The sequence below is a fragment of the Kitasatospora sp. NPDC051853 genome, assembly GCF_044452665.1.
In the GTDB taxonomy this organism is placed as follows: Bacteria; Actinomycetota; Actinomycetes; order Streptomycetales; family Streptomycetaceae; genus Kitasatospora.
In genome coordinates, this window is record NZ_JBITBY010000003.1 from 1 (window position 1) to 51,153 (window position 51,153).

At 74.9% G+C, this 51,153-nt stretch carries 45 protein-coding genes, 1 tRNA gene, 1 pseudogene and 1 riboswitch; of the genes and pseudogenes, 27 read left to right on the forward strand and 20 right to left on the reverse strand.

What is annotated here, in order from left to right; genetic code table 11:
• Window positions 1-288 precede the first annotated feature (288 nt).
• A pseudogene (locus ACIA8O_RS09055) lies at window positions 289-1,629 on the reverse strand (PP2C family protein-serine/threonine phosphatase); the annotation flags it as partial.
• Between the two features lie 244 nt (window positions 1,630-1,873).
• Window positions 1,874-3,313, reverse strand: a complete 1,440-nt coding sequence (locus tag ACIA8O_RS09060; protein WP_396292962.1) for an FAD-dependent oxidoreductase — start codon at window positions 3,311-3,313, stop codon at window positions 1,874-1,876.
• A 327-nt stretch (window positions 3,314-3,640) separates the two neighbouring features.
• Here ACIA8O_RS09060 and ACIA8O_RS09065 point away from each other — a divergent pair, with 327 nt between their 5' ends.
• Together ACIA8O_RS09065 and ACIA8O_RS09070 are read left to right on the forward strand one after the other, a co-directional pair.
• Window positions 3,641-4,474, forward strand: coding sequence for a TetR/AcrR family transcriptional regulator (locus ACIA8O_RS09065; RefSeq protein WP_396292963.1), 834 nt, complete (start codon window positions 3,641-3,643; stop codon window positions 4,472-4,474).
• A 269-nt stretch (window positions 4,475-4,743) separates the two neighbouring features.
• Complete coding sequence (locus ACIA8O_RS09070; RefSeq protein WP_396292964.1) at window positions 4,744-6,840, forward strand: sigma-70 family RNA polymerase sigma factor; 2,097 nt, start codon at window positions 4,744-4,746, stop codon at window positions 6,838-6,840.
• Window positions 6,841-6,873: 33 nt separating this feature from the next.
• On the opposite strand, the gene ACIA8O_RS09075 is transcribed toward ACIA8O_RS09070, so the two are convergent.
• Complete coding sequence (locus ACIA8O_RS09075) at window positions 6,874-7,557, reverse strand: DsbA family oxidoreductase (protein ID WP_396292965.1); 684 nt, start codon at window positions 7,555-7,557, stop codon at window positions 6,874-6,876.
• Window positions 7,558-7,674: 117 nt separating this feature from the next.
• Between ACIA8O_RS09075 and ACIA8O_RS09080 the strand changes: the two genes are divergently transcribed.
• Entirely contained in the window at window positions 7,675-8,022 is a 348-nt protein-coding gene (locus ACIA8O_RS09080) for a hypothetical protein (protein ID WP_396292966.1), read from the forward strand.
• Between the two features lie 7 nt (window positions 8,023-8,029).
• Here ACIA8O_RS09080 and ACIA8O_RS09085 read toward each other — a convergent pair whose 3' ends face one another.
• Window positions 8,030-8,554, reverse strand: a complete 525-nt coding sequence (locus tag ACIA8O_RS09085; RefSeq protein WP_396292967.1) for a universal stress protein — start codon at window positions 8,552-8,554, stop codon at window positions 8,030-8,032.
• 185 nt (window positions 8,555-8,739) lie between these two features.
• On the reverse strand, window positions 8,740-10,854 hold the full coding sequence (locus ACIA8O_RS09090; protein WP_396292968.1) for an asparagine synthase-related protein: 2,115 nt from the start codon (window positions 10,852-10,854) through the stop codon (window positions 8,740-8,742).
• A gap of 802 nt (window positions 10,855-11,656) precedes the next feature.
• Between ACIA8O_RS09090 and ACIA8O_RS09095 the strand changes: the two genes are divergently transcribed.
• The 7 genes from ACIA8O_RS09095 to ACIA8O_RS09125 all read left to right on the forward strand — a co-directional run bounded on the left by ACIA8O_RS09095 (window position 11,657) and on the right by ACIA8O_RS09125 (window position 20,103).
• Window positions 11,657-13,078, forward strand: a complete 1,422-nt coding sequence (locus ACIA8O_RS09095; protein WP_396292969.1) for an MFS transporter — start codon at window positions 11,657-11,659, stop codon at window positions 13,076-13,078.
• A gap of 245 nt (window positions 13,079-13,323) precedes the next feature.
• Window positions 13,324-14,895 (forward strand): TROVE domain-containing protein, encoded by a 1,572-nt coding sequence (locus ACIA8O_RS09100; protein ID WP_396292970.1) that lies wholly within the window; start codon window positions 13,324-13,326, stop codon window positions 14,893-14,895.
• A gap of 46 nt (window positions 14,896-14,941) precedes the next feature.
• Window positions 14,942-16,144, forward strand: coding sequence for an L-2-hydroxyglutarate oxidase (gene lhgO, locus ACIA8O_RS09105; RefSeq protein ID WP_396292971.1), 1,203 nt, complete (start codon window positions 14,942-14,944; stop codon window positions 16,142-16,144).
• A 169-nt stretch (window positions 16,145-16,313) separates the two neighbouring features.
• Window positions 16,314-17,144, forward strand: coding sequence for a tRNA (guanosine(46)-N7)-methyltransferase TrmB (gene trmB / locus ACIA8O_RS09110; RefSeq protein ID WP_396292972.1), 831 nt, complete (start codon window positions 16,314-16,316; stop codon window positions 17,142-17,144).
• 108 nt (window positions 17,145-17,252) lie between these two features.
• Window positions 17,253-18,509, forward strand: coding sequence for a PrsW family intramembrane metalloprotease (locus ACIA8O_RS09115; RefSeq protein WP_396292973.1), 1,257 nt, complete (start codon window positions 17,253-17,255; stop codon window positions 18,507-18,509).
• Between the two features lie 46 nt (window positions 18,510-18,555).
• Window positions 18,556-18,629 (forward strand) — tRNA-Met (locus ACIA8O_RS09120).
• 472 nt (window positions 18,630-19,101) lie between these two features.
• A complete protein-coding gene (locus tag ACIA8O_RS09125; protein ID WP_396292974.1) occupies window positions 19,102-20,103 on the forward strand; it encodes a hypothetical protein in 1,002 nt (333 codons plus the stop codon).
• Here the strand turns inward: ACIA8O_RS09125 and ACIA8O_RS09130 are convergent.
• From ACIA8O_RS09130 to ACIA8O_RS09140, 3 genes are all read right to left on the reverse strand, one after another.
• Entirely contained in the window at window positions 20,057-20,764 is a 708-nt protein-coding gene (locus ACIA8O_RS09130) for a class I SAM-dependent methyltransferase (RefSeq protein ID WP_396292975.1), read from the reverse strand. The genes ACIA8O_RS09125 and ACIA8O_RS09130 overlap by 47 nt on opposite strands.
• Before the next feature lie 138 nt (window positions 20,765-20,902).
• The gene (locus ACIA8O_RS09135) at window positions 20,903-21,604 is read right to left on the reverse strand and encodes a sensor domain-containing protein (protein WP_396292977.1); all 702 of its coding nucleotides are present in this window, start codon (window positions 21,602-21,604) and stop codon (window positions 20,903-20,905) included.
• Window positions 21,605-21,714: 110 nt separating this feature from the next.
• Window positions 21,715-22,293 (reverse strand): GNAT family N-acetyltransferase, encoded by a 579-nt coding sequence (locus tag ACIA8O_RS09140; protein ID WP_396292978.1) that lies wholly within the window; start codon window positions 22,291-22,293, stop codon window positions 21,715-21,717.
• 66 nt (window positions 22,294-22,359) lie between these two features.
• Between ACIA8O_RS09140 and ACIA8O_RS09145 the strand changes: the two genes are divergently transcribed.
• Entirely contained in the window at window positions 22,360-23,235 is an 876-nt protein-coding gene (locus tag ACIA8O_RS09145; protein WP_396292979.1) for a hypothetical protein, read from the forward strand.
• A 44-nt stretch (window positions 23,236-23,279) separates the two neighbouring features.
• Here the strand turns inward: ACIA8O_RS09145 and ACIA8O_RS09150 are convergent, their stop codons facing one another.
• Window positions 23,280-24,125 carry a M23 family metallopeptidase gene (locus ACIA8O_RS09150; protein WP_396292980.1) on the reverse strand — a complete coding sequence of 282 codons (846 nt, stop codon included), beginning with the start codon at window positions 24,123-24,125 and terminating at the stop codon, window positions 23,280-23,282.
• Between the two features lie 12 nt (window positions 24,126-24,137).
• Window positions 24,138-24,294: riboswitch (cyclic di-AMP (ydaO/yuaA leader) on the reverse strand.
• A gap of 212 nt (window positions 24,295-24,506) precedes the next feature.
• On the opposite strand from ACIA8O_RS09150, the gene ACIA8O_RS09155 reads away from it, so the two are divergent.
• Entirely contained in the window at window positions 24,507-24,797 is a 291-nt protein-coding gene (locus ACIA8O_RS09155) for a YiaA/YiaB family inner membrane protein (RefSeq protein ID WP_345284396.1), read from the forward strand.
• 18 nt (window positions 24,798-24,815) lie between these two features.
• On the opposite strand, the gene ACIA8O_RS09160 is transcribed toward ACIA8O_RS09155, so the two are convergent.
• Window positions 24,816-25,013, reverse strand: coding sequence for a 4-oxalocrotonate tautomerase family protein (locus ACIA8O_RS09160; RefSeq protein ID WP_396292981.1), 198 nt, complete (start codon window positions 25,011-25,013; stop codon window positions 24,816-24,818).
• A 91-nt stretch (window positions 25,014-25,104) separates the two neighbouring features.
• Here ACIA8O_RS09160 and ACIA8O_RS09165 point away from each other — a divergent pair, with 91 nt between their 5' ends.
• From ACIA8O_RS09165 to ACIA8O_RS09215, 11 genes are all read left to right on the forward strand, one after another.
• Complete coding sequence (locus ACIA8O_RS09165) at window positions 25,105-25,926, forward strand: alpha/beta fold hydrolase (protein ID WP_396292982.1); 822 nt, start codon at window positions 25,105-25,107, stop codon at window positions 25,924-25,926.
• The gene (locus ACIA8O_RS09170; protein ID WP_396292983.1) at window positions 25,926-26,498 is read left to right on the forward strand and encodes a TetR/AcrR family transcriptional regulator; all 573 of its coding nucleotides are present in this window, start codon (window positions 25,926-25,928) and stop codon (window positions 26,496-26,498) included. Before ACIA8O_RS09165 ends, ACIA8O_RS09170 begins: the two co-directional genes overlap by 1 nt.
• A 126-nt stretch (window positions 26,499-26,624) precedes the next feature.
• The gene (locus tag ACIA8O_RS09175) at window positions 26,625-26,831 is read left to right on the forward strand and encodes a hypothetical protein (RefSeq protein ID WP_396292985.1); all 207 of its coding nucleotides are present in this window, start codon (window positions 26,625-26,627) and stop codon (window positions 26,829-26,831) included.
• Window positions 26,832-26,941: 110 nt separating this feature from the next.
• The gene (locus ACIA8O_RS09180; RefSeq protein WP_396292986.1) at window positions 26,942-28,066 is read left to right on the forward strand and encodes a PP2C family protein-serine/threonine phosphatase; all 1,125 of its coding nucleotides are present in this window, start codon (window positions 26,942-26,944) and stop codon (window positions 28,064-28,066) included.
• Between the two features lie 232 nt (window positions 28,067-28,298).
• Window positions 28,299-30,524 carry a SpoIIE family protein phosphatase gene (locus tag ACIA8O_RS09185; RefSeq protein ID WP_396292987.1) on the forward strand — a complete coding sequence of 742 codons (2,226 nt, stop codon included), beginning with the start codon at window positions 28,299-28,301 and terminating at the stop codon, window positions 30,522-30,524.
• Between the two features lie 163 nt (window positions 30,525-30,687).
• Window positions 30,688-31,878, forward strand: a complete 1,191-nt coding sequence (locus tag ACIA8O_RS09190) for a sensor histidine kinase (RefSeq protein WP_396293586.1) — start codon at window positions 30,688-30,690, stop codon at window positions 31,876-31,878.
• The gene (locus ACIA8O_RS09195; protein ID WP_396292988.1) at window positions 31,862-32,275 is read left to right on the forward strand and encodes a roadblock/LC7 domain-containing protein; all 414 of its coding nucleotides are present in this window, start codon (window positions 31,862-31,864) and stop codon (window positions 32,273-32,275) included. Before ACIA8O_RS09190 ends, ACIA8O_RS09195 begins: the two co-directional genes overlap by 17 nt.
• Window positions 32,272-32,616, forward strand: a complete 345-nt coding sequence (locus tag ACIA8O_RS09200) for a DUF742 domain-containing protein (protein ID WP_396292989.1) — start codon at window positions 32,272-32,274, stop codon at window positions 32,614-32,616. Before ACIA8O_RS09195 ends, ACIA8O_RS09200 begins: the two co-directional genes overlap by 4 nt.
• On the forward strand, window positions 32,594-33,202 hold the full coding sequence (locus ACIA8O_RS09205; protein ID WP_396292990.1) for a GTP-binding protein: 609 nt from the start codon (window positions 32,594-32,596) through the stop codon (window positions 33,200-33,202). Before ACIA8O_RS09200 ends, ACIA8O_RS09205 begins: the two co-directional genes overlap by 23 nt.
• A gap of 1,297 nt (window positions 33,203-34,499) precedes the next feature.
• Window positions 34,500-35,711: a cytochrome P450 gene (locus tag ACIA8O_RS09210; protein ID WP_396292991.1), complete on the forward strand. Its 1,212-nt coding sequence runs from the start codon at window positions 34,500-34,502 to the stop codon at window positions 35,709-35,711.
• A gap of 50 nt (window positions 35,712-35,761) precedes the next feature.
• The gene (locus tag ACIA8O_RS09215; RefSeq protein WP_396292992.1) at window positions 35,762-35,995 is read left to right on the forward strand and encodes a hypothetical protein; all 234 of its coding nucleotides are present in this window, start codon (window positions 35,762-35,764) and stop codon (window positions 35,993-35,995) included.
• Between the two features lie 176 nt (window positions 35,996-36,171).
• Here ACIA8O_RS09215 and ACIA8O_RS09220 read toward each other — a convergent pair whose 3' ends face one another.
• The 3 genes from ACIA8O_RS09220 to ACIA8O_RS09230 form a co-directional block, all read right to left on the reverse strand.
• Window positions 36,172-36,981 (reverse strand): isocitrate lyase/phosphoenolpyruvate mutase family protein, encoded by an 810-nt coding sequence (locus ACIA8O_RS09220; RefSeq protein WP_396292993.1) that lies wholly within the window; start codon window positions 36,979-36,981, stop codon window positions 36,172-36,174.
• A 73-nt stretch (window positions 36,982-37,054) separates the two neighbouring features.
• Entirely contained in the window at window positions 37,055-37,396 is a 342-nt protein-coding gene (locus tag ACIA8O_RS09225) for a DoxX family protein (protein WP_396292995.1), read from the reverse strand.
• A 121-nt stretch (window positions 37,397-37,517) separates the two neighbouring features.
• Entirely contained in the window at window positions 37,518-37,997 is a 480-nt protein-coding gene (locus ACIA8O_RS09230; protein WP_396292996.1) for a carboxymuconolactone decarboxylase family protein, read from the reverse strand.
• Window positions 37,998-38,046: 49 nt separating this feature from the next.
• On the opposite strand from ACIA8O_RS09230, the gene ACIA8O_RS09235 reads away from it, so the two are divergent.
• The gene (locus ACIA8O_RS09235) at window positions 38,047-39,483 is read left to right on the forward strand and encodes a PLP-dependent aminotransferase family protein (protein WP_396292997.1); all 1,437 of its coding nucleotides are present in this window, start codon (window positions 38,047-38,049) and stop codon (window positions 39,481-39,483) included.
• Window positions 39,484-39,490: 7 nt separating this feature from the next.
• Here ACIA8O_RS09235 and ACIA8O_RS09240 read toward each other — a convergent pair whose 3' ends face one another.
• From ACIA8O_RS09240 to ACIA8O_RS09270, 7 genes are all read right to left on the reverse strand, one after another.
• On the reverse strand, window positions 39,491-39,628 hold the full coding sequence (locus ACIA8O_RS09240) for a DUF6126 family protein (RefSeq protein WP_396292999.1): 138 nt from the start codon (window positions 39,626-39,628) through the stop codon (window positions 39,491-39,493).
• A gap of 13 nt (window positions 39,629-39,641) precedes the next feature.
• Window positions 39,642-40,214, reverse strand: coding sequence for a helix-turn-helix domain-containing protein (locus ACIA8O_RS09245; RefSeq protein ID WP_396293000.1), 573 nt, complete (start codon window positions 40,212-40,214; stop codon window positions 39,642-39,644).
• A 200-nt stretch (window positions 40,215-40,414) separates the two neighbouring features.
• A complete protein-coding gene (locus ACIA8O_RS09250; protein ID WP_396293001.1) occupies window positions 40,415-42,151 on the reverse strand; it encodes a pyruvate dehydrogenase in 1,737 nt (578 codons plus the stop codon).
• A gap of 44 nt (window positions 42,152-42,195) precedes the next feature.
• Window positions 42,196-44,604: a glycoside hydrolase family 65 protein gene (locus ACIA8O_RS09255; protein WP_396293002.1), complete on the reverse strand. Its 2,409-nt coding sequence runs from the start codon at window positions 44,602-44,604 to the stop codon at window positions 42,196-42,198.
• Window positions 44,601-45,356 (reverse strand): HAD family hydrolase, encoded by a 756-nt coding sequence (locus ACIA8O_RS09260; RefSeq protein WP_396293003.1) that lies wholly within the window; start codon window positions 45,354-45,356, stop codon window positions 44,601-44,603. The genes ACIA8O_RS09255 and ACIA8O_RS09260 overlap by 4 nt, the downstream gene beginning before the upstream one ends.
• Before the next feature lie 106 nt (window positions 45,357-45,462).
• Window positions 45,463-46,245, reverse strand: a complete 783-nt coding sequence (locus ACIA8O_RS09265; RefSeq protein ID WP_396293004.1) for a VOC family protein — start codon at window positions 46,243-46,245, stop codon at window positions 45,463-45,465.
• Between the two features lie 79 nt (window positions 46,246-46,324).
• Complete coding sequence (locus tag ACIA8O_RS09270) at window positions 46,325-47,320, reverse strand: LuxR C-terminal-related transcriptional regulator (RefSeq protein WP_396293587.1); 996 nt, start codon at window positions 47,318-47,320, stop codon at window positions 46,325-46,327.
• A gap of 154 nt (window positions 47,321-47,474) precedes the next feature.
• On the opposite strand from ACIA8O_RS09270, the gene ACIA8O_RS09275 reads away from it, so the two are divergent.
• The 3 genes from ACIA8O_RS09275 (at window position 47,475) to lanKC (ending at window position 50,913) form a co-directional block, all read left to right on the forward strand.
• A complete protein-coding gene (locus ACIA8O_RS09275; RefSeq protein ID WP_396293006.1) occupies window positions 47,475-47,888 on the forward strand; it encodes a hypothetical protein in 414 nt (137 codons plus the stop codon).
• Window positions 47,889-47,984: 96 nt separating this feature from the next.
• Window positions 47,985-48,170, forward strand: coding sequence for a hypothetical protein (locus tag ACIA8O_RS09280; protein WP_396293008.1), 186 nt, complete (start codon window positions 47,985-47,987; stop codon window positions 48,168-48,170).
• A 232-nt stretch (window positions 48,171-48,402) separates the two neighbouring features.
• The gene (gene lanKC / locus ACIA8O_RS09285) at window positions 48,403-50,913 is read left to right on the forward strand and encodes a class III lanthionine synthetase LanKC (RefSeq protein ID WP_396293009.1); all 2,511 of its coding nucleotides are present in this window, start codon (window positions 48,403-48,405) and stop codon (window positions 50,911-50,913) included.
• The last annotated feature ends 240 nt before the right edge of the window (window positions 50,914-51,153 follow it).

Here is a 51,153-nt window from a genome sequence, read left to right on the forward strand (position 1 = left end):
TCGTCCAACTCGCTTGCGTCTTCCGCGACCTGACGGCCTGTCCGACGTTTCAAACCTTAGCCGATCCCCGCTCCGAAAAGCGAATCCAGCCGCAATCCATATAAACGCACACGCCAAATAGACCCACCCCGCAAAAGAGCACGGGGCAGCACTGATTCAGAGGTGGTGTTCCAAGGATTGGCTCCCCCGGGACCGTCCGTGCAGAGCGCGCGTCCGGTTCTCCCTGTCAGGCAGCTCGAAGAACACTAGACCTCTGCGAGGGCAACGTCAACCCGGGGAGGGGCGGTCCGCGGGGACCTGGAAGGCCAGGATCGCGACGTCGTCGTCGTGCTCGGTGGTGACGCCCATGGTGCGGAGCAGGCGGGCGCAGACCACGTCGGGGCTGCCGACGGCGCCGGCCAGGGTGTGGGCCAGCTGGTCGATGCCGTGGTCGATGTCCTCGTCGCGGCGTTCGACCAGGCCGTCCGTATAGAGGACGCCGGTGGTGCCGGGGAGGAGGCGGAGGGTGTGGGAGAGGTGGGTGCCGCCGCCGGTGCCGAGTGGGGGGCCGTTCTGTTCCTCTCCTCTGAGGACGGTGCCGTCGGGGCTGCGGAGGAGGAGGGGGAGGTGGCCGGCGGAGGCGTAGACGAGGGTGGCGGGGGCCTGGTCCCAGACGGCGTAGGTGCAGGTGGCGATCTGGTTGGCGTCGATCTCCATGGCGAGGCCGTCGAGGAGGGTCATCACCTCGTGCGGGGGGAGGTCGAGGCGGGCGTAGGCGCGGACGGCGGTGCGGAGCTGGCCCATCACGGCGGCGGCGCGCAGGCCGCGGCCCATGACGTCGCCGATGACCAGGGCGGTGCGGCCGCCGCCGAGGCCGATGACGTCGTACCAGTCGCCGCCGACGGCGGCCTCGGCGCCGCCGGGTTGGTAGGTGGCGGCGACGGTGAGGCCGGCGGGCTGTTCGAGCTTCTGCGGGAGGAGGCTGCGCTGGAGGGTGACGGCGGCTTCGCGCTGGCGGCTCTCGGCCTCGCGCAGGCGGGTGGCGGCGAGGACCTGGTCGGTGACCTCGGCGGCGTAGACCAGGACGCCGACGGGGTGGCGGACCGCGTCGTCGTGGGCGCCGGGGCCGTCGCCGGTGCCGAGGGGGGCCGGGCCGGCGCCGACCAGGGCGGCCGAGGCGGCGGCCGCTGCCGCGGCCGGGTCGGTGCCGCCCTCGCTGCCGAGCGGGACGCAGGAGACGTTGTAGTAGCGGCTGCCGTCGAGGCCGATGATCCGGCGGGCCTTGACGCTGCGGGGGCGGCCGCTGCGGAGGGCCTGGTCCATCAGGGGGAGGACGCCGAGGCCGGCCAGCTCGGGGAGGGCCTCGACGGCGGGGAGGCCGGGTGGGCGGTCGCCGAAGAGGTCGCGGTAGGCGCGGTTGGCGTAGCCGAGCTGGTGGAGGGGGCCGTAGGTGACGGCGACCGGGGCGGGGAGGCGGCCGAGGACGTTCCGCAGGTCGTAGAGCTCGTGGATCTCGCGCAGGTCGAGCAGGGCGCCGGGCACGCCGGGTTCGCGCGGGGCGGGCAGGTTGAGCGGCTCGCCGGGCGCGGGGGGCGGGGCGGGACGCCAGGCTGCTCCGGTGAGCCTGGCGCTCCAGCGCATGAGGTTCAAGCGACGGCCGTTCCTTCGGGGGGCCAGCTCGACGGGTCCGCGAGTTCCCGAACGAGTTCCCGAGCGAGTTTCTGACGGATCATCACATCGTGTGCTCGGCAGTGCACTCGGCGTGATGGTCCGGACGGGCTGATCCTGTCAGGCCGGGGTGCGATTCCGGAAGTCGTACGACCATTGCGGGGTGTTTCGTCCCACCTTGTGGGACGTACTGCGCCAGGAGCCGCCCCGGAGCGGACCGTCCCCGTCACGGCTTGAAGCCCGCCTCGAACTCCGAGCGGGGGTGTTCGACCGCGCCCAGCGAGACGACCTCCCGGCTGAACAGCCCGCCGAGCAGCCAGCCCGTGAGCACCCTTATCCGCCGTTCGGTGCTGGGCAGACCCCGCAGGTGGCGGGCGCGGTGCAGCCACCAGGCCCGGCGGCCGGTGAGCCGGCCGCCCCGGCTGGTGTGGGCGACCGCGCGGCGCAGCCCGAGGGAGGTGGAGCAGCCGGCCCGGCCCGGCTGGTAGGGCGTCAGGGGACCGCCGGTCAGGGCGGCGGCCAGGTTCTCGGCCAGCAGGGTGGCCTGGGCGACGGCGTGCTGGGCGTTGGGGGCGCAGTCGGCGGGGTGGCCGAGGCGCTCGGGTGCGGTCGGGTCGGGGACGGAGGCGCAGTCGCCGGCGGCCCAGAGGTCATTCACCGCGACTCCGTCAGGTCCGGCGGCCTGGAGGGTGGGCAGGCAGCGCACCCGGCCGTGCCGGTCGAGCGGGAGGTCGGAGTCGCGCAGCAGCGGGGCGGGGCGGACGCCGGCCGTCCAGACCAGGGTGCGGGCGCAGAAGCGGCTGCCGTCGGAGAGGGTCATCAGGCGGTCGGCGGCGGAGTCCAGGGTGGTGGAGAGGCGGACGTCGACGGAGCGTTCGCGCAGCTCGGCCAGGGTGAGGTCGGCGAGCTCGGGCGGTTCCTCGGGGAGGATCCGGTCGCGGGCCTCGACCAGGACCCAGCGCAGGTCCTCGGGCTGGAGGTTGTGGTAGCCCTTGGCGGCGTACCGGGCCATGTCCTCCAGTTCGGCCAGGGCTCCGACCCCGGCGTAGCCGGCGCCGACGAAGACGAAGGTCAGGGCGGACTGGCGGAGCTCGGGGTCCCGGGTGGTGGAGGCCAGGTCGAGCTGTTCCAGCACGTGGTTGCGCAGGGCGACCGCCTCGCCGACGGTGGCGAAGCCGAGGCCGTGTGCGGCCAGGCCGGGGACGGGGGCGGTGCGGGAGACCGAGCCGGGGGCCACCACCAGGACGTCGTACGGGAGTTCGGTGAGTTCGACGGCGCCGTCCCGGTCGACCGGGGTGAGCGTGACCCGGCGTTCGGCGTGCTCGATCCGGACCACCCGGGAGGTGAGCACCCGGCACTCCGTCAGCAGGCGGCGCAGCGGCACCACCACGTGGCGGGGGTCGACCGAGCCGGCCGCGACCTCGGCCAGCAGCGGCTGGTAGGTGAGGTAGGGCCGGGGCTCCACCAGGGTGATCTCGGCCCGGCCGTCGCGGAGTTCGGCCTTGAGCAGCTGTTGCAGGCGCAGGGCGGTGGCGGTTCCGGCGCAGCCGCCGCCGACGATCAGGATCCTGATGGGGCCACCTCTTTCCGGTGTGAGCGCGGGTGGGCGGCCGGGCCCGCCCGGCCGCGTCCTCCATGACGCCCTGTCGGGTGGTGTCTTGTCCACAGGCCGTACCGGATCGGGTGGTGGAAACCGGCCGCGGAGTGGACCGCCAGGTGGACCGCAGGTGGCCGGGATTTGCCGTCATCCGGGCCTTTAGGTCCACTTCTGCCGCGAACTTCCTTGAACTATGGTCGGATTGTGCGTTGGGCCGGGCAGGTACCGGCCCCGTGGAGCTGTCCGACTGCAGTGGGCCCGACCGGGGAAGGTTGGTGCGGAAGTCCGCCCGATCCGGGGCGGCACCGTCCTGCTCGGGCACCGCCGTGCACCTGGGGGGTGCCCGAGCGGCCGGACTGTGTGGCGCCCGTCCGGGCGCCTTCGGGGGAGGTTGTCATGACTGATCAGGAACAACTGCTGGGGCTGCCCGTGCCACTAGCGGCGGACCGCGGCGCTGCCGGGGTGGTGCCGGAGCAGCGCGGACCGGGTGCCCGGGAGAGCTACACCGCGCCCGAGGAGCCCTCGGGCGCGGCCCGGCTGCGGGTGGACGCCCGGCGGAACCTGGAGAGCGTGCTGCGCGCCGCCCGCCAGGTCTTCGGCGAGCTCGGCTACGGGGCCCCGATGGAGGAGGTCGCCCGTCGCGCCGGGGTCGGCGTGGGCACCGTCTACCGGCGCTTCCCTAGCAAGGAGGTGCTGGTCCAGCGGATCGCCGCCGAGGAGGTGGCCTGGCTGACCGCGCAGGCGAAGGAGTCGCTGTACGGCGGCTCCGGCCCGTGGGAGGCGCTGGCCGGGTACCTCTCCCGGGCGGTCGGCTCCGGCGCCGGGCGGCTGCTGCCGCCCTCGGCGTTCCGCTACGCGGAGGAGCTGGCCACCTTCCGGGACGCGGCCGAGCCGCAGGTGCCGGAGCAGCTGCGCCGCACCGAGGGTTCCGGGGCGTACGGGACGGAGCAGCCGTCGGCGCACCGCGCCGCGGAGCCGGCCGGGGACGCGGACCCGCGTCAGCTGCTGCACCTGCTGGCCGCGTTGGTGGCCCGGGCGGGTGCGGCCGGCGAGCTGCGGCCGGGGGTGACCGTCGCGGACGTGGTGCTGGTGCTCACCGCCGCCGTGCCGGTGCACGCCAGGACCGCGCGCGAGGAGGGTGCCGAGACCGGGGCGGACGAGGGTCAACCCCAGGACGCCCCGGCGGAGCGGCTGTTGCAGATCCTGCTGCACGGGCTGCGGGCCCGCTGAGCGGTCGGCACCCGTACTGACCAGGTGTCCTGCCGTTCGGTCCGGGGCCGGGAGGCCTTCCGGCCCCGGACCGCCGGCGGTGCCCGTACGGGTGGGTCCGGACGGGTGCGGCTTCCCGTGCCCGCTCCGCTATGCCATTCTTTGGCCGTGGTTGGAGCCATTGTCCCGTTGCGCGCCGTTCGCCCGGCCGTGGCCGCGGTCCGCGCCGGGTCGGCGCGCCGGACGGTCACCGTGGTCGGTCGGACGGTCCCGGGGCGTACCCCGGCCCGGTGGGAGGCACGTTGAGCGCCGAGGAGCAGAACGAGCACGGCCACGGGCTCGACGCGCCCGGCCAGGTGCCGGACCAGGGCGGGGCCCCCATCCGCGAGTCGCTGCCCGGTGGCCGGGCCGCCGCCGTGCCCCCGGGCCGGGTGCCCGGGCAGGCCGCCGCCGGACAGGGCGGGGTCACCCCGGAGGCCTTCATGGGCGTGCCCGGGGAGCCGCCGGCCCGCCCGGTGGTGCCCGCCCCGGCCGATCCGGTGGACGGGGAACGGCCGCCCTCCGACGCCGAGTTGACGGCACTGGTGCGGGCCGGGGACGACACCGCGTACGAGGAGATCTACCGGCGGCACGCCGACTCGGTGCGCCGCTACGCCCGGACCTGCTGCCGGGACAGCTTCACCGCCGAGGACCTGGCCGGCGAGGTCTTCGCCCGCACCCTGCAGGCCCTGCGGGCGGGCAAGGGGCCGGAGTTCGCGGTCCGCGCCTACCTGCTGACGGCCGTGCGCAACGTGGCCGCCGCCTGGGCGCGCAGCGAGCGCCGCGAGCAACTGGTCGACGACTTCAGCACGTTCGCCAAGACCTCGGCCGCCACCATCGACCTGGACCTGGCCGACCCGGGCGCGGACACCTGGGCGATGGCGATGGCCGACCAGCGGATGGTGATGCAGGCCTACGCCGAACTCCCCGAGGACGACCGGGTGGTGCTCTGGCACACCGAGGTCGAGCGGGAGTCGCCGAAGACCGTCGCGGTGATGCTCGGCAAGACCGCCAACGCCACCGCCGTGCAGGCCCACCGGGCCCGGGACCGGCTGGCCGCGGCCTTCCTCCAGGCCCATGTGTCGGGCAGTCAGGACCGGGACTGCGAGGCCTACGCCAACCGGCTCGGCGCCTACGCGCGCGGCTCGCTGCGCAAGCGCGCCTCGGCCGAGGTCGGGCGCCACGTCCAGGAGTGCGACCGCTGCACGGCGGCCTACCTGGAGCTGACCGAGATCAACACCGGCCTGCGGGCGGTCCTGCCCGGCGGCGTGCTGGTCTGGGTCGGGGCCGGGTACTTCACCGCCGCCGCGGCGGCGGTGGGGGTCGGCGCGGTCGGCGCCGGGGTGGTGGCGGGAGCCGCCGCGACCGGGGGGACGAGCGCGGGTGCGGGGGCCGGGGCGGGTGCGGCTTCCGGCGGCTCCGGGGCCGGGGCCGCCGCGGGCGAGGGGCTGGGGACGGCCGCCAAGGCCGGGATCGCGGCCGGGATCGCCGTGGTCGCGGCGGCGGTGGCCGCGTACGCCTTCACCGGCGCGCCCGAGCCGAAGCGCCCGGTGGCCGCGCCGGCCGTCTCGACGCCCGCCGCGCCGCCGGCCGCGCCCGCGCCGCAGACGCCCCGGCCGGTGCCGGCCCCGCCGACGCCGGAACCCCCGGAGGAGCCGACCCCGACGCCCACCCGCCCGGCGAGCCCGACGCCCGCCCCTCCGGCCCCGCCCGCCCCGGTGAGGCCGGCTCCCTCGCCGACCCCGTCACCGAGCCCCACGCCGAGCCCGAGCCCCACGCCGGAGCGGCCCACGCCGCCCCCGGCCCCGACGCCGACCCCGCCGGAGCCCCCGGTGGTCACCCCGCCGCCGACGCCCACCCCTCCGCCGGTGCCGACACCGACGCCGAGCAGGCCCACCGTCTTCGACTTCTGGGCCGACGACCTGCCGTTCGCCCCGCCCGGCGGGCACCGCGACGTGCCGCCGACCCCGACCATCCGCCGGGGCGGCGGCTGGGTCTGGCAGCGCACCGGCCTGTGGATCGGCGGCACCCGCTACCAGCGCGGGCTGAGCGTCCGGGTGCCCGCGCAGGTCACGGTGGACCTGAACCGGAGCTGCACCTCGTTCCGCGCGATGGCCGGGCTGGAGGACGGCGGCCTGCGGTTCGGCACGGTCCGCCTCTCGGTGGAGGGCGGGGACGGCACGGTGCTCTGGCGCTCCGGCCCGCTGGTGCCGGGCGACCGCGCCGTACCGGTCACCGCCGACCTCACCGGGCAGCGCTCGTTCCGCCTGGTCGCCAGGCCGGACTCCGGTGGCTGGGGCCTGGTCGACCTGGCCAGTTGGGCGAACGCCCGGATCAGCTGCAGCTGATCCGGGCGGTGGCGGGCCCCGCCTGACGGGTGGTCAGACCGCGCAGCTGTCGTCGTCGCAGACGGCACCGGCGGGCGTCTCGGTGGCCGTCTCGGCGGCGACCTGCTCCAGGACCCGCAGGAAGGTGTCGGCCTCCTGGCCGCCCTGGACGGCCCACTTGCCCTCGAAGACGAAGGTCGGCACGGCGGAGATGCCGAGCTCGCGGCCCTCGGCGATCTGCGCGCGGACCTCCTCGGCGCCCTCGTCCCCGGCCAGGTAGGCGGCCACCCGGTCGCGGTCCAGGCCGGCGGCGGCCGCGACGTCGGTGAGCGCCGCGCGGTCGCCGACGTCCACGCCGTCGCTGAAGTGCGCCTTGAGCAGGGCCTCCTTGAGCACGCCCTGCACCTCGGCGCCGTACTCGGTCTCGGCCAGGTGCAGCAGGCGGTGGCCGAGCAGGGTGTTGGCGTGCAGCGCGGTGTCGAAGTCGAAGGTGATCCCCTCGGTCCTCCCCAGCTCGGTCACCCGGGCGTCCATCGCCACGGACTGCGGGCCGTAGCGCTCGGCCAGCCACTCGCGGTGCGGCGAGGCGGTCGCGGGGGCGTCCGGCACCAGCTGGTACGGCCGGTAGACGATCTCGACGCCGTCCTTGCCCTCGAAGCGGTCCAGCGCCTGCTCGAAGCGACGCTTGCCGACGAAGCACCACGGGCACGCGATGTCCGACCAGATCTCGACCTTCATGACTCTCCTGCTGCTCCGGATGTTCGGGGGACGGAAAGGTGAACTATCAACCAAGCTGTCCTGATTCCCGGGCGGAGGGGCTGTGACGGCGCTCACCGGGACCCTAGGGTGACGGGCATGGGGAGCTGGTACGTGATCGTGGAGTACGGGCAGTACGGGGAGCGGGAGTTCCTGCCGCGGATCGCCGTGGACGGGGACCGGGAAGCGGCCCTCACCGCGGCCGAGGAGCAGAGCCGGACCCGGCACGTCGGCATCTACGACCGGGAGCACGCGGGGCGGGTGGTGTACCGGGAGTCCCCGGAGCGGTGGCTGGTCGAGGTGAGCCACCCGGGCGAGTGGAACAAGAACAGCGAGTCCTACACGGTGCACACCTACTTCCTGCGGATCTCCGTCGCGGAGCTGGAGCACGTCGCGGAACTGCGGCTGCCGGACCCGCCCAGGCGGGGGCTGCTGCGGCGGGGCTGAACCCGCGTCAGCGGGTGACGGCGGGCGGGGCCGGGACGACCAGGACCGGGCAGGCGGCGTGGTGGACGGCGGCGGTGCTCACCGAGCCGAGGAGCAGGCGGCTGAAGCCGCCGTTGCCGCGGGTGCCGAGCACCAGGGTGTGCTGGCCCCGGGTGCAGCGGAGCAGCAGCTCGACGACATTGCCGAGCACCACGTGGAGGGTGAGGGTGCCCCGGAACGGGCGGCCACGGGAGGACTCGACGGTGGCGACGGAGCGGCGCAGGCCGTCGGCCATGCTCGCCGAGAGGCGCTCGATGCTCTCCTGCACCAGCTCGACCATCCCCGGCGGGTAACCGGTCGGGGACGGGTTCACCACCGCCAGCACGTACAGCGGCAGGCCGAACAGCTCCGCCTCGGTCATCGCCCGGTCGAGCGCCCAGAGCGAGCCGTCCGATCCGTCGCACGCCGCCAGCACCCCGGGCGGATCACCGACGGGCACCTCCCCGGACACCGGCAGGCTCTCGGGGGCCGTCACCTTCTCCGCACTCGACACTCCCCCATGATGGCCCGTCAGCCGGCCAAACCCGCGGACGGCGCGAGGTGGTTGCACCGGGGGCGCGGGGAACTGCGCGCGGGGGGACGGCACGCGCTGCAACTGGCTCGCCTGCCCCGATCTCGCACTGGGCCGCCTTCCGGTTCGCGCAGTTCCTCGCGCCCCCGGAGGCGCAGCCACGTTCGTCAGGCAGGCCTGGCGAGGGCTGGGCGGTGCGGGAGGGGGAGGCCGGTCCAGGCGGAGCCGTGGCGGCGGGCGTGGATGCGGCGGAGCCAGAGCTCAGTGGAGACCAGCTCGGCGAGGCCCGCGACGGTGTCGGGCGGGAGGTCGGTGGCGCGGGGGCCGAGGGAGGCGAGGGCGGCGTGGACGGCGGGGAGGTCGATGAGGCCGGCCTCGGCGAGGAGCGGGGCGCGGAAGAGTTCGGCGAGGCCGTCCGCGGCCAGGTGGAGCCCGGCCAGGTCGGCGGTGGTGCGGTCGGGGCGGGGGCCCCAGCCCGGGGGCAGGTCGGTGCGGGTGGCGCCGGCCAGGACGGCGCGGAGCAGGGCGTGCCGGGCGCCGGGCTGGAGGCGGGTCTCGTCGGGGAGCAGGCGGGCGGCCCGGACCACCTGGTTGTCCAGGAAGGGGGCGTGCAGGCGCTGGCCCTGCTGTTCGGCGGCGTGCAGCAGGGTGCGGTACTCGGCGGCGTGCCGGTGCAGGGCCTGCCGGGCCCGGCGGGCGCCGGGCGGTTCGGCGGGGACGGGGCCGCGGGCGGCCAGCCGGAGGCGGAGGGCGACGGCGGAGAGGGCGTCGTCGGAGAGCCAGCGGGCGGCCGGGCCGGGAACGCACCAGGCCAGCTCGGCGGCCGACCGTTCGCCGGGGCCGCCCCCGGCCGACCGGTGACGGACCGTCAGCCGGACCGCCGCGTCGTCCAGGGCCTCCGCATACCGGGCGCGGGCCAGCCGGTGGGCGGCGCGCCAGACGGTGAGGGGCGTGCGCAGGGTGCCGAACGCGCCGGTGGCCGCTGCCCGTTCGGCCCCGGTCAGGGCGGCGACCGGGGCGGCCAGCCGCCGGGCCCGGCCGGCCCTGACCAGGTCGGCGAGCCGGGCCGGATGGCCGTCCAACACCTGGCGGGCCCCGTAGCCGGTGAGGTGGTCGGCACCGCCGGCCTCGAAGCGGTGGCCCAGCCGGGCGGCGGCGACCAGGGCGGTGCCGGGTTCGTCGGTGAGCGGCCCGGGCGGCACCCCGCCGGCTCCGGCGAGCCCGGCCAGCTCCGCGTACGGGAGCGGCGAGGGCACCAACAGCTGCCGCAGCCGGGGCAGTTCCAGCTCGGCCCCGGTCGGGCCCTCCTCGGGGAGGGTCACCGCGGTGAGGCGTTCGGGCGCGGCCGGGCCGGGGCGGCGGCCCGGCGGGCGGGCCCAGGAGCCCTTCACCGCACCGTTCCTGGGCGCGGGGGTGTCGTCCGGCCGGGGCTGCGGCGGCCCCTCGGGGGCGGGGGCGATCGGCACGGCGGCGGCCAGCAGGGCCACGGTGGCCGAACCGGTGCCGTACGAGAGGTCCGCCCCGAGCCGGGGCCTTCCGGTGCCGCCCCGGGAGGCGCGGACCCGGCAGCGGACCGATTCCAGCAGCGCGCGGGTCAACTCCCGGACCGCGGGCGCTTCCTCACGCGGGGTCGGTGCGCCGCCCTGCTCCGGCTCGTAGCCGGTGACGTGCGCCCTTCCGTTGCGGATCCCGAGCAGGTGACCGGGCGGCACCCGCCGCACCCCCAGGTACGGCGTGGACTCGCCGAGCGCCTCGGGCGACTCCGGGCAGGCCAGCCGGGCCGCCAGGTGGCCGGTGTCCAGCGGCGCACCCACCAGGTCGGCCAGTGGGAGGGCGGCCGTGGCGTAGGCGGTGCCGCCCTCGTACGGGGTGTGGAACACCGGCAGGACGCCGGCCAGGTCGGTGAGCAGCACGGTGGAACGGGGGCCGGTGCGGAGCACCGCCGTGTAGCTGCCGGGCCAGGTGGTGAGGTGGCGGACGGCGCCGCCGCGGGCGGTGGCGAGGCCGGCGGCGAGTTCGGCGTCGGAGGCGCCGCAGCGGCCGAGGACGGCGAGGCGGGCGGTGCCGGGCGGCTCCGCCGCGGGGTCGGCGGGCGGCGGACCGGTGGTGACCACGGCCTGCGCCCCCGGGCGCAGCGTCACCAGCCGGATCTCGTCCGGGCGCCAGTCACCCACCGCCCAGAGCGGGCTGACGCCGGGCCAGAGCACGGTGGCGGCGATCGGGCGCACCGCGCCCAGCCCCGGCCCGGGCGCGCTCCCGCACCACCCCGTGAGCCACCGCATCGCGCCTCCCGTCAGCCCGAAGCCTCCGGAGGCCATCGTGCCACCATCTCCCCACGGGCTCACGGGACTTACGTCAGTAGACGGACCGTCAGGAACGGCGGGTGGTCACACCGGGGGCGCGAGGAACTGCGCGCGGGGGAACGGCACCACGTGCAACTGGCTCGCCTGCCCCGACCTGGCCCTGGGCCGCCTTCCGATTCGCGCAGTTCCTCGCGCCCCCGAGGTCACTGCCCTGCCGGGTGCCGTGCGGACGGACCGGGCCTTCCCCTCCGGGGCCCGGGCCGTCCGTTGACGTGGGCATCGCGGAATGGCCGAAATGCGTCACCCCGCCCGGGAGGGCATCCGCATGCCCTCCCGGACCCCACCCCCGCCCGCGGGGATGTCGGCGGAGGTGTCCCCCGGCCCGCCGGGTCCTCGACGACGGGCCGACCCACAGCCCCCAGCGAATCGCCGACCAGCCCATCGGGCCAGGGGGCACAGCCGGGCGCACGTCTGCACCGGACCGGAGCACGCCCGTCCGGCACGACCCCGCGGGGGCTGCGGCGCCCGCGCACCACCCCCCTGCGCGACCCGTAGAGCGGCACGCGATCCCGCCATCCGGAATCCGGACTCTTAACCCTCGGAACCCGGACGACTACGCTAGGTGGTGCAAGCAGTGGCTCGCGCCGGACGCCGTCGGCGGGCACGCCACCCCGTCCGCCACCCACCCACGGCCTCCGCGCCGTTCACGATCAAGCCACCGTGCACGGGCGCGCTCAGTCCGCAGACCCGCCGCACCGCGCCAGGGGGTGCCGCCGCCACCATGACCGCCAGTTCACGAGGGCCGAACGAGCGGCTCGGGACGCTGCTCACCGTCGCCCAGATCAGCAACGCCGGCCTGGCCAGAAGGGTCAACGACCTCGGGGCGCAGCGGGGTCTGACGCTCCGTTACGACAAGACCTCGGTGGCCCGCTGGGTCAGCAAGGGCATGATCCCGCAGGGGCCGGTGCCGCACCTGATCGCCACCGCGATCGGCTCCAAGCTGGGCCGCCCGGTGCCGCTGGACGAGATCGGGCTGGGGGACACCGACCCGGCGCCGGAGCTCGGGCTGGCGTTCCCGCGCGACGTGCCGGAGGCGGTGCGCTCGGCCACCGACCTGTGGCGGGTGGACCTGGAACTGCGCCGGGGGCCCGGCGGCGGGCGGTGGAGCGACAGCCTGGCCGGGACGTTCTCGGTCTCGGCGTACGCGACGCCGGTCTCCCGCTGGCTGATCACCCCGGCCGACGGGTCGGTGGCCCGGGAGGCCGGGGTGGCCGATCCGTCGGGCTACCGGGTGGGGCACTCGGACGCGGCCAAGCTGCGCGAGGCGGCCCAGGAGGCCCGGCGCTGGGACTCCAAGTACGGCGGCGGGGACTGGCGTTCCTCGATGGTGCCGGAGTGCCTGCGGGTGGAGGCGGCGCCGCTGCTGCTCGGCTCGTACAGCGACGCGGTGGGCCGGGCGCTGTTCGGCGCGACGGCCGAACTGACCCGGCTGGCCGGGTGGATGGCCTTCGACACCGGCCAGCACGAGGCGGCCCAGCGGTACTACATCCAGGCCCTGCGGCTGGCCCGGGCCGCCGCCGACGTGCCGCTCGGCGGCTACGTGCTGGCCTCGATGAGCCTGCAGGCCTGCTACCGGGGCTTCGCCGAGGAGGCGGTCGACCTCGCGCAGGCCGCGCTGGAGCGCAACCGGGGGCTGGCCACCGCGCGCACTATGAGCTTCTTCCACCTGGTGGAGGCCCGCGCCCACGCCCGGAACGGCAACGCCGCCGCCTGCGCGGGGGCGCTCTCCGCCGCCGAGGGCGCCCTGGAGCGCGCGCGGGCGGGCGACTCCGATCCGGCCTGGATCGACTTCTACGCCTACGACCGGCTGGCCGCCGACGCCGCCGAGTGCTTCCGGGACCTCGGGGAGCTGTCGAAGGTCCGTCAGTTCACCCGGGAGGCGCTGGCCCGGCCGACCGAGGGGTTCGTCCGCTCGCACGGCTTACGCCTGATCGTCTCCGCGATGGCCGAGGCCGAGGCCGGTGACCTGGACGCGGCGGTGGCCGCCGGCGAACGGGCGGTGGACGTGGCCGGGCGGATCTCCTCCCAGCGCAGCCGGGAGTACGTGCTGGAGCTGCTCCGCCGCCTGGAGCCGCACCAGGAGGAGCGCCGGGTCCGCGAGCTCACCGAACGGGCCCGCCTGATGCTGGTCGCCCCCGCGTAAAAGCGCGTGCCCCCACCCCGGGCGCCCGGTTAGTCTCGTACTCGTCCAGGTGCGCAGGTGGGGGCTACTTCGGGCTTGATGGGCGCGGGTTCGAGTCCCGCTGCCGCTCCGGCGGTGTAGCTCAGCCGGTAGAGCATCAGGTGAACCTCCGCCGCTCTTGTCCTCTGGACGCTCTCGTCACCTCGGGGTGCCCGCACCGGGCACCCCGAGGTGTTTCCGTCTTCGAGCGAGTGAGGAAGTCCAGCATGTCCCGGTTCAACCTCCGGCGGCCCCAGGTGCCGACCCGCGGTCCGGCCTCGCCGGTCACCAGCACCGGGATGCTGACGACCAATCACAACGGCGGCACCGGCCACCTCCGGGACGAACGCTCCGAGCTGTTCCTGCTCGCGGTGGCCAACCTGGTCGGGCAGCGCTCCTTCTACGAGCAGGCCGCCGACCGGGACGACCGCTACTCCCTGCTGGTCCGCCGGCTGGCGGTCAGCGATCCGGAGTGGACCCTGGCCCTGCTCCGCTGGCTCCGCTACGGCGCCGGGCTGCGCACCGCTGCCTTGGTCGGCGCCGCCGAGTTCACCCGGGCCCGGCTGGACGCCGGTGCGCCCGGCTTCTCCCGGCAGGTGGTGGAGACCGTGCTGCGCCGGGCGGACGAGCCCGGCGAGCTGCTGGCCTACTGGACCTCCCGCTACGGCCGGGCCCTGCCCAAGCCGCTGAAGCGCGGCGTGGCCGACGCCGTCCGCCGCCTCTACACCGCCCCGGCCCTGCTCAAGTACGACACCGCCTCCAAGGGGTACCGCTTCGGCGACGTGCTGGAGTTGACCCACCCCGTGCCGGATCCGAAGCGCCCCGGGCAGTCCGAGCTGTTCCGCTTCGCGCTGGACCGGCGGCACCGCCCGGAGACCGCCGAGCCGCCCGCCGGGATCGAACTGCTGCGCGCCAACGACGAGTTGATGCGGCTTCCGGTGGAGCGCCGGCGGGAGCTGGTCACCGCCCCCGGTGGCGCCGAGCGGCTGGCCGCCGCCGGGATGACCTGGGAGGCGCTGGCCGGCTGGCTGCAGGGCCCGCTGGACGCGGCGGCCTGGGAGGCCGTCATCCCGTCGATGGGCCCGATGGCGCTGGTCCGCAACCTGCGCAACTTCGACCTGGCGGGCATCGGCGAGCAGGCCGCCGCCGAGGTGGCCCGGCGGATCTCCGACCCGGTGGAGGTGCGGCGCTCCAAGCAGTTCCCGTTCCGCTACCTGGCCGCGTACCGCAACGCCTCCGTCTTCCGCTGGGGCGCCCCGCTGGAGACCGCGCTCGGCCACTCGCTGGCCAACGTGCCCGCGCTGCCCGGCCGGACGCTGGTCCTGGTGGACCGCTCGGGCTCGATGTTCGACCGGCTCAGCGAGCGGACCGAGCTCAACCGGGCCGACTCCGCCGCCCTGTTCGGCACCGCCCTCGCGCTCCGCGCCGAGCAGGCCGACCTGGTCGAGTTCGGCTCGGGCCACCAGCGGGTCGAGTACGCCCCCGGCGAGGGCGTACTCGGGATCGTGGAGCGCTTCGGCTGGCTGGGCGGCACCGAGACCGCGGCGGCCGTCCGGGGCACCTACCGCGGCCACGACAGGGTGGTGATCCTGACCGACGAGCAGGCCGCCCCCGGCAACGTGCTCGCCGCCGTCCCCGCCGAAGTCCCGGTCTACACCTGGAACCTGGCCGGGTACGCCACCGGCTACGCCCCGTCCGGCGGCGGCGCCCGGCACGTCTTCGGCGGGCTGGGCGACTCCGCCTTCGGCCTGATCCCGCTCTTGGAGCGAGGCCGGGACAGCGGCTGGCCCTGGGAGTAGGTTGACTGCTCGTCGGCTGGCGGATGCGGGACCGAGGGGCGGGTTCATGAGCGAGAAGTACGACGTCGTGGTGGTGGGCGGGGGAATCGTCGGGCTCTCCACCGCGTACGCGCTGACCGTGGCCCGGCCGGGCGTGCGGGTCGCGCTGCTGGAGAAGGAACCGGAGTTCGCCGCCCACCAGACCGGGCGCAACAGCGGGGTCATCCACAGCGGCGTCTACTACAAGCCCGGCTCCCTGAAGGCGAAGTACGCCACCGAGGGCGCGAGCGCGATGGTCGACTTCTGCCGTGAGCAGGGCATCGCCCACGAGGTCACCGGCAAGCTGATCGTCGCCACCCGGGCCGACGAGCTCCCCCGGCTGGCCGCCCTGGCCGAACGCGGCCGGGCCAACGGCATCCCCGTCACCGAGCTCGACCGGGCCGGCATCGCCTCGTACGAGCCCGAGGTCACCGGCATCGCCGGACTGCACATCGGCACCACCGGCATCTGCGACTTCCCGGCGGTGGCCCGCCGCTACGCCGAACTGGCCGCCAAGGGCGGGGCCGAGCTGCTCACCTCCACCCCGCTCACCCTGGTGCACCGCCGGGCCGACGGCCTCACCCTGCACGCGGGCGGGCGCGAACTGCACTGCGAGGTGCTGGTCAACTGCGCCGGCCTGTACAGCGACCGGATCGCCCGGCTGGCCGGGGACGAGCCGGGCGTGCGGATCGTGCCGTTCCGCGGCGAGTACTACGAACTCGCCCCGCACCGGCGGTCGTTGGTGCGGGGACTGGTCTACCCGGTACCGGACCCGGCCTTCCCCTTCCTCGGCGTCCACCTGACCCGGGGCGTCCACGGGGACGTCCACGTCGGCCCGAACGCCGTCCCGGCACTGGCCCGCGAGGGCTACGACTGGCGCACCGTCAGCCTCCCCGACCTGGCCGAGACGGCCCGCTTCCCCGGCACCTGGAAGATCGCCCGGCGGCACTGGCGCTACGAGCTCGGCGAGCTGCACCGCTCGCTCTCCAAGAAGGCCTTCACCACCGCGGTGCGGCGGCTCCTGCCCGCCGTCACCGCCGCCGACCTCGTCCCCGCCACCGCCGGCGTCCGCGCCCAGGCCGTCGCCCCGGACGGCACCCTCCTCGACGACTTCGCCTTCGCCGGCTCGGGCCGCACGGTCCATGTCCTCAACGCCCCCTCGCCCGCGGCGACCGCTTCGCTCCCGATCGGCCGCGAGATCGCCTCACGGGCACTTCGCGCTCTGTCGTAGGTGGTTCCACCGGGGGCGCGGGGAACTGCGCGAGTCCGGAAGGCGGCCCAGCGCTAGATCGGGGCAGGCGAGCCAGTGGCGGCACGTGCCGTTCCCCCGCGCGCAGTTCCCCGCGCCCCCGGCCTCACCAAATTCGCTCGTGTGGCGGGTGTCCTAGACTCGGGTGATTGTGACTGCCACCGCCCCCGCACCCCAGAGCTCCCCGTCCGCGCGCCTGTCGGCGGCCCCGGCCGGCTACCCCGCGCCGATGTACCCGCACCGGGCCACCGAGGAGCAGCACCGCGAACACCGCATCCGCAGCTTCCAGCCCCGCCGGGGCCGGATGACCCCCGCGCAGGCGGGGGCGCTGGACCGCGGGTGGGAGCGGTACGGGCTGGCGATCGACGGGACCCCGCTGGACCCGGCGGCGCTGTTCGGCGGGCTGCCGGTCACGCTGGAGATCGGTTTCGGGATGGGCGAGACCACTGCCGCGATGGCCGCCGCCGATCCGGCGCGCGGGATCCTGGCGGCGGACGTGCACACCCCCGGCCACGGGAACCTGCTGCAGCTGCTGGAGCGCAACGGTTCGGAGAACGTCCGGCTGGCCGCCGGTGACGCGGTGATCCTGCTGCGCGACATGCTGCCGGACGCCTCGCTGGCGGGTCTGCGGGTGTACTTCGCCGACCCGTGGCCGAAGCCGAAGCACCACAAGCGCCGGCTGGTGCAGCAGTCCTTCCTGGAGCTGGTGCTGCCGCGGCTGGCGCCGGGTGCGCTGGTGCACTGCGCCACCGACTGGGAGCCCTACGCCGAGCAGATGCTGGCGGTGCTGTCGGCCTCGCCCGAGCTGGAGAACCTGCACCCGGAGGGTGACGGGACCGGCTGGCTGGAGCCGGAGGAGCACCCGGCGGGTTCGGTGCCGGGGTACGCGCCGCGCCCGGAGTGGCGGCCGGTGACCAAGTTCGAGCGGGCCGGGATCGCCAAGGGCCACGTGGTGCACGACCTGCTGTTCCGCCGCCGCTGAGGGCTGCCGTGACGGGCGCCTGACGCCGTATCACAGCACTCCGCGCCGGGTGCCCGGTTTGCCCGGAGCCCTCCCCTGGCGGTGGGTGGTTCCCCTACCCTGTGCCGGGTGAGCAGCCCGCCCAGTGGCGGCCCGCCCCGGCCCGCGGCTCCGGCCGGGGGCAGCGCCGCCACCGTCGATCCGCTCCCGCCCACCGCCGGCTCCCCGATGATTCCGGGCCCCCGGGTGCGGCGGGCCGGCCGGTTGCTGCCCTGGTACCCGTACGTGCGGGCCGAGCAGTTGCTGCGACGGGCCCGGGCGCTGCGCTACCCGGCGCTCTCCTCGGCCCTGGCCGCGTTCGCGCTGGCCGGGTGCGGGGTGCTGATCCTGCGGCTGGTGCACCGGCAGACCGGGACCACCGGGCTGCTGGTCGGGCTGGGGCTGGCGCTGCTGCCGCTGCCCTTCGTGCTGGGGGCGCTGGCCTGGCTGAACCAGACCGCCCGGGTGCCGCTGCGGCACACCCTGTTCTGCCTGGCCTGGGGCGCCTGCGCGGCGACCACGGTGGCGATCCTGGCCAACGGCTGGGCCGGGGACTTCCTGATCGCCCGTCAGGGCAGCGTCCGGGGCGAGACCCTGCTGGCCGACGTGGCCACCCCGCTGATCGAGGAGGCGGCCAAGGGGGCGGCGCTGGCGATGCTGCTGCTGCCGGTGCGCAGGCGGCTGCGCTGCCACGTCGAACGGACCTGTGCGGTGCTGGCCCGGCGGACGCACCTGCCCGCCCGGCGGGTGGCCCGGGTGCTGCGCCCGTACCGGCGGCCGGAGTTCCGGCCCCGGCTGCGGCCGGCGTACTTCCGCCGCCCGGTCCGGACCCCGTCGCGGCGGCGGGCCCGGTCCAGTCCGCGCACGCTGGCCGCCGGGGTGGTGCTGGGCGGGGTGACGGCCTGCGGCTTCGCCTTCACCGAGAACGCGCTCTACCTGGGCCGGGCCTTCACCGACGACCAGCAGGACCGGCTGGACAGCATCGGCCTGGGCGCCGAACCGAGCCTGCGGGACTTCGACTCCACCGTGCACACCTTCGTGCTGCGGGGCCTGCTCTCCCCCTTCGCCCACCCGCTGTTCACCGCGCTGACCGGCCTGGGCATCGCCGTCGCCCTGACCACCGGCCGCCGCTGGGCGGCCCGGCTGGCCGCCCCGGTCGGGCTGCTGCTCTCGATGTCGCTGCACGGCGCCTGGAACGCGGCGGCCGGCGAGGGCACCCGGGGCTTCCTGCTGGTCTACGGGCTGCTGATGGTGCCCTGCTTCGCCGCGCTGGTCTGCTTCGCGGTGTGGGCCCGCACCCGGGCCAGGACCTCCCGGCACCGGGAGCTGCCGACGGCCGCCGGGTAACCGATTTTGCTTCTGCGCAGCTCTCACGTACTGTTGGGTTCACCGACGCGGGGTGGAGCAGCTCGGTAGCTCGCTGGGCTCATAACCCAGAGGTCGCAGGTTCAAATCCTGTCCCCGCTACTCAGTAGCACGGAAGGCCCGGCAGACATCGTCTGCCGGGCCTTCCGCCGTTCCCGGCGAAAAACCCGTTGTGCGCTCCGGGGGCGCCTGCCTACAGTGACGGCACACTGAAAGGAGGTGATCCTGAGTTGAGTTCTTTCAGGATGCGTGAGGTGGCTGCTCGCTAGAGCCGCCCCTGCCTGCGCAGGACCCGAGGGCGTACGACCTCCGGCGGCAGGCGAATTCGAAGCAGTCACCCGGCCCGTGGGCTCACCGGTACATCCCCGGTGCCTCTCCGGTCCGCCCCCCGCGGGGCGGCAGGCGAGGAGCAGCCCACGGGCCGTCTGCGTTCCCGCGCGGCCCCGGCCGAGGCCCCGGCCCGCGGCACCGCCCGAGGCCCGCTCCGACGCGCCCTGCCAGAGGTCGTGCACGCCCTGCCCAGCGGGTGACCGGTCCGCTACAGTCGCAGCGACTTCGGGGAGGGGTGGGCGCGGTGGACCTGCAACAGGACGGCGTGGCGAAGGTCGGGATGGGCTCCGTGGTCGGGGCCGGACTGCTCGGACTGGTGCTCTACGCCTCGACCTCGGAGGACTGGGCCGGGGCGCTCGGCGGCGGACTGGTGGTGGCGGCGGCCTTCGCGGTGGCGGGGGCCGGGGTGGGCTTCCTGTTCGGCATCCCCCGGCTGCTCACCAGCGGCGCCGCGTCCCGGCCGGACGACATGGGCGCCACCTCGACGGGCAGTTACTCGCCCAACACCAACCTGGAGCAGGTCTCCGACTGGCTGACCAAGATCCTGCTGGGCGCCGGGCTGACCCAGATCGGCGCGCTGCCCGGCCTGCTGCGCGAGCTCGGCCACGCGCTGGCCCCGGTGGTCGGGAACGGCCCCGGCGCCTCGGCCTTCGCGGCGGCGCTGACGGTGTACTTCACCGTGATCGGCTTCCTCTCCGGCTGGCTGCTGACCCGGCTCCGGTTGGCCAAGGCCCTCTCCACCGCCGACCGGCAGACCCTGGACGACTCGGTCCGGCAGACCCGGGACCGGGCCCGGGAGCTGAACTTCACCACGGCGGAGGTGGAGAAGCTCTTCGCCACCCAGACCGAGGGCCTCCAGGTGCAGGCGCTGGCCCTGCTCCAGGGCGACCCGGACCCGGAGAACTACCACCTGATCCTGCGGGCGGTGAGCAGTGAGCTGCCCCCGTTCGTGCTGCTGCAGGCGCTGATGGCCGCCAAGGTGGCGGTGGAGCACGGCGGGCTGGCGCCGGAGCAGCGGCGGGAGCTGCGGTTCGCGGTGGAGAACAAGATGCGCAACGACCGTGCGGTGCCGCCGGATTCGCGGCGGCGGGTGGTGGCGGGGCAGATCCTGAAGCTGCTCGCGGCGGAGGCGTCGGTGCCGGAGGTTCCGGAGGCGCCGCAGGTACCGGGGCAGGCCAAGGGCGAGGACGGAGCGGACGCTACCGAGGAGCGGACCGCCGGCGGTGGTCGGCCCGGCGGAGAATGAGCACCCGCCGGGTGCGGCCGTCCTCGGGGCGGGGGAAGCGGCGCACCTCGGTGCCGACCCGGTGCTGGCCGAGGCGGGCGCGGAGGGCCGGGAGGTGCGGGCAGGGCCGGGCCGTGCCGTCGTGCAGCGGGAAGACGCGGACCTCGCCGTCCGGGGCGGTGACCCGGACCAGTTCCAGCAGGGCCGTCAACTGCCGCTCGGGCGGGAAGAGTTCGGGGTAGGCGAAGAGCAGGTAGCCGCTCAGGCTGAGGGCGAAGGTGCCGTCCGCGAACGGGAGGCGGGGCAGGGCGGCGGCCACGTAGCGCTCGGGGTGGGCGGCGCGGTCGGCGGTGAAGAGGGCGTGGGCGCGGTCCCAGCTGCGCAGGTAACGGTCCGTCGGGCGGGCCCGGGAGGACGGGTAGAGCTCGGGGGCGGCGGCCATCCGGTCGGCCATCCGGGAACGGGCGGCCCGGGCCAGGGCGGCCAGTTGGGGCGGGGTGGCGGTGTAGACGGGGTCGGCGGCGATGACGGTGACGCCCAGGGTGCGGGCCTCGGCGGCGAGGCCGGCCGTGCCGCCGGGGCAGTCCAGGACGGGGCCGCGGAGGGCGGCGAGGGTGGAGCGGGTGAGGTCGAAGAGGGCGCAGTACTCGTCGAGGGGGCGGGAGGTGACGAGGGTGCTCATTCGATCATCGGAGCACGGGCGGCTTCAGGGTGCGCGGCAGTGCGTGCAACTGGCTGATGTGCCCCGATCTTGCGGTGGGACGTCTTCCGGTGCGCGCAGTTCCCCGCGCCCCCGGGGTGACCACTTCCTCGCGACCGGCTATCGGCACAGGGTGCGGATGGCGAGGCGGGAGACGTTGGTGAGGCCCCGGGTCAGGGGCGGGGTGAGGAAGACGAAGGCGAAGCCGAGGAAGGAGACGCCGAGGATCTGCCAGTTGGAGGTCAGGTAGTACTCGTGGTGGACGCCGGCGTCGGTGGTGAAGTCGTAGAGCTGGTAGCCCGGCCAGTCGGTGTAGCGGGCGAAGACCCACTGGTAGGTGGGGAAGGCGGCCAGGACCCAGCCGACGGTGAGGGTGACGACGGGCAGCACGAAGGCCAGGATCGACCAGGGCAGCATCAGGAACTGGTAGAGCGCGGCCCGCCAGCCGAGGCCGTCGGCCAGCCGGGCGCTGACGGCGCCCCAGAAGCCGGGGCGGCTCCTGCGGACCGGCCCGGGGTCGCCGACCTCGGTGTCGAGCAGGGTGCGGGCCCGGTGGCGCTCCAGGGCGGCGAAGCCGCGGCCGGTGGTGGTGAGGGCGGCCAGGACGGGGAGGCCGAGGACGGTGACCAGCAGGCCGAGGCCGGCCGAGAAGAGCGCCACCGTGAAGGCGAAGCCGAGGACCGCGAGCGGGAAGGCGGTGAGCAGGAAGCCCAGTTCGCGGTAGGGGGCGGCGGTGAACGGCGCCCGCCAGAAGCCGGGTCGGGCGGGGCCCTCCGTCCGTCCGCCGTACTGCGCCGGGTAGGGGTGGGTCTGACTGGTCATCACGGGCTCCTCGTCCGCCTCCGGCCGCTCCGGGCTCACCGTCCTACGGTCGCAGTGGAGGGCGGGGCGGGGGAATGAGGTCCACCGGTGCGTGGGGGGTGGGGTTCTCCCTACCCCCGGGCGGGAGCGGGGCCGGGCCACTCGTCGTCGAGGAGGGAGTACTGGTCGGAGTCGCACCAGCGGCCGCCGACCCTCAGGTCGCGGCGGATGCGGCCCTCCAGGCGGAAGCCGGCCCGCAGGAGCAGCCGGGCGGAGGCGGTGTTGGCGGGATCGACCCGGGCGGCCAGGCGGGCGAGGCCGAGGGTGTCGAAGGCCAGGGCGCAGAGCAGGTCGGTGACCTCGCCGCCGTGGCCGCGGCCCCAGGTGTCGCGGCGCAGCGCGTAGCCGATCGAGGCGGCGTGGGCGGACTCGACGGTGAGGACGGCGCTGCCGATCAGCGGGGCGCTCTCCGGTGGGCCGTCGGCGTGGCGGGTGACGGCCAGTCGGTAGCCGGTGCGGGGGTGTTCCTCGGCGAGGTCGAGGGCGAGCCCGAGCTGGTCGGCACAGGTGTCGAGGTCGGCCGGTTCGAAGGCGAGGTACCGAACGGTCTCGGGGTCGCCGTAGACGGCGTGCAGGGCGGCCGCCTCCTCGGGCGTGCCGTGCAGTTCGCGCAGCGCGAGCCGGGGGCCGGTGAGCCGGACGGGGTCCATGGAGCACGACCCTACGCGGACGGCGTCCCGGCGTCCCGACGGTCCGTCACCGGATACCGTACGAGGGTGAACCACGAGGACCTCCTGCTCAGCCCCCGCACCCGCGCCGACGACCTGCTCGACTGGGCCGCCGAAGAGGGGCGGCCGCCGGTGCCGGAGCCCGCGCTGCGCACCGTGCTCACCCTGCTGGAGCTGGGCGACGGCCGGATGCACGACGGCTTCCCGGAGCTGACCTCCGCGGTGCTGGAGCAGCTGCTCTACGAGCGGCTCTACCTGTACGTCCAGCCGGAGTCCGAGCCGGAGGCGTACGGCAGGGCGGTGGAGCTGCTGATCGACCACCAGCGGGCCACCAAGCGGCTGAACGCCAAGCGGCAGGAGAAGCTGCACGCGGAGGCGGAGTGGCAGGGCGAGCTGCTCTGCGGGCTGCTGCGCCAGCCGCACCTGGTGACCTGGCCCCGGCTGTACGCGCTGCTGCTGCGGGCGGACGGGGTGGACACGGCGGACGAGGGCGCGGTGCGGGGCTGGCTGGACGGGTTCCGGGAGCTGACGCCGGATCAGCGGGCCGAGGCGTTCGGGGCCCTGGCCGGGCTGGACGAGGTGGACTCGGACGGCGGCTGGGGGCCGACCCGGGTGATCTCGGTCGGGATGGCGACGGACGGGGCGCGGATGCTGCTGGAGAACCGGCTGATGCAGCGCTCCTACCGGAACCTGGCGGGGCTGAACGCGCTCGGGCTGCCGATGCCGGAGGAGCTCTCGGGGGACTTCGACGCCTTCGAGGCGGCGGTGGCCGAGGAGGCGCTGCGGCTGTGCGGCGAGTGGACGGTGCCGGGGCTGGCGGCGCTGCTGGTGCACGAGTACCCGGACCTGGCGCCGGAGCCGGGGCACGAGGAGATCGACGCCTACCTGGCGGCCCAGGGGTACGAGGCGGAGGAGCAGGACTGACGGACCGGGCCCGCGGCCGGGGAGGCGGCGGGCCCGACGGGGTGTCAGGGGTTGAGGCCGTGGGCCTGGAGCCAGGTCAGGGGGTCGACCGGGGTGGCGCCGGCGGGGCGGACCTCCAGGTGGAGGTGGGGGCCGGTGACGTTGCCGGTGGCGCCGACCTTGCCGAGCACGGTGCCGGGGGCGACCTGGCCGGAGGCGACGGTGATCGAGGAGAGGTGGCAGTACCAGAGCTCGGTGCCGTCGGGGAGGGTCTGGATCACCCGGTAGCCGTAGGCGCCGGACCAGCCGGCCGAGCTGACGGTGCCTCCGGTGACGGCGGCCACGGGGGTGCCGGTGGCGGCGGCGAAGTCCAGGCCGGTGTGCAGGTGGGACCAGTAGGAGCCGGACTGCCCGTAGTGCGCGGTCAGCTGGTAGCCGCTGGTGGGGAGGGTGAAGGCGCCCTGCGCGGCCTGCTCCGCGGCGGCCTCGGCGGCGGCCTGCTCCTGGGCCTGGGCGGTGCGCTTGGCCTCGGCCTCCTGGGCAGCGGCCAGCCGGGCGGTCTCCTCGGCGGAGGTGCGCTGGCCGTCGGCCTGCTGCTGGATGCGGGCGGCGAGGGCCAGCCCGGGGTCGGCGGAGAGCGGGCGCTCCCCGGCGGTGCGGTCCGCGTCGGCCTGGTCGGCGGCGGCGACGGCGGGCGGGGTGGCGGGAGCGGCGGCGGCCGGGGCGGCCGCGGCGAAGCCGGTGGCGCCGAGCGAGGCGGCCATCGCGGTGACGCCGAGCAGCGGGCCGGAGGAGCGGGTCTGACGGGGCATCCGGTGCCGGGCGGCCTCCTGCGGGAGGGGGTGGTCGAGCAGCTGGGTGGTGCCGCTGCCGTCCTGCCGGGGGTGTGCCTGGGTGTGCGTCGACGCCACGGAGGCGCGCTCCTTTCCTTCCTTCGCGCCTACCGGGTTAGCTGACGGGTTCGGAGCAGGAAGGTCTCCTACGGCCGGGTGGGGCCCGGCCGATTCACCCCAAGGAACGTGGTTCCCCGGCTCCCTGGCCCGCCCGTGGGAGGGCCGTGGGATTAGGCGACGGCGCACGGTGCCGTTCGGGTACGGCGTTGCCGACCGCGCTGCGTTATCAAACGTTAATCCTAGGAGCCCATGATTCCAAGCGGCTTGAGTGGTGCAGTCCATCTCTTTCTGACGCGCCGTGACCCGGGCCCGCCGGGCCGGGTACTCAGCCCGCCGCACGGGCCCGGGTTGAGCACCCGTACTCAGGTGGGGGGCAAGGGAGTTGGCCATCCTGGGAGCATGACCGCAGCCACCCAGCCCCGGACCACCAACGCCTACTACGCCCAGGCCGTGCTCTCCTTCGCGCTGGCCACCGCCGCCCTCGCCCTCGGGGTGCTCTACCTGCCGGTGAACGCCTGGATGCGGGCATTCCTCGCGGTCGGCCTGCTCTGGGAGATCACCTCGGCATTCACCCTCGCCAAGGTGATCCGGGACCGCCAGGAGGAGGGGGAGATCACCACCCGGGTCGACCAGGCGCGACTGGAGAAGCTCCTGGCCGAGCACGACCCGTTCCGGGTGGACGCCCCCTGACCCCCTCCTGAGCCGCCGTCAGCCCTTGGCGCGCTTGGCCGCGAAGGTCTCGCCGGCCGAGGACCAGTTCTCGGCCGGGATCTCCTCGATCGCCACCCAGATGTTCTCCGGGCTCACGCCGGTGATCCGGGCGTAGGTCGCGGTGAGCTCGCGGGCGATCTCGGCCCGCTGCCCCTCGCTCCGGCCGGACAGCTGCTTGACGTTGATGAACGGCATGACGCCCCTTCCGCGTTCGGACTCCTGCGCTCCGCACGCTAGCACCGCCGCACCCATTGACGGCTAAGGCTATTAGCCTTAGCTTTGAGGCATGGCGACGCAGACGCACCCCGAGACCCGGTACCTCGACCTCCCCGGCGGCCGGCTGGCCTACGACGACACCCCCGGCACCGGCCTGCCGGTGGTCCTGCTCCCCGGCATGCTCGACTCCCGCACCGTCTACCGGTACCTGCGCCCGCTGCTGGCCGCCGCCGGGCACCGGGTGATCACCCTGGACCTGCGCGGCTTCGGCGAGTCCTCGATCGACTGGGACGACTACTCCCCCGCCGCCCTGGCCGGCGACGTGCTGGCCCTGCTCGACCACCTCGGCGTCGAGCGCGCCGCGCTGGCCGGGAACTCCTACACCGGGGCCACCGTGGTCAGGGCCGCCGCCGAGGCGCCCGGGCGGATCGCCGGGATCGCCCTGATCGACGCCATCATCGAGAACCTGCCGCCGACCGCCGCCCAGCGCGCCCTGCTCAAGGTGCTCGGCCTGGCCGTGGTGCACCTCCCCGCCGTCTGGGGCCTCTACCTGGACAAGGCCTACCCGGGCGCCAGGCCCGCCGACTTCGCCGCGTACAAGGCCGCCTCGGTCGCCGCCCTGCGCACCCCCGGCCGCAAGCGGGCCACCCGGGGCTACGTCGCCGGCGACCCCTCCCCCGCGGGCTGGACGGCGGAGGTGCGCTGCCCCGCCCTGGTCCTGATGGGCAGCCGGGACCCGGACTTCCCGGCCCCGGAGGTGGTGGCCGACCGGCAGGCGGCCGCGCTGACGGCCCGTAAGGTGATGATCGACGGTGCCGGGCACTACCCGATGGCGGAGTTCCCGCAGGCCACCGCCGACGCCCTGCTCCCCTTCCTGCACGAGGTCAGCTGATGCCCAGGGTCGGACTCACCCCCGCCGGCGTGGTGGACCACGCCGTGGAGCTGATCGACGGTCAGGGCCCGGACGCCCTCACCCTCGCCTCGGTGGCCGCCCGCGCGGGCGTCGCCACCCCCTCGCTCTACAAGCACGTCCCCGGCGGCCTGGCCGAACTGCGCCGCCTGGTCGCCGTCCGGGTCACCGAGGAGCTGGCCGAGCGGCTGGACGCGGCGGTCCGCGGGCTGGACCGGGACACCGCCGCCACCGCCCTGCTGGGCGCCTACCTGGACTACGCCGACCAGTACCCGCGCCGGTACGCCGCCCTCCCGCAGGCACCGCAGGACGACCCCGAACTGACCGCCGCCGCGGGCCGCCTGGTCGGCGTGATCCTCACCGTCCTGGACGGCTACGGGCTGGCCGGCGAGGAGGCGGTGCACGCCGCCCGCGCGGTCCGTTCGACGGCGCACGGCTTCGCCTCGCTGACCGCCGCCGGGGCGTTCCGGCTGAGCGCGGAACTGACGGTGACTCGGGACCGTCTGATCCGGGTAGTGGTCGAGGGGCTGCGGAACTGGCCGGCGGCGGGTTAGATACCAGTTCACCGGAACGGTATCCGTTCGGGTGGTTTTCGATACCGAACCGTCGCCGTGGCCGGGTGACACTGACAGCCTTCCGGTACGTACCCGTACCGACGCACCAGCCCGAAGGACGTGCGCATGACGCAGACCACGCCCGCCGCCCGGCCCGCCACCGGGCTGGTCCCCGCGCAGCGCACCCCCGCCGCCGGCCCCGGCCGCACCCCGGCCGCCGCCCCCGCCGTCTCCACCGCGCGCCGCCTGCTGGCGATCGCGCTCGGCGTCCGTTCGCGGCGCAGCGTCCCGGCCCGTCCGCAGGAGTCCTACGGCGAGTGCGACGGGCAGTAGGGGGCAGCGGGCGAGGCCCGCGGTAGGCCCGTCGGCGCAGGCCGACGGGTGCCCCTCGGGGTTCCTGCCTAGAGTGGGCTGACGGAAGGTCAGCCACCGGCGGAGGTCAGGTGCCCGCAGTCACCACGATGGCCCGGCAGCTCTCCGACCGGCTGCGGCGCGGGCCCGGCGGCCGCTGGGCCAGCCAGCTCCTGGACGGGGACCCGTCCGCCGAGAAGGCCGCGCTCGGCCTGCTCTCGGTGCTCGCACTGCTGCTCGCGCTGCTCGCCGTCGCCTTCCCCACCGGCTGCCCGCCCTCCGCGCTGGTGCTGCCGGTGATCCTCGGCGGCTTCCTGCTCCACACCCGCCGTCAGCTCGCCCTGCTGGTGCCGGTGGTGCTCGGCCTGGGCGCCTGCTTCCTCTGGCGCGAGCCGCTCGGCCTCACCCCCGGCTCCACCTGGGTGGTGATCGCCGCCGCGCTGACCGTGCTGCTGACCTCCCGTCACCGCAGCCGGCTCGGGCTGCGCGGCACCCGGGGCGACTCGATGCTGCTCGAACTCTCCGAGCGGACCACCGCGCTCGGGCGCCTCCCCGACCAACTGCTGGACTGGCGCTTCCACCGGGCCCTGGCCCCGGTCTCCGGCACCTTCTTCTCCGGGGACTTCCTGCTCGCCTCGCACCGGCCGGAGCAGGACCTGCTGGAGGTGGTGCTGGTGGACGTCTCCGGGAAGGGCAGCCGGGCAGCCGCGCGGTCGATGCACCTCTCCGGGGCCTTCGCGATGCTGCTCGGCTCGGTGCCGCCGGAGGCCTTCCTGCCCACCGCCAACGACTACCTCGCCCGGCTCGACTGGGAGGAGGAGTTCGCCACCGCCGTCCACCTCGCCCTGCACCCCTCGCACGGCGGCTACCGCCTCTTCAACGCCGGCCACCCGCCGGCCGCCCACTACCACCGGGCGGGCGGCGGCAGCTGGCTGCTCGCCACCGACGGCGGCCCCGCCCTGGGCATCCTGGCCGGCTCCCGCTACCCGCCCGTCCACGGCCAGCTCGACCACGGCGACTCGCTGCTGCTCTACAGCGACGGCCTGGTCGAGGTCCCCGGCGAGGACATCGACGACGGCATCGGCCGCCTCCTCTCCACCGCCGCCCCGCTGCTGCGCACCGCCGCCGCCGACCCGGCGGCCGCCCTCCTCGCCGCCGTCGCCCCGGACGTCGCCGACGACCGCACCGTGGTGGTCGTCCACCGCCGCCTCGGCTAGCGCAGCGCCCCTGCGGGGAGCGCCCCGCAGGGGCGCGAGGAACTGCGCGCGGGGGAACGGCAGCACGGGCAACTGGCTCGCCTGCCCCGATCTCACGCTGGTCCGCCTTCCGGACTCGCGCAGTTCCCCGCGCCCCCGGTGTAACCACCCTCGACGCGGCGCAGCGCCGAAAGTGCGGGCGCGCAAATAGGATGGGCGCACTACCCCGTGCGCGGAAGGGCCGGAGTCTGCGATGGACCTCACCGAGACGTGGCCGGCCTCCGAGGAGGGGGCGTCCCGTACGCAGGGGCCCCGGACGGTGATGCGCTGCGTGCGGCTGCTGCTGCGGGCGGGCGGGGCGGCCGACCTGCTGGGGACGATCCTGTCGGAGGGGCCGGGGTGGATCACCGGTGAGGGGTCGGCGCTGTACCTGACGGACGGCGACGGGATGCTGCGGCTGGCGGCCTCGCACGGCCTGCCGGAGTGGGCGCACGAGCGGTACGGCCTGGTGGACCCGGCTTCGGAGCTGCCTGCCGCGCTGGCGTTGAAGCGCCGGGAGCCGGTGCTGCTGAGCCCGGAGCAGACCGGTGCGGACTACCCGGGGACGCATGCCGGCCGCGGCACCGGCCTGGTCGCGCTGGCGGTGCTGCCGCTGGTGGTGGACGGGGCGGCGATCGGTTCGCTGGCGCTGTCGCTGGCGCACCGGGGGACGGTGCCGCGCCGGGACGTGGACGTGCTGGAGACCCTCGCGGAGGCGGTCGCGCACCGGCTGTCGCACCTGATCGACCACGTGCAGGCGGCCGACCGGATACCGCCCGGGGTCCGGGCCGGCGGTGCGGCGGCCGGGCGGCCGCTGCTGGCGCTGGCGGCCCGGGCGGCCGGGGCGGGTGCGTTCGAGCGGGACCTGGTGACGGGCGAGACCAGCTGGGACGCCCGGGCGTACCGGCTGTTCGGCCTGGAGCCGCCGGAGGAGGCGGACACCGCGCCGGCCCCGGACATCACGGCGCTGGTGCACCCCGAGGACCTGCCGGACCTGCAGGCGGCGATGGCGGAGGCGCTCTCCTCGGGCGGCCCGTACCGCTTCGCGTACCGGGTGGTGCGGGCGGACGGGGAGATCACCCACGTCCGGGAGGACGGCGAGGTGATGCTGGACGTGCACGGCCGGCCGGTGCGGGTGGCCGGGCTGATGACGGACCGTCAGCGGGCCGGGGCGGCGGCGCCCGCGCAGCCGTACCAGGCGGATCCGGCCGGGGCGGGGGCGCGTTCGGCGCTGCTGCTGGCGCTGACCAGGACGCTCTCCCGGGCGGTGACGGTCCGGGACGTGACCACGGCGATGACGGACGTCGCCCGGCCGGCGCTGGGCGCCTCGGGGCTGGTGCTGGACCTGGTGGACGAGGGCCGCTTACTGCCGATCTCGCACGAGGTCTTCGGCGGCCCGTACCGGAGCGAGCTGAGCCGGCTGCACGACCTCTCGGCGGGGGTGATGCAGTCCTCGCTGGCCCGGTCGGTGCCGCTGTTCAGCGAACCGGGCGGGGTGCGGCGGGAGGGGCCGCTGACCCCGGCGGCCTGGGCGGTGCTGCCGCTGGTGGCCTCGGGGCGGCAGGTCGGGTCCTGTCTGATCACCTTCGCCACCGAGCGGGTGTTCAGCCGGGAGGACCGGACGATGTACTCGGCCTTCGCCGGGATCCTGGCGCAGTCGCTGGAGCGGGCCCGGCTGTACGACACCCACCACCACCGGGCGACCGAGCTGCAGCGGGCGATGCTGCCGCGCAGCCTGCCCGAGGTGCGCGGGGTGGTGGCGGCGGCGCGGTACCTGCCGAGCACCGAGGGGATGCAGATCGGCGGGGACTGGTACGACCTGCTGCCGCTGCCGGACGGCCGGGTGGGCGTGGTGATCGGCGACGTGCAGGGGCACAACGCCGAGGCCACCGCGGTGATGGGCCAGCTGCGCAGCGGGCTGCGGGCGTACGCGACCGACGGGCACGACCCGGCGGCGACGCTGGCCCGGACCAGCCGGCTGCTGGCCGAGCTGGACACCGACCTGTTCGCCACCTGTCTGTACCTGGTGCTGGATCCGGCCACCGGGGAGCTGAGCGGGGCGCGGGCCGGGCACACCTCGCCGGTGCTGGTGTCGGGGCACCGGGCGGGCGAGCTGGAGCTGCCGGGCGGGCCGCCGTTGGGCGTGGAGCCGGGCGCCGCCTACCCGTTGACGACGGGCCGGGTCGGGGTGGGCGACACCCTGCTGGTGTACACGGACGGCCTGGTCGAGGACCGGGCGGAGGACTACGACCACTCGGTGGGGCGGATGCTGGGCGGGCTGGAGCTGTGGAGCCGGCGCACCGGCGGGCCGACCAGGGCCACCCCGCAGGCGGGGCTGGAGCGGATGGCGGACCTGCTCACCCTGAACGTGACCGAACGACGCTCGCGGCCGGACGACGTGGCCCTGCTGCTCCTGCACCGGGTCCCCGTACTCGACTGAAATTACCTGCTGGTAGCGAAAATTGACGGTGTACCGCCGCCGACCTGCACGGATGTGTCGGAGCCGGTCGGCGGTGTCCCACCATCCGGTCCGATGAGGTCACTGAACGTCAGATCCGTTCATCCGCCCGTAGGATGACCACCCTAGAATTCGCCGCGTGACGATGACTCAGTGGATCGCGGCGGCCCTCGGAGCCGTCGCCGTCCTCGCCCTCCTGACCGCCGCCCGGTACCGCGCGGTCGGCCGGACCCTGCGGGCCGCGCTGGCCGAGCAGGGGCGCGAGAACGCCGAACTCCACGAGCAGGCACGGGCGGAGGCCGCCCGCCGGACCTCCGAGGCGGCCGCCGTCCAGCGCGAGCAGGAGCTCAACGCCAACACCCAGCGCGCCTTCCTGAGCGTCGCCCGCCGCATCCTGGTGATGGCGCACGACCAGCAGGCCGGGCTGGACGAGATGGAACGCAACCACGACGACCCGGAGTTGCTGGAGGGCCTGCTGCGGGCCGACCACGCGGCGGCCCAACAGGCCCGGCTGGCCCAGACCCTGGCGGTGCTCTGCGGCGCCCGGGCCGGGCGGCACTGGCCGGAGCCGGTGGCCCTGGAGGACGTGGTGCGCGGCGCCCAGTCGCGGATCCTGCCGTTCCAGCGGGTGGTGGTGAGCAGCCGGATCGAGACCGCGGTGATCGGTGCGGCCGCCGAGGCGCTGATCCACGCGGTGGCCGAGCTGCTGGACAACGCGACCAGGTACTCGCCGCCCAGCACCCAGGTCTTCGTCACCCTGATGCCGGTGCACAACGGCGCCGTGATCGAGATCGACGACGGCGGCGTCGGGATGGCCGAGCACGCCGTCGAGAAGGCCGCCGCCGCGCTGGCCGGGGGCTCCACCCTGGAGCTCTCCCGGCTGGGCGAGGTCCCGCAGTTGGGCCTGGCGGCGGTCGGCCGGCTGGCCGAGCAGTACGGCTTCCGGGTCACCCTCAGCTCGGCGCCCTCGCCGTACGGCGGCGTCCGGGTGGTGGTGCTGCTCCCGACGGCGCTGCTCACCGACCCGCTTCCCGCGCCCCTGCCGCACCAGACCAGGGCCGTGGTGCCCGAGCCGGTGGAACCCCCGCCGGTCTCCGGCAGCAGCCTGCCGCGCCGCACCAACCGGCGCGGCGACTCCGCACCGAGGAGCAGCACCACCGGCGGCACCCCCGTGCCGCCGCGCTCCGCCCGGGAGGCCCAGGCCTTCATGTCGCTCTTCCAGGCGGGCACCGCCAGCGGCCGCTCGGCCGCCGGGCGGCAGCAGGACGGCTTCTCCCCTTCCCTCTCCCCCGAACTTCCCCAGCGCCCCGGAGACTTCCATGACCCCCAATCCTGACCTCGGCTGGCTGCTCGCCGACATCGTCAACGTGCCCGAGGTCCAGCACGCCATCGTGGTGTCCAACGACGGCCTGGAGATCGGCCGCAGCGAGCGGATCCACCGCGACGACGCCGAGCGGCTGGCCGCCGCCTGCTCCGGCCTGCAGTCGCTGGCCCGGGGCGTGGCGCAGGGCTTCGGCGGCCCGCAGAGCGCGACCCGCCAGATCATCGTCGAGTACGGCGGCGGCTACCTGTTCGTGGTGGCGGCCGGGGCCGGGGCGCACCTCGCGGTGGTGACCGGCGACGCGGTGGACGCCGGGCTGGTGGCGTACCAGATGCAGGTGCTGGTGGAGCGGATCGGGGCACACCTGACCAGCCCGCCCCGGGTGGAGCAGGCGGCCGGGAGCAGTCGGTGACCGCCGGCGGCGGGCCGGTCCGGCCGTACGTGATCACCGGCGGCCGCAGCCGGCCCAGCCGGAACACGCTGGCGCTGGAGAGCCTGGTCGCCGCCACCGGTGCCGAGCCCGCCCCGGGCCTGAACCGGGAGCAGCTGCGGATCCTGACGCTCTGCCGGGAGCTGCTCTCGGTGGCCGAGATCGCCGCCCACCTGCGACTGCCGCTCGGCGTGGTCCGGGTGCTGATCGGCGACCTCTGGGACGCCGGAGCCGTCCACGTCCGTCCCCCGGTGCCGCAGGCCGACCTCCTGCCCACCGCCCTCCTGGAGGAGGTGCTCGTTGGCCTCCGCCAACTCCGTTGAGCCACACCCGTCCTACCTGCCCGACAGCGTCCAGGGGGCGGTGAAGATCCTGGTCACCGGCCCGTTCGGGGTCGGCAAGACCACGCTGGTCGGCTCGCTCAGCGAGATCGACCCGCTGCGCACCGAGGAGACCATGACCGCCGCCGGGGTGGACGTGGACGACCTGACGGGCCGTCCGGAGAAGACCACCACCACGGTGGCGCTGGACTTCGGCCGGATCACCCTCAACTCCCGGCTGGCGCTCTACCTCTTCGGCACCCCGGGGCAGCAGCGGTTCTGGCCGCTCTGGGAGGACCTCTCGCGCGGGGCGCTGGGCGCCATCGCGCTGGTGGACTCGCGCCGGATCGAGGAGAGCTTCGACGTGCTGGGGCAGCTGGAGGAGCAGCGGATCCCGTTCGCGGTGGCCGTCAACACCTTCCCGGACTCCCCGAGTTACCCCGAGGACGAGCTCCGGGCGGCACTCGACCTGCTGCCCGAGGTGCCGATCCTGCACTGCGACGCCCGGGACCGCCGGGCGTCCTACGACGTCCTGATCGACTTCGTGGACCACCTCCACTCGACCGCCGTTCTGGAGCTCCAGCCATGACCACCCCCAAGCCGGACGCGGCGGCCTCCCCTCCGCCCGGCTGTCCCGCGCACCGCCCCCCGGACGGCCGGCCGGCCGAGGTGACCGGCCTGTACGGCGCCGCCGTGGCCGAGGACCCGCACGGCCTCTACGCCCGGCTGCGCGCCCAGTACGGCCCGGTGGCCCCGATCGAGCTGGAGCCGGGGGTGGAGGCCTGGCTGGTGCTGGGCTACCCGGAGCTGCTCGAACTCACCCGCAACGAGCAGCTGTTCTCCAAGGACTCGCGCCGCTGGCGGGTGCCGGCCGAGGGCCGGCTGCGCGCCGACTCGCGGCTGCTGCCGATGACCTCCTGGCGCCCGACCCTGCTCAACCTGGACGGCGCCGAGCACGCCCGGCTGCGCGCGGCGGTGGCCGACACCCTGGCCCAGGTCGACCACCGGCAGCTGCGGCAGGCCACCGAGCAGGCCGCCGACACCCTGATCGACGGCTGGGGCCCGGACGGCACCGCCGACCTGATCGCCCAGTACGCCCGCCGGCTGCCGCTGATGGTCTTCACCCAGCTGATCGGCCTGCCGGCCGAGGCCGGGCCGCACATCGTCGAGCTGATCAGCCACTTCGTGGACAGCAGCGACAAGTCGGTACGGGCCAACGCGGAGTTCCAGGCGATCCTGCTGGACCTGGTCCGCAGCCGCCGGGACGCGCCCGGCGCCGACCTGACCTCCTGGCTGCTGGCGCACCCCGCCGGGCTCTCCGACGAGGAGGCGGTGCACCACCTGGTGGTGCTGATGGTGGCGGGCAACGAGACCACCATCAACTGGACCGGCAACACGCTGCGCCTGCTGCTCACCGACCGCCGCTTCCGGGCCACCCTGACCGGCGGCCGGCTGACCGTCGCGGACGCCCTGGAGGAGGTGCTCTGGCGGGACCCGCCGACCCAGAACTTCCCCGGCCGGTGGGCGACTTCGGACACCGTGCTGGGCGGCCAGTACATCTCGGCCGGCGACATGCTGGTGCTCGGCCTGGCCGCCGCCAACGCCGACCCGGCGGTGCAGCAGCCCTCCGGCGAGGGGCTCGGCGGCAACCGGGCCCACCTGGCCTGGGGCGCCGGCCGGCACGTCTGCCCGGCCCAGCACCCGGCCCGGCTGATCGTGGAGACCGCGGTGGAGACCCTGCTCCACCGGCTGCCCGACCTCCAACTCGCCGTTCCCGCCCACGAACTGGCCTGGCGGCCGTCCCCCTGGTCACGTGCCCTGGTCGCCCTGCCGGTGCTCTACAGCGCCTTCACTCCCCCGCGCACTCCCCCCGTCGAAAGGCCCGCATGGACTCCGCCCTCGCCCCCCAGCCCGTCCGCCTCGACCCCTTCGGCGCCGACCAGCACACCGAGAACGCCGGGCTCCGGGCGGCCGGGCCTGCGGTCCTGGTGGAACTCCCTGGCGGGGTGGTGGTCTGGGCGGTAACCCACCACGACACCCTCCAGGCGCTGCTGAACGACCCCCGGGTGGGCAAGAACCCGCAGCTGTGGACCACCTTCCGGGAGGGCCGGCTGCCCGAGGGCTGGCCGCTGATGAACTTCGTCACCGTGCCCGGCATGGTGACCGCGGACGGCGCGGACCACCGGCGGCTGCGCGGGCTGGTCACCCAGGCCTTCACCCCGCGCCGGATAGCCGAGCTGGCCCCGGCCATCGAGGCCCGGGCCGCCGCCCTGCTGGACGAAGTCGCCCTGCTGGAGGGCGACTTCGACCTGCGCAGGCACTTCGCCTACCCGCTGCCGATGCAGGTGATCGGCGAGCTGCTGGGCCTGCCCCCCAAGCAGCAGGACGAGCTGCACGAGCTCTCCGACACCCTGGTCAGCAGCTCCGCCACGCCGGGCGCGGCGGTGGCCGCCCAGCAGGGCCTGTTCGCCCTGCTCGGCGGGCTGGCGGCGGCCAAGCGGGCCGAGCCGGGCGACGACCTGACCAGCGACCTGATCGCCGCCCGGGAGGCCGACGACCGGCTGACCGAGATGGAGCTGGTCGGCACCCTGCTGCTGATGCTGATCGCCGGGCACGAGACCACGCTCAACCTGATCACCAACGCCGTCCGGGCCCTGCTGGCCCACCCGGAGCAGCTGGCCGCGGTGCTGGACGGCACGTACACCTGGTCGGCGGTGGTCGAGGAGACCCTGCGCTACGACTCCCCGGTCGGGCAGTTCCCGCTGCGCTACGCCGCGGAGGACATCGAGGTCGGCGGGGTGACCATCCGTCGGGGCGAGGCGCTGCTGGCCTCGTACGCGGCGGCGGGCCGGGACTCCGGGCACTTCCCGGACGCGGACCGCTTCGACCTGGGCCGGGCCCCCGCCAAGCACCTCTCGCTCGGCCACGGCCCGCACTTCTGCCTGGGTGCCGGGCTGGCCCGGTTGGAGGCGGAGACCGCGCTGCGGCTGCTCTTCACCCGCTTCCCCGGGCTGCGGCTCGCGGACGGCCCGGCGCCGGAGCCGATCGCCTCGTTCGTCAGCAACAGCGTGAAGACCTTGTTGGTCCGTCAGGGCTGATCGGGGGCCGCGCCGGTAACCGCCGGTGCGGCCCGGTCGTTGGACCGGCCATGCGTAAGATCACGGCACTCGCCGCCCTCACCATGGCCAGTCTCTCCCTCGCCGCCCCGGCCGCCCACGCCGGCAGCAACATGGGCGGCAAGCTCGACTCCGGCAAGTCGGCCTCGGCCTCCACCTCCGCGGCCGAGACCTGCGTCCAGCAGATCGGCGGCATCCCGCTGCTCGGCAAGAACGCCTCCGCCGCGGCCCCGCTGTGCAGCGCCGGGGCAGCCGGCCCGAAGTAGACTACCGGGGAGCGCCGCCCCGCAGGGGCGCGGGGAACTGCGCGCAGGGGAACGGCACGACCTGCAACTGGCTCGCATACCCCGATCTGACACTGGTCCGCCTTCCGATTCGCGCAGTTCCTCGCGCCCCTGGGGCCTGCGGCCCCTGTGAGGCGCTCTCCGACTGCCGGGCGTCCTCAGTCGAACAGGGCGTTCAACTCGCCGTACTCCAGGCCGCCTTCGAGCGCCCCGTAGGTCCCGTGGGAGTACAGCTCCTCGGCGGCCCGCCGGGCGGCGGCGTAGGCCACCTTGGCCAGGCCGGGGCCCAGGCTGATCCGGGCCACGCCGAGCTTCGCCAGCTCGGCCACCGAGGGGGCGCCGGGGCCCGCCATCACGTTCAGCGGCACCCCGGGGAGCGCGGCCAGCAGCTCGGCGATCACCGCCGGGTCGCCCGCGCCGGGGACGAAGATCCCGCTGGCCCCGGCCGCCAGGTAGGCCCGGGCCCGCTCCACCGTCTCGGTGACGTCCTGGTCGCCCTGGAGGAAGACGTCCGTGCGGGCGTTGAGGTAGAGCCGCACGCCGGCCGCCTCGGCCGCCTCCCGGGCCGCCGCGATCCGCTCGGCCGCCTCGGCGACCGGGCGCAGGCCGTCCTCCAGGTTCACCCCGACGGCGCCGAGCGCGAGCAGCTCGGTGACCGCCTTGCCGACCCCGGCCGCGTCGGGCGCCAGCCCGTCCTCCAGGTCGGCCGTCACCGGGACCTCCACCGCCCGGACCACCAGGGCGGTCTGGGCCAGTGCCCCGGCCAGGTCGAGGCCGCCGCCGTCCGGCACGCCCCTGGTCCAGGAGACGCTGGCGCTCGCGGTGGCCACGGCGGGCGCACCGGCCGCCTCCACCAGACGGGCGGTGGCGGCGTCCCACACGTTGGCCAGCACCAGGGGGTCGCCCGGGGCGTGCAGGCGGTGCAGGAGTTCGGCCTTGGCCCGCTGGTCGTTCTGATTCGTCGTCATGTCCTTCACCTTCTCAGCTCCGTGCGGGGTCGACCGGCGGTTTCCGGTACTCGACCGCCCGGGCATCGGGGGCTCAGGAGGCGAGGACCAGCGCGGCCACCACCGGGGCGGCGTAGACCATCGGGAACGCGACGTGGCCCCAGGCCCTGGCCCGCAGCACGGTGACCACCGCGCCGCTGTAGTAGGCCACCAGGCCGATCCCGGCGGCCAGGCCGAGCGGCTCCACCGCCAGACCGATCAGCAGGCCGAGCGCACCGGCCGCCTTGGCCGCGCCCAGCGGGTTCCACCAGCCCTTCGGGACGCCGTACTGCTCCAGCGGCTGGACCACCCAGACCTGGCGCGACAGCAGCGCGTAGCCCGAGAAGCCCGACATCAGGGCGGCGATCACGGTGACGACGGTGGTGGTGACGTTCATCGGGGGCTCCTCGTGGTGGTGGGGAGCCGGGCGGTTCCTCGCCGCTCCGGCTGCTCTCACCCCACCGACACGGCCCGGCGGACGGATGTGACAGCCCTTCGGAAAAAGTTTCCGCCGGGCCTCAGCTCCGCTTCGGCGCGGGGCTCATCCGCGCGGTGACGCCGATCCGGTTCCAGGCGTTGATCGCGATGATCACCGTCACCAGCTGGGCCAGCGCGGCCGGTTCGAAGTGCTTCTCCGCCTCCTGGTAGACCTCGTCCGGCACCGGCCCGTCGGCGATCCGGGTGACCGCCTCGGTCAGCGCCAGCGCGGCCCGCTCCGCCGCCGTGAAGTACGGCGTCTCGCGCCAGACCGGCAGCGCGTACAGCCGGTGCTCCTGCTCGCCGCCCCGGCGGGCGTCGGTGGCGTGCATGTCCACGCAGTAGGCGCAGCCGTTGATCTGCGAGGCCAGGGTGCGGACCAGTTCGGCCAGCGCCGGGTCCACCAGGGTGCGCGACTCCCGGTCCATCCCGATCATCGCCCGGTACCAGTCCGGCGCCAGCTCCGGCATGGAGAAGCGCTGCTCGGGGGCGGGCACGTGGTCGTTCTCTGCGTTGCTCATGCCTCGACCGTAGGTGCGCGGCGGCCCGGTCCCGTGGTTCATTGGCGCCATGGAATCGTGGGCCACTTTCGGCGGGGATCTGCACCTGGACCTGACGGCGGGCCGGGCCGGGGGCCTCGGCCTGCGGGCCGCCCTGGAGGAGGCGGTCCGCGAGGCCGCCCGCAGCGGCCGCCTGCCGGCCGGCACCCGGCTGCCCTCCTCCCGCGTCCTGGCCGCCGACCTGGGCATCGCCCGCAACACCGTGGCCGAGGCCTACGCCCAGCTCACCGCCGAGGGCTGGCTGACCGCCCGTCAGGGCTCCGGCACCGTGGTCGCCGACCGGGGCACCGTCCCGGCGGCCGCCCCGCCCAGCGCCCCGGCACGCGTCCCGGCGGCCCGCTACGACCTGATGCCCGGCCGCCCCGACCTCAGCCTCTTCCCCCGCACCGCCTGGCTCGCCGCCGGGCGCCGGGCCCTGGCCACCGCCCCGCACGAGGCCTTCGGCTACACCGACCCGCGCGGCCGGATCGAACTCCGCCGCGCCCTGGCCGACTACCTGGCCCGCGCCCGCGGCGTGCGCACCGACCCCGAACGCATCCTGGTCTGCGCCGGCTACCAGCAGGGCCTCGGCCTGCTCTGCCGCGCGCTCGGCGAGCGGGGAGCCCGGTCGGTGGCGGTGGAGGAGTACGGGCTGCCGCCCCAGCAGGAGGTGATCACCGCGACCGGGCTCCGCACCGTCGCCGTCCCGCTGGACGGTGGCGGCGCCCGCACCGAGCTGCTCGGCGAACTGACCGCCGGGGCCGGGACGGGCGCCGTGGTGCTCACCGCGGCCCACCAGTACCCGACCGGCGTGCCGCTGCGGCCCGCCCGGCGGGCGGCAGCGGTGGCCTGGGCCCGGGAGACCGGCGGCTTCGTCGTCGAGGACGACTACGACGGGGAGTTCCGCTACGACAGGCAGCCCGTCGGGGCCCTGCAGGCCCTGGACCCCGAACGGGTGGTGTACGCGGGCACCGCCAGCAAGAGCCTGGCCCCGGGCCTGCGGCTGGGGTGGCTGGCGCTGCCCGCCGAACTGGTCGAACCGGTGGTGCGGCAGAAGGAGTTGGCGGACGGCCAGTCGGGGGTGACGGACCAGCTGACGCTGGCCGAGCTGATCGTCTCGGGCGGCTTCGACCGGCACGTCCGGCGCTGCCGGCTGCACTACCGGCGGCGGCGCGACCGGCTGGTGCGGACCCTCGCGGAGCGGGCGCCCGAGGTCGAGGTGACGGGGATCGCGGCCGGGCTGCACGCGGTGCTGCGGCTTCCGGCCGGGTCGCTGAGCGATGGTGAACTGCTGCGCCAGGCAGGGTGGTTGGGGCTGTCGTTGAACACCCTGACCGGGTGCCGGACGCCGTCGGCCGGGCCGGCTCCGGCGGGGACCCGGTCGGGGCTGGTGATCGGTTACGCGACCCCGCCGGAGCACGCGTTCCAGGGGGCGTTGGACGCGCTGTGCACGCTGGCGCGGCTGTGACGGCCGGTCAGTTGTTGCGGGCGCCGATCTCGAAGAGCAGGGCCAGGAAGCCGAGGAAGGCGTGGGTGGCGACCATGTAGATGAAGACCCGCCAGAGCACGCGGCGGTCGAAGCGGCGGCCGGGGACGAGGGTCGACTTGGCCATGGTGGTGTCCCTTTCAGTGGGGAGCGGGCAGACAGAGGCTGCTGCCCGGGCTCTGCAACAGGGTGTGCAGGAAGAGGAGTTCGACGCCGGACGGGGAGTCGGCGGCGATGCAGTGCGGGGTGAGCGAGTCGAAGTGCGCGGAGTCACCCGGCTCCAGGAGGTGGTCCTGGTCGGCCAGGGTCAGCCGGAGCCGGCCCCGGACGACGTAGAGCCACTCCTCGCCCGGATGGACCCGCACCACGGCGTCCTGGACGTCCGGAGGCACCTGGACGTGCAGCGCCTGCATCGCCCGGCCGGGCGCACCGGCCCGCCGGTACCCCCAGCCGCCCGTCCGCCCCGGCTCGATCGCCCCGCCCCGGATCACCGGCTCCGGCTCGCCCTGCACCTCGCCGAGCAGGCCGGACACGGTGGTCCCGTACTCCCGGGCCAGCCCGAGCAGAGCGGGGAGTGAGGGCTGCCGCTGCCCGGTCTCCAGCCTCGACAGGTACGCTGGCGAGAGCCCGACCCGGGCGGCGGCGGCTTCCAGGGTGAGGCGTGCGGCGGAGCGGTGCTCCCGCAGCCGGGCCCCGAACTGGTCCGCGTTCATGGACCCAGTCCACCGCTTCCCTGCCCATCGGGCAACCTTTTTGCCTCTGGGGCAAAACGAAAGTGGCTACCCCGGGGGCGCGAGGAACTGCGCGCGGGGGAACGGCAGCACGTGCAACTGGCTCGTGTGCCCCGATCTCACGCTGGTCCGCCTTCCGACTCGCGCAGTTCCTCGCGCCCCCGATGGCGTAGCCATGTGCCTCAGGGGCGCGGGATGTTGCGGAGGTTGCTGCGGGCGAGGTCGATCATCCGGCCGACGCCGCCGGAGAGGACCGTCCTGCCGGCGGCGAGGGCGAAGCCCTTGAGTTGGGCGGCGGTGATGTGGGGCGGGATGGAGAGGGCGTTGGGGTCGGTGACCACGTCGACCAGGACGGGGCCGGGGTGGGAGAGGGCTTCGGCCAGGGCCTCGCGGACCTTCGCGGGGTCGGTGACCCGCACGGCGTGGAGGCCGGCCGCGCGGGCGAGGGCCGCGTAGTCGACGTCGCCGTTGTCGGTCTCGGTCTCGGGGTAGCCGCTGACCAGCATCTCCAGCTTGATCATCCCGAGCGCCCCGTTGTTGAACACCACCGTCTTCACCGGCAGCCGGTACTTCGCCAGGGTGAGCAGCTCCCCGAGCAGCATGCCGATCCCGCCGTCCCCCGACATCGAGACCACCTGCCGCCCGGGGGCGGCGAGTTGGGCGCCGATCGCGTGGGGCAGGGCGTTCGCCATCGAGCCGTGCAGGAAGGAGCCGATCACCCGCCGCCGCCCGTTGGGGCTCAGGTAGCGCGCGGCCCAGACGTTGTTCATGCCGGTGTCCACCGTGAACACGGCGTCCTCGTCGGCGAGTTCGTCCAGCACCGAGGCGACGTACTCGGGGTGGATCGGCACGTGCTTGTCGATCTTCCTGGTGTAGGCGCCGACCACCTCCTCCAGCGCCTTGCAGTGCCGGTCCAGCAGGTCGTCCAGGAAGGTCCGGTCGGTCTTCTGCTCCAGCAGCGGGAGGACCGCCCGCAGGGTGGCCGCCACGTCGCCGTGGACGGCGAGGTCGAGCGGGGTGCGGCGGCCCAGCCGTGTCGCGTCGTGGTCGACCTGGACGGTGTTGCGGCCGGGCAGGAAGGAGTCGTAGGGGAAGTCGGTGCCGAGCAGCAGCACCAGGTCTGCCTCGTGCAGGGCCTGGTGGCAGGCGCCGTAGCCGAGCAGGCCGCTCATGCCGACGTCGTACGGGTTGTCGTACTGGATCCACTCCTTGCCGCGCAGCGAGTGCCCGACCGGGGCCAGCACCGTCCCCGCCAGTTCCATCACCTCCGCGTGGGCGTCCCGCACGCCCGCTCCGGCGAACACGGCCACCCTCTCGGCGGCGTTCAACCGCCGTGCCAGCTCCTGGACCTGGGACCAGGGCGGGGCGGCCACCGCGCGCTCGGTCAGGTAGTGGCCGGTGCCGGTCGGGTGGGCGGCCGGGAGGGCGGCGACGTCGCCGGGGAAGACCAGCACCGAGACTCCGGGCGAGCCGAGGGCGTGCTGGATGCCGACCCGCAGCAGGCGGGGCAGCTGGGCCGGGGTGGAGACGGTCTCGCACCAGCTGCTGCAGTCGGTGAACACCCGCTCCGGGTGGGTCTCCTGGAAGAAGCCGGTGCCGATCTGCGAGGACGGGATGTGCGAGGCCAGCGCCAGCACCGGCAGCCCGCTGCGCTGGGCGTCGTAGAGGCCCTGGATGAGGTGGGTGTTGCCCGGCCCGCAGGAGCCCGCGCAGACGGCCGGGCGGCCCGTCAGTTCGGCCTCCGCGGCGGCCGCGAAGGCCCCGGCCTCCTCGTTGCGGACGTGCACCCAGTCGATGCCCGCGGTCCGGCGGATCGCGTCCACCACGGGGTTGAGGCTGTCGCCCACCACCCCGTAGACCCGGGCCACCCCGGCTTCCCGGAGCACCTCCACCATCTGCTCGGCCACGCTGCTGCCCATGGGCTCACCCGTTCTCGTCGGACGGTACGTCAGGGACCGCGCGGCTACTCGGCCGCGAGGTGGGCGGAGGGCTCGACGCCGCTGCCGACGGCCGGGCCGGGGCTCTGCTGGCGGCGGGCCGGTTCGCGGCCGGGCGGCTGGACGCAGCGTTCGACCGGGGCGGGGACGGCCATCGGGCGGGAGGCGGGGCGGCCGGGTTCGACGCGCAGGGGTTCGCCCTCGTGCAGGACGGTCATCGGGTTGCCCCGGCGCAGGGTGTAGGTGGTGCGGGTGTGGGTGATCTCGACGTGCAGCAGGTTGCCGCGGACCACCAGGGCGAAGGCCAGCCGGCGCAGGCCGGCGGGCAGCCGGGGGCGGAAGGAGAGCTGCTCGGCGTGGTCGCGCAGGCCGCCGAAGCCGGCCACCAGGGCCAGGCAGGCACCGGCCAGCGAGGCCATGTGCAGGCCGTCCCTGGTGTTGCCGCCGAGGTCGTGGAGGTCCATCAGGGCGGCCTCGGCGGTGTAGTCGTAGGCCAGGTCGAGCTGGCCCACCTCGGCCGCGATGACCGCCTGGGTGCAGGCGGAGAGCGAGGAGTCACGGACCGTCAGGCGCTCGTAGTACGCGAAGTTGCGGGCCTTCTGCTCGTCGGTGAAGGCGTCCCCGCGCACCTGCATGGCCAGCACCAGGTCGGCCTGCTTGACCACCTGCTTCCGGTACAGGTCGAAGTACGGGTAGTGCAGCAGCAGCGGGTACTTCTCCGGCGGGGTGGCCTCGAAGTCCCAGAACTGGTGCTCGGTGAAGTCGTCGGCCTGCGGGTGCACGCCGAGCTTCTCGTCGTACGGGATGTACATGGCGCGGGCGGCGTCCCGCCAGGCGGCGGTCTCCTCGGTGTCGACGCCGAGGGCGGCGGCCTCGACCTGGTGGCGGGCGGCGGCCTCGGCGGCGGCGCGCAGGTTGGTCTGCGCCATCAGGTTGGTGAAGACGTTGTTGTCGGCCACCGCGCTGTACTCGTCGGGGCCGGTGACGCCCTCGATCCGGAACCGGCCGGCCGCGTCGTGGTGGCCGAGCGAGCGCCACATCCGGGCGGTCTCGACCAACAGCTCCAGCCCGTGGGTGCGTTCGAACTCCACGTCCCCGGTGGCCCGCACGTACCGGGCGGCCGCGACGGCGATGTCGGCGCCGATGTGGAAGGCCGCGGTGCCGGCCGGCCAGTAGCCCGAGCACTCCTCGCCCCGGATCGTCCGCCAGGGGAACACCGCACCGGCCAGGCCGAGTTGGGCCGCCCGTTCGCGGGCCAGCGGCAGCGTGGTGTGCCGCCAGCGGAGCGCCTGCTTGACCGCCTCGGGCAGGCAGTAGGTGAGCACCGGGAGCACGAAGGTCTCGGTGTCCCAGAAGCTGTGCCCGTCGTAGCCGGGGCCGGTCAGCCCCTTGGCGGGGATGGCCCGTTCCTCGCTCCGGGCGCCCGCCTGGAGGACGTGGAAGAGGGCGAACCGGACCGCCTGCTGGAGCTCGACGTCGCCCTCGATCTGGACGTCGCTGGTCTCCCAGAACTCCCGCAGGTAGTCCCGCTGCTCGGCCACCAGACCGTTCCACCCGGTGTACCGGGCGGCGGTCAGCGCGGCCTCCACCTGGTCCCGGACGGCGGGCAGCGAGCGGGTCGCGGACCAGCCGTAGGCGGTGAACTTGGTGAGCCGCAGCTCCTCGCCGGGCTTCAGCACGGTGGTGACGCTGATCCGGGCCTGGTCCTCGTCGGACTCCCCGGTGACGTCGAAGCCCTCCGGGCCCTCGATCACGTGGTCCATCCCGACCGCCACCCGCAGGTTGCTGTACCGGGTGCGGTGCACCAGCACCGCCTTGGTGCCGGTGACCTGGGCGGCCTCGGCCAGCAGCGGGGCCTCCAGTACGGCGGCGGCCCTCGGGTCGGCCTCCTGGCCGCCGGGCAGCTGCTCGTTGGCGACCAGCTCGGACTGGAGCACGATCCGCACCGGCCCGTCCACCGCGGTCACCCGGTAGTCCACCGAGGCGATCGCCCGCTGGGTGAGCGAGACCATCCGGGTGGAGGTCACCCTGACGGTCCGGCCGGCCGGGGAGGTCCACTCGGCCTCCCGCCGCAGCAGGCCGTCCCGGAAGTCCAACCGCCGCTGGTGGCTGCGGAGTTCGCCGTAGCGCAGGTCGAAGGGCTCGTCGTCGACCAGCAGGCGGACGATCTTCCCGTTGGTGACGTTGATGACGCTCTGGCCGGACTCGGGATAGCCGTAGCCGCCCTCGGCGTAGGGCAGCGGGCGCAGCTCGAAGACACCGTTCAGGTAGGTGCCCGGCAGGCCGTGCGGCTCGCCCTCGTCGAGGTTGGCGCGCAGGCCGATGTGGCCGTTGGAGAGCGCGAAGACCGACTCGGACCGGGCCATCGCGGCCAGGTCGAGGCCGGTCTCCAGGACCCCCCAGGGGTCGACGGCGAAGCTGCCGTGCGCGGTCATCCGGTCTCCTCCTGCGTCGGGATCAGCTCGGCCAGGTCGTCCACCACCAGGTCGGCGCCGTGCTCGCGCAGCGCGTCGGCCTGCCCCGTGCGGTTCACCCCGACCACGGTGCCGAAACCTCCGGCCCGGCCGGCCGCCACCCCGGCCAGCGCGTCCTCGAAGACCGCGGCCCGGCCGGGCTCGGTGCCCAGTGCCTCCGCCGCGGCCAGGTAGGTGTCGGGGGCGGGCTTGCCCGGCAGGTGGTCCCGCCGGGCCACCAGGCCGTCCACCACCACGTCGAACAGGTCGTCGATGCCGGCCGCGCGCAGCACGTCCCGGCAGTTGGCGCTGGAGGAGACCACGGCGCGGGGCAGGCCGAGCGCGGCCAGCCGGTGCAGGTACTCCACCGAGCCGTCGTACGGCCGCACGCCCTGCTCGCGGATCAGCCGGAGCACGGTCCCGTTCTTGGCGTTGCCGAGCCCGGCCACGGTGCGGGTGCCGGGCGGGTCGTCCGGGCTGCCCTCGGGGAGGGTGATGCCGCGGGCTGCCAGGAAGGTGCGGGTGCCGTCGAGCCTGGGCCGGCCGTCCACGTAGGTGTCGTAGTCGGCGACCGGGTCGAAGGGCACGAAGGCGGTGCCGGTGCGGTCGGCCTCCTGGCACAGGAAGGCGTCGAACATGTCCTTCCAGGCGGCCGCGTGCACCTCGGCCGTCTGGGTCAGCACGCCGTCGAGGTCGAACAGGAACGCGTGGATGTGGTCCGGAAGCCCCAGCATGGCCTTCAGTCTGGCCCGAATGGCACGGAAAACCGCCCATTCGCGGCGTTTCTGGCGCGTCGTGAACGGGCGGTACCCGGCTCCGGCCCGGCGGGCCGACGGTCCGTCACATCGGGTTGGGCTTCAGCAGGGCGAAGACCGCGCCGTCCCGGTCCCGGACGAGGGCGTTGCGGCCCCACGGGTAGTCGGTGGGCGGCTCCAGCACGGTGCCGCCGGCCTTGACCAGGGCGTCCACGGTGGAGTCGGTGTCGTCCACGGCGAAGTAGGTGCGCCAGTGCGGCGGGGTGCCGGGCGGGTCGTCCGCCAGCGTGCTGACGCCGCCGCTGGAGCGGCCGCCGACGTTGAACGACAGGTACTCGGGCATCTGCTCCATCGGGGCGATGTCCACTCCGAAGACGGCGTTGTAGAACACCCCGGCCGCGTCCGGCGCGGGCGTGTGCAGCTCGTTCCAGACCACCGCCCCGGCCTCGCCCCAGACGCCCGCGCCCGGGAAGTCCACCGGCTGCCAGACCCCGAACACCGCACCGGTCGGGTCGGCGGCCACCAGCATCCGGCCGGTGGTCCCGACGTCCGTCACCGGCATCAGCACCGTCCCGCCGTTGTCGCCGATCGCGGTCAGGGTGGCGTCCGCGTCGTCGGTGGACAGGTAGGTGGTCCAGTTCGGCGGCACCGCCGGCTGCCCGGGCTCCGTCGGCACCGGTCCCATGATCCCGGCCACCGGACGGCCGTTCAGCTCGCAGACCGCGTACCCGCCGAACTCCGGCGGGCCCACCTGCCCCTGCCACCCGAGCAGGTCCCGGTAGAAGTCCAGTGCCGCCTGCTGGTCCTTCGAGGTCAGGTCCACCCAGCAGGGCGTCCCGACCGCGTACGGCTCGGTCACCTCGACCATCCGCGCGTCTCCTCTCCACAGCCGACCCCCGCGGCCCACCCTCACCGGCCGCCGGGGCTTCCGCCACCGGAGCGGGGCGTCAGCGGGAGGCGGGGAGCCACCCGTTCTGGACGGCGTGGACGCCGGCCTCGAAGCGGCTGCGGGCTTCGAGGCGGTCCATGAGTTCGGCGGCGACCCGGCGGGCGGTGCGGGGGGAGACGCCGAGGCGCTTGGCGATGGCCTCGTCGGTGAGGCCCTCGGAGAGCAGGCGGAGGGTCTCGACCTCCTGCGGGGGAAGGCCGTTGACGTCGCGGGCGGGGGCAGTCCCGAGCGGGGTGGCGGTGGCCCAGACGCCTTCGAAGAGGGCACAGAGGGCGGCCACCGTGCCGGCTCCGCGCAGCACCACCGCACCGGTCAGCGCGTCGGCGGTGTCCATCGGCAGGACGGCCTGACATCGGTCCGCGATGATCATCCGGATCGGCAGGGTGGGCACCGTCCGGACCTGCCCGCCCCGGCGGCTGAGCCAGTCCACGTGGTCGAGGGTGGGCTGGTGGTTGCGGACGCTGTCGAGGTAGACGGTGCGCATCCGGACGCCCCGGTCCAGCAGGGCGCCGTTGGGGCCCCGGCTGGCTTCGAGGTCCTCGGCGCTGTGGGCGCCGCCGGGCGCGAAGGTCATGATCTCCTGACGGACCGTCGAGGCGAAGCGCTCCAGTCCGGCCCGGATCTCCTCCGGGCCGACCAACTGCTCGGAGTCCGGTTCGACCGCCCGCGGCCGCAGCGAGGAGCACTCGGCGATGAGCTGGGCCGCCGCCGCCCGGGAGGCCTCGATCCTCAACTGCTGGGCGGCGAGGTCGGCCTGCTGCCGGGCGAGCAGCATCTCCATGGCGGTCTCCGGACCGACCGCCATGAAGCCCAGGCTCTCCTGGTGGGAGGGCCGGACCAGCGCGAGCGCGCTCAACCGGTCCAGCCCGGCACGCAGCTCGTCCTCCGACATCCCCAGCCGGTCCGCCAGGCCGGCGACCCCCTCGCGGGGATGCATCAGCATCGCCCGGTAGACCCGCTCGGCGTCCGCGTCCAGCCCCAACACGTCCAGCACCACGCCAACCCCTCACGGAAGTCGGAAGATATGTACGAATAGCAAACGGATAGTAAGGGCGCTTGACGGACTCCGTGGACGGTTTCTGCAATGGCATGAACCGTCCAGCTTGAGCCCTTGTGTCGCGGATTGCCCCAGTTGGACGATCGGCGCCATGTATCTTGTGCACGCCCAACTCCACGCTCCGGCACGGACGGTGATGCCGCCTCGGACCGTCGAGCTCTTCCACTGCTGCGCCCGGACCGACGACGGCCTGGAGCACGTCACCGTGCATCCGGACGGCGCTCCCGGCCCGTACCCGGACCCCGCGGCCGCCCCCGAGGCCGCAACCGGCCCGGCGGTCGGCCTCTTCCTGACCGCTTCCGGCCTCGCCCTGGCCGAGCTCACCGCCCTGGCGGTCTGCCGCCGGGCCCTGGCCACCCACCCCGAACTGGCCCCGTTCACCGTGCTGAGCTGCGGCGCAGCCCTCGTCCCGGCCTACTTCGACGGCCTGCTGGCCGAGGCCGACGGTGGACTGAATGTGCCACGGCAGATTCCGTCCAAGCGGAGTCCCTTCCATCCGTTCTGACGACCTGACAGATTATGGCCATCGGCAGGGAGAAAGACGGACCGCCGAGCAGGAAACAACCGGAGTGAATTCCTTCCCCCCAAAGGAGTCAGAAAAATGATCGCCACCCGTGCCGCCAAGGTCGCCGCCGCCACTCTCATCGCATTCGGCGCCGCATTCCTGGCCGGCACCGCCGCGATCTCCGGCCCGGCCGCCGGCACCGGCAGCCTGGTCCACGCCGACGGGACGCCCACTCCGGTTCCCACCACCACCCAGCTCGGCGACGTCACCTGGGGCCACTGAGCCACCCGGACCGACACCGACCGCCCCGGAAAGGACACCAGGAAATGACCGAGAACCCGCGATTCCTGACCGATTCCCCCGAGCCCACCGGCCGCACCGAGAGCATTCTCGGGAATTCCCGCCGGAACACCCGTCAGGACTGGATCGTCAACTGACGCACTGACCGCCGGAATACGTTCCGCACCACGACCGCACCACGACCGCGACCGACCGAAGAGAAAGGGGTGGACCAGTGAGGGGAAACCACCACATCTATGCCGGGGCCGATCCGCACTTCTACGACCACCCCGCCGGACGCACCGAGGACCGCCGGTTCGCCGCCTCCGACCGCCCCGCCCCCGAGGGCTGGGTCCGGGACGAGAGCCGCAACTGGGTCTGCCTGGCACCGGCCGGCCGGCCGCTGCCGGACCAGGGCTGGAAGATCCACGTCTCCGCCACCACGGCCGAGGCCGAGGAGATCGTCGAGCTGGTCGGCGCATTCTGCCTGACCGCCGGCCTGGCCTACAAGCACCTGCCCGACCACCGGACCCACCTGCTCAACAACAGCAAGTACGCCCGCCGGGGCAGCAGCGGCAAGCTGCTCACCGTCTACCCCGTGGACGAGCAGGAGCTGCGCGCGACCCTGGACGGCCTCGCCCCGCTGCTGGCCGGCCGTCAGGGCCCGTACGTCCTGGGCGACCTGCGCTGGCAGGACGGACCGCTCTACCTGCGCTACGGCGGCTTCCGCGAGCTGTGGTGCACCGACGAGCGGGGCGACCGGGTGCTCGCCGTGGCGAAGCCCGACGGCACCCTGGTGCCGGACCGGCGCGACCCGTACTTCGAGCTGCCGGAGTGGGTCACCCCGCCGGACTTCGTGGCCGCGCAGATCGCGGCCGACGCGGCGGCCGGCGAGGGCACCGAGCTCCCCTACGACATCGAGAGCGCCCTGCACTTCTCCAACGGCGGCGGCGTCTACCTCGCCCGGGAGAAGGACGGCGGGCGGCAGGTGGTGCTCCGCGAGGCCAGGCCGCTGGCCGGGCTGGACGGATCCGGCGCGGACGCCGTCAGCCGGCTGCGGCAGGAGGCCCGTGCGCTCACCGCGCTGGCCGGGCTGCCCTGGGTACCCGAGCTGTACCGGGAGTTCACCGTCTGGGAGCACCACTACCTGGCCGAGGAGTACGTCGAGGGCGAGACCCTGCGGCAGTTCCTGGCCCGGCACAACCCCCTGATCCGGCCCGAGCCCGACCAGTCGCAGATCACCGCCTACACCGCGCGGGCACTGGACCTCATCGACCAGCTGGAGCAGGCCGTCACCGCCGTGCACGAGCGCGGCTACGCCTTCGGCGACCTGCACCCGGCCAACGTGCTGATCCGGCCCGACGGACGGATCTGCCTGGTCGACTTCGAGGTGGCCCACCGGCCCGGGGTCGACCCGGCCCCGACCATGGGCTGCCCCGGCTACGTCGCCCCGCACGCCAACTCCGGTACGGAGCGCGACCGTTACGGCCTGGACGCGATCCGGCTGGCGCTCTTCCTGCCGATCACCATGGTGCTCGACCTGGCCCCGGGCAAGCTGGACGAGCTCGCCGACGCGATGGCCGAGCTGTACCCCGTGCCGGCCGCGCACACCGAGCGGGTCCGCACCGGGCTCCGCCGCCCCGGCCACCACCCCGCCGGCGGGCGGGAGTTGTTCGACGGCCCCGGCGAGGAACTGCGGGCCGCCGTGGTCCGGGCGATCACCGCCGCAGCCACCCCCGGCCGCACCGACCGGCTCTTCCCCGGCGACCCGGCCGGCCTGCGGGACGGCGGCTACACCCTGGCGCACGGCGCGGCGGGCGTGCTGCACGCCCTGGACGCCACCGGGCACCCGGTGGACGAGGAGCACACCGAGTGGCTCCACCGGACCGTCCGCCACACCACCGACCCCCGGCCCGGGCTGTACGACGGGCTGCACGGCGCGGCCCTCACCCTGCACCGGCTCGGCCGTACCGAGCAGGCGCTGGAGGCGGTCGCCCGGGCCGGGCGGCCCACCACCCCCGGACTGCGGTCCGGCCTCGCCGGAGTGGGCCTGACCCTGCACCAGCTCGCCCTGGCCACCGGAGACGGCGGTCTGGAGGACGAACTCCGCTCCGTCACCGACCGGTTGGCGGCTGCCCTGGACGCACCGTGGACCGGCGCCGGGCTGCTGACCGGACCGAGCGGAGCCGCCGAGTACTTCCTGCACCGCTACGAACAGGAGCCCGACCCGGCCCTGCTGGACCTGGCCGCCCGCGCCCTGCGGGCCGACCTCGCCAACTGCGCCACCAGCGAGGAGGGCGCCGTCAACCTCAAGGACGGCGCCCGGCTGCTGCCCTACCTGGGCACCGGCAGCGGCGGCATCGGGCTGGCCCTCGGGCACTACCTGCGGCACCGGCCGGACGAGGAGTTCGCCGCCGCACTGGACGGCATCCTGTACGCGGCGCGGGCCGGGTTCACCGTCTACGCCGACCTGTTCGCCGGCCGGGCCGGACTGCTGGCGCTGCTCACCGAGCACCGCGACCGGCCGGGCACCGAGGAACTGATCGACCGTCACGTCCGGCGGCTCTCCTGGCACGCCGTGCCCTACGGCGGCGGGCTGGCCTTCACCGGAGAGCAGCTCTACCGGCTCTCCACCGACCTGGCCACCGGCTCCGCCGGCGTCCTGCTCGCCCTGCACGCCGCCTCCGGCGCGCCGCTCGCCCTCCCCGGGCTGAGCCCCGCCGCCCAGCTCAGCCCCACCGGCTGACCCCCTCGGCCCCACCGGCCGACCACCGACTCTCCCGGACGACCGTCCGCGGAGCCGAGCACTGCCCTACCCGAAGGAGCCACCCCCATGGCCGAGATCCTCAAGCTGCAGAACCTGTCCGTCGCCGACGTCGAGGACGTCCGTGACGAGTGGAGCACCATCTCCAACCACTGCGTCGCCCCCCAGGGCGAGAACGCCTGAAACCCCCGCACCACCCCTCACCACACCAACACACCCAGG

Bases quoted from the DNA above. Each gene is read 5' to 3' on its own strand.
- ACIA8O_RS09170 (WP_396292983.1), top strand. From the start codon at position 25,926: ATGCCCAGGGTCGGACTCACCCCCGCCGGCGTGGTGGACCACGCCGTG.
- ACIA8O_RS09160 (WP_396292981.1), bottom strand. From the start codon at position 25,013: ATGCCGTTCATCAACGTCAAGCAGCTGTCCGGCCGGAGCGAGGGGCAG.
- ACIA8O_RS09225 (WP_396292995.1), bottom strand. From the start codon at position 37,396: ATGAACGTCACCACCACCGTCGTCACCGTGATCGCCGCCCTGATGTCG.
- ACIA8O_RS09265 (WP_396293004.1), bottom strand. From the start codon at position 46,245: ATGGTCGAGGTGACCGAGCCGTACGCGGTCGGGACGCCCTGCTGGGTG.
- ACIA8O_RS09100 (WP_396292970.1), top strand. From the start codon at position 13,324: ATGTCCCGGTTCAACCTCCGGCGGCCCCAGGTGCCGACCCGCGGTCCG.
- ACIA8O_RS09275 (WP_396293006.1), top strand. From the start codon at position 47,475: ATGTATCTTGTGCACGCCCAACTCCACGCTCCGGCACGGACGGTGATG.
- ACIA8O_RS09220 (WP_396292993.1), bottom strand. From the start codon at position 36,981: ATGACGACGAATCAGAACGACCAGCGGGCCAAGGCCGAACTCCTGCAC.
- ACIA8O_RS09215 (WP_396292992.1), top strand. From the start codon at position 35,762: ATGCGTAAGATCACGGCACTCGCCGCCCTCACCATGGCCAGTCTCTCC.
- ACIA8O_RS09075 (WP_396292965.1), bottom strand. From the start codon at position 7,557: ATGAAGGTCGAGATCTGGTCGGACATCGCGTGCCCGTGGTGCTTCGTC.
- ACIA8O_RS09280 (WP_396293008.1), top strand. From the start codon at position 47,985: ATGATCGCCACCCGTGCCGCCAAGGTCGCCGCCGCCACTCTCATCGCA.
- ACIA8O_RS09260 (WP_396293003.1), bottom strand. From the start codon at position 45,356: ATGCTGGGGCTTCCGGACCACATCCACGCGTTCCTGTTCGACCTCGAC.
- ACIA8O_RS09185 (WP_396292987.1), top strand. From the start codon at position 28,299: ATGGACCTCACCGAGACGTGGCCGGCCTCCGAGGAGGGGGCGTCCCGT.
- ACIA8O_RS09095 (WP_396292969.1), top strand. From the start codon at position 11,657: ATGACCGCCAGTTCACGAGGGCCGAACGAGCGGCTCGGGACGCTGCTC.
- ACIA8O_RS09140 (WP_396292978.1), bottom strand. From the start codon at position 22,293: ATGGACCCCGTCCGGCTCACCGGCCCCCGGCTCGCGCTGCGCGAACTG.
- ACIA8O_RS09135 (WP_396292977.1), bottom strand. From the start codon at position 21,604: ATGACCAGTCAGACCCACCCCTACCCGGCGCAGTACGGCGGACGGACG.
- ACIA8O_RS09210 (WP_396292991.1), top strand. From the start codon at position 34,500: ATGGACTCCGCCCTCGCCCCCCAGCCCGTCCGCCTCGACCCCTTCGGC.
- ACIA8O_RS09190 (WP_396293586.1), top strand. From the start codon at position 30,688: ATGACTCAGTGGATCGCGGCGGCCCTCGGAGCCGTCGCCGTCCTCGCC.
- ACIA8O_RS09245 (WP_396293000.1), bottom strand. From the start codon at position 40,214: ATGAACGCGGACCAGTTCGGGGCCCGGCTGCGGGAGCACCGCTCCGCC.
- ACIA8O_RS09080 (WP_396292966.1), top strand. From the start codon at position 7,675: ATGGGGAGCTGGTACGTGATCGTGGAGTACGGGCAGTACGGGGAGCGG.
- ACIA8O_RS09230 (WP_396292996.1), bottom strand. From the start codon at position 37,997: ATGAGCAACGCAGAGAACGACCACGTGCCCGCCCCCGAGCAGCGCTTC.
- ACIA8O_RS09250 (WP_396293001.1), bottom strand. From the start codon at position 42,151: ATGGGCAGCAGCGTGGCCGAGCAGATGGTGGAGGTGCTCCGGGAAGCC.
- lhgO (WP_396292971.1), top strand. From the start codon at position 14,942: ATGAGCGAGAAGTACGACGTCGTGGTGGTGGGCGGGGGAATCGTCGGG.
- ACIA8O_RS09235 (WP_396292997.1), top strand. From the start codon at position 38,047: ATGGAATCGTGGGCCACTTTCGGCGGGGATCTGCACCTGGACCTGACG.
- ACIA8O_RS09195 (WP_396292988.1), top strand. From the start codon at position 31,862: ATGACCCCCAATCCTGACCTCGGCTGGCTGCTCGCCGACATCGTCAAC.
- ACIA8O_RS09175 (WP_396292985.1), top strand. From the start codon at position 26,625: ATGACGCAGACCACGCCCGCCGCCCGGCCCGCCACCGGGCTGGTCCCC.
- ACIA8O_RS09090 (WP_396292968.1), bottom strand. From the start codon at position 10,854: ATGCGGTGGCTCACGGGGTGGTGCGGGAGCGCGCCCGGGCCGGGGCTG.
- ACIA8O_RS09155 (WP_345284396.1), top strand. From the start codon at position 24,507: ATGACCGCAGCCACCCAGCCCCGGACCACCAACGCCTACTACGCCCAG.
- ACIA8O_RS09165 (WP_396292982.1), top strand. From the start codon at position 25,105: ATGGCGACGCAGACGCACCCCGAGACCCGGTACCTCGACCTCCCCGGC.
- ACIA8O_RS09065 (WP_396292963.1), top strand. From the start codon at position 3,641: ATGACTGATCAGGAACAACTGCTGGGGCTGCCCGTGCCACTAGCGGCG.
- ACIA8O_RS09255 (WP_396293002.1), bottom strand. From the start codon at position 44,604: ATGACCGCGCACGGCAGCTTCGCCGTCGACCCCTGGGGGGTCCTGGAG.
- ACIA8O_RS09130 (WP_396292975.1), bottom strand. From the start codon at position 20,764: ATGAGCACCCTCGTCACCTCCCGCCCCCTCGACGAGTACTGCGCCCTC.
- ACIA8O_RS09240 (WP_396292999.1), bottom strand. From the start codon at position 39,628: ATGGCCAAGTCGACCCTCGTCCCCGGCCGCCGCTTCGACCGCCGCGTG.